General features: G+C 44.5%; 55 protein-coding genes and 1 pseudogene (2 of these 56 only partly in view). 22 read left to right on the top strand and 34 right to left on the bottom strand.

Annotated elements, in window-relative coordinates; genetic code table 11:
* Positions 1-501: the 5' portion of a pyridoxamine 5'-phosphate oxidase family protein gene (locus M0C34_RS00685; RefSeq protein WP_248713751.1), read on the bottom strand. Its footprint begins 60 nt before the window's first position; only the first 501 of its 561 coding nucleotides appear in the window; the start codon lies at positions 499-501; its stop codon lies off the left edge, out of view.
* A gap of 182 nt (positions 502-683) precedes the next feature.
* Here M0C34_RS00685 and M0C34_RS00680 point away from each other — a divergent pair, with 182 nt between their 5' ends.
* Together M0C34_RS00680 and M0C34_RS00675 are read left to right on the top strand one after the other, a co-directional pair.
* Positions 684-1,529: a type 2 periplasmic-binding domain-containing protein gene (locus M0C34_RS00680; RefSeq protein WP_248713750.1), complete on the top strand. Its 846-nt coding sequence runs from the start codon at positions 684-686 to the stop codon at positions 1,527-1,529.
* Between the two features lie 3 nt (positions 1,530-1,532).
* Positions 1,533-3,011, top strand: a complete 1,479-nt coding sequence (locus tag M0C34_RS00675) for a methyl-accepting chemotaxis protein (RefSeq protein WP_248713749.1) — start codon at positions 1,533-1,535, stop codon at positions 3,009-3,011.
* 46 nt (positions 3,012-3,057) lie between these two features.
* Here the strand turns inward: M0C34_RS00675 and M0C34_RS00670 are convergent, their stop codons facing one another.
* Positions 3,058-3,513 carry a YaiI/YqxD family protein gene (locus M0C34_RS00670; protein WP_248713748.1) on the bottom strand — a complete coding sequence of 152 codons (456 nt, stop codon included), beginning with the start codon at positions 3,511-3,513 and terminating at the stop codon, positions 3,058-3,060.
* A gap of 54 nt (positions 3,514-3,567) precedes the next feature.
* Positions 3,568-4,116: a GNAT family N-acetyltransferase gene (locus tag M0C34_RS00665; protein WP_248713747.1), complete on the bottom strand. Its 549-nt coding sequence runs from the start codon at positions 4,114-4,116 to the stop codon at positions 3,568-3,570.
* Between the two features lie 488 nt (positions 4,117-4,604).
* On the opposite strand from M0C34_RS00665, the gene M0C34_RS00660 reads away from it, so the two are divergent.
* A complete protein-coding gene (locus M0C34_RS00660) occupies positions 4,605-5,942 on the top strand; it encodes a DEAD/DEAH box helicase (protein WP_248713746.1) in 1,338 nt (445 codons plus the stop codon).
* Between the two features lie 32 nt (positions 5,943-5,974).
* Here M0C34_RS00660 and folE read toward each other — a convergent pair whose 3' ends face one another.
* From folE to M0C34_RS00635, 5 genes are all read right to left on the bottom strand, one after another.
* Positions 5,975-6,655: a GTP cyclohydrolase I FolE gene (gene folE / locus M0C34_RS00655; protein WP_248713745.1), complete on the bottom strand. Its 681-nt coding sequence runs from the start codon at positions 6,653-6,655 to the stop codon at positions 5,975-5,977.
* Between the two features lie 66 nt (positions 6,656-6,721).
* Positions 6,722-7,447: a dihydromonapterin reductase gene (folM, locus tag M0C34_RS00650; protein ID WP_248713744.1), complete on the bottom strand. Its 726-nt coding sequence runs from the start codon at positions 7,445-7,447 to the stop codon at positions 6,722-6,724.
* On the bottom strand, positions 7,440-7,850 hold the full coding sequence (folX, locus tag M0C34_RS00645) for a dihydroneopterin triphosphate 2'-epimerase (RefSeq protein ID WP_248713743.1): 411 nt from the start codon (positions 7,848-7,850) through the stop codon (positions 7,440-7,442). Before folX ends, folM begins: the two co-directional genes overlap by 8 nt.
* A gap of 107 nt (positions 7,851-7,957) precedes the next feature.
* Positions 7,958-8,515 (bottom strand): DUF3833 domain-containing protein, encoded by a 558-nt coding sequence (locus tag M0C34_RS00640; RefSeq protein ID WP_248713742.1) that lies wholly within the window; start codon positions 8,513-8,515, stop codon positions 7,958-7,960.
* Between the two features lie 212 nt (positions 8,516-8,727).
* Positions 8,728-9,495 (bottom strand): DeoR/GlpR family DNA-binding transcription regulator, encoded by a 768-nt coding sequence (locus M0C34_RS00635; RefSeq protein WP_248713741.1) that lies wholly within the window; start codon positions 9,493-9,495, stop codon positions 8,728-8,730.
* Between the two features lie 246 nt (positions 9,496-9,741).
* Between M0C34_RS00635 and M0C34_RS00630 the strand changes: the two genes are divergently transcribed.
* Positions 9,742-11,847 carry a bifunctional rhamnulose-1-phosphate aldolase/short-chain dehydrogenase gene (locus tag M0C34_RS00630; protein ID WP_248715569.1) on the top strand — a complete coding sequence of 702 codons (2,106 nt, stop codon included), beginning with the start codon at positions 9,742-9,744 and terminating at the stop codon, positions 11,845-11,847.
* 388 nt (positions 11,848-12,235) lie between these two features.
* Here M0C34_RS00630 and M0C34_RS00625 read toward each other — a convergent pair whose 3' ends face one another.
* A complete protein-coding gene (locus M0C34_RS00625; RefSeq protein WP_248713740.1) occupies positions 12,236-13,063 on the bottom strand; it encodes a helix-turn-helix domain-containing protein in 828 nt (275 codons plus the stop codon).
* 222 nt (positions 13,064-13,285) lie between these two features.
* Here M0C34_RS00625 and rhaB point away from each other — a divergent pair, with 222 nt between their 5' ends.
* The 9 genes from rhaB (at position 13,286) to fucO (ending at position 23,071) form a co-directional block, all read left to right on the top strand.
* A complete protein-coding gene (rhaB, locus tag M0C34_RS00620; protein ID WP_248713739.1) occupies positions 13,286-14,782 on the top strand; it encodes a rhamnulokinase in 1,497 nt (498 codons plus the stop codon).
* Positions 14,745-16,007, top strand: coding sequence for an L-rhamnose isomerase (gene rhaA, locus M0C34_RS00615; RefSeq protein ID WP_248713738.1), 1,263 nt, complete (start codon positions 14,745-14,747; stop codon positions 16,005-16,007). The genes rhaB and rhaA overlap by 38 nt, the downstream gene beginning before the upstream one ends.
* A 76-nt stretch (positions 16,008-16,083) precedes the next feature.
* Entirely contained in the window at positions 16,084-17,082 is a 999-nt protein-coding gene (gene rhaS, locus M0C34_RS00610) for a rhamnose ABC transporter substrate-binding protein (protein ID WP_248713737.1), read from the top strand.
* 74 nt (positions 17,083-17,156) lie between these two features.
* Entirely contained in the window at positions 17,157-18,665 is a 1,509-nt protein-coding gene (locus tag M0C34_RS00605; RefSeq protein ID WP_248713736.1) for a sugar ABC transporter ATP-binding protein, read from the top strand.
* Positions 18,662-19,645, top strand: a complete 984-nt coding sequence (locus M0C34_RS00600; protein ID WP_248713735.1) for an ABC transporter permease — start codon at positions 18,662-18,664, stop codon at positions 19,643-19,645. The genes M0C34_RS00605 and M0C34_RS00600 overlap by 4 nt, the downstream gene beginning before the upstream one ends.
* 20 nt (positions 19,646-19,665) lie before the next feature.
* Positions 19,666-20,670 carry an ABC transporter permease gene (locus tag M0C34_RS00595; protein WP_248713734.1) on the top strand — a complete coding sequence of 335 codons (1,005 nt, stop codon included), beginning with the start codon at positions 19,666-19,668 and terminating at the stop codon, positions 20,668-20,670.
* 28 nt (positions 20,671-20,698) lie between these two features.
* Entirely contained in the window at positions 20,699-21,025 is a 327-nt protein-coding gene (rhaM, locus tag M0C34_RS00590) for an L-rhamnose mutarotase (RefSeq protein WP_248713733.1), read from the top strand.
* A gap of 55 nt (positions 21,026-21,080) precedes the next feature.
* The gene (gene rhaD / locus M0C34_RS00585; RefSeq protein WP_248713732.1) at positions 21,081-21,908 is read left to right on the top strand and encodes a rhamnulose-1-phosphate aldolase; all 828 of its coding nucleotides are present in this window, start codon (positions 21,081-21,083) and stop codon (positions 21,906-21,908) included.
* Positions 21,909-21,919: 11 nt separating this feature from the next.
* Complete coding sequence (gene fucO, locus M0C34_RS00580) at positions 21,920-23,071, top strand: lactaldehyde reductase (protein WP_248713731.1); 1,152 nt, start codon at positions 21,920-21,922, stop codon at positions 23,069-23,071.
* 185 nt (positions 23,072-23,256) lie between these two features.
* Here fucO and M0C34_RS00575 read toward each other — a convergent pair whose 3' ends face one another.
* From M0C34_RS00575 to nirB, 6 genes are all read right to left on the bottom strand, one after another.
* Positions 23,257-23,463 carry a DUF3565 domain-containing protein gene (locus M0C34_RS00575; protein WP_248713730.1) on the bottom strand — a complete coding sequence of 69 codons (207 nt, stop codon included), beginning with the start codon at positions 23,461-23,463 and terminating at the stop codon, positions 23,257-23,259.
* Positions 23,464-23,471: 8 nt separating this feature from the next.
* A complete protein-coding gene (locus M0C34_RS00570) occupies positions 23,472-23,897 on the bottom strand; it encodes an Lrp/AsnC family transcriptional regulator (protein WP_248713729.1) in 426 nt (141 codons plus the stop codon).
* A 246-nt stretch (positions 23,898-24,143) separates the two neighbouring features.
* Positions 24,144-24,911, bottom strand: coding sequence for a uroporphyrinogen-III C-methyltransferase (gene cobA / locus M0C34_RS00565; protein WP_248713728.1), 768 nt, complete (start codon positions 24,909-24,911; stop codon positions 24,144-24,146).
* Between the two features lie 199 nt (positions 24,912-25,110).
* The gene (locus M0C34_RS00560; RefSeq protein ID WP_248713727.1) at positions 25,111-25,923 is read right to left on the bottom strand and encodes a formate/nitrite transporter family protein; all 813 of its coding nucleotides are present in this window, start codon (positions 25,921-25,923) and stop codon (positions 25,111-25,113) included.
* A gap of 34 nt (positions 25,924-25,957) precedes the next feature.
* Positions 25,958-26,281 (bottom strand): nitrite reductase small subunit NirD, encoded by a 324-nt coding sequence (gene nirD / locus M0C34_RS00555; RefSeq protein WP_371923105.1) that lies wholly within the window; start codon positions 26,279-26,281, stop codon positions 25,958-25,960.
* A 2-nt stretch (positions 26,282-26,283) separates the two neighbouring features.
* Positions 26,284-28,842, bottom strand: coding sequence for a nitrite reductase large subunit NirB (gene nirB / locus M0C34_RS00550; protein ID WP_248713726.1), 2,559 nt, complete (start codon positions 28,840-28,842; stop codon positions 26,284-26,286).
* Positions 28,843-29,381: 539 nt separating this feature from the next.
* Here nirB and yjeH point away from each other — a divergent pair.
* The 7 genes from yjeH to M0C34_RS00515 all read left to right on the top strand — a co-directional run bounded on the left by yjeH (position 29,382) and on the right by M0C34_RS00515 (position 37,462).
* Positions 29,382-30,653, top strand: a complete 1,272-nt coding sequence (gene yjeH / locus M0C34_RS00545) for an L-methionine/branched-chain amino acid transporter (protein ID WP_248713725.1) — start codon at positions 29,382-29,384, stop codon at positions 30,651-30,653.
* A gap of 223 nt (positions 30,654-30,876) precedes the next feature.
* Positions 30,877-31,818, top strand: coding sequence for a DMT family transporter (locus M0C34_RS00540; RefSeq protein WP_248713724.1), 942 nt, complete (start codon positions 30,877-30,879; stop codon positions 31,816-31,818).
* A gap of 80 nt (positions 31,819-31,898) precedes the next feature.
* Entirely contained in the window at positions 31,899-32,414 is a 516-nt protein-coding gene (locus M0C34_RS00535) for a M48 metallopeptidase family protein (RefSeq protein WP_248713723.1), read from the top strand.
* Between the two features lie 287 nt (positions 32,415-32,701).
* Complete coding sequence (locus M0C34_RS00530; protein ID WP_248713722.1) at positions 32,702-34,105, top strand: TolC family protein; 1,404 nt, start codon at positions 32,702-32,704, stop codon at positions 34,103-34,105.
* Positions 34,106-34,117: 12 nt separating this feature from the next.
* Complete coding sequence (locus M0C34_RS00525) at positions 34,118-35,101, top strand: HlyD family secretion protein (RefSeq protein ID WP_248713721.1); 984 nt, start codon at positions 34,118-34,120, stop codon at positions 35,099-35,101.
* Between the two features lie 4 nt (positions 35,102-35,105).
* On the top strand, positions 35,106-36,287 hold the full coding sequence (locus tag M0C34_RS00520) for an ABC transporter permease (protein ID WP_248713720.1): 1,182 nt from the start codon (positions 35,106-35,108) through the stop codon (positions 36,285-36,287).
* A complete protein-coding gene (locus M0C34_RS00515; protein WP_248713719.1) occupies positions 36,284-37,462 on the top strand; it encodes an ABC transporter permease in 1,179 nt (392 codons plus the stop codon). The genes M0C34_RS00520 and M0C34_RS00515 overlap by 4 nt, the downstream gene beginning before the upstream one ends.
* Positions 37,463-37,951: 489 nt before the next feature.
* Here M0C34_RS00515 and M0C34_RS00510 read toward each other — a convergent pair whose 3' ends face one another.
* From M0C34_RS00510 to M0C34_RS00460, 11 genes are all read right to left on the bottom strand, one after another.
* Positions 37,952-39,325 carry a sensor histidine kinase gene (locus tag M0C34_RS00510; RefSeq protein WP_248713718.1) on the bottom strand — a complete coding sequence of 458 codons (1,374 nt, stop codon included), beginning with the start codon at positions 39,323-39,325 and terminating at the stop codon, positions 37,952-37,954.
* Positions 39,264-39,944: a response regulator transcription factor gene (locus M0C34_RS00505; RefSeq protein WP_248713717.1), complete on the bottom strand. Its 681-nt coding sequence runs from the start codon at positions 39,942-39,944 to the stop codon at positions 39,264-39,266. The genes M0C34_RS00510 and M0C34_RS00505 overlap by 62 nt, the downstream gene beginning before the upstream one ends.
* A 63-nt stretch (positions 39,945-40,007) precedes the next feature.
* Complete coding sequence (locus M0C34_RS00500; protein WP_248713716.1) at positions 40,008-40,571, bottom strand: PepSY domain-containing protein; 564 nt, start codon at positions 40,569-40,571, stop codon at positions 40,008-40,010.
* Between the two features lie 191 nt (positions 40,572-40,762).
* Positions 40,763-41,446 (bottom strand): substrate-binding periplasmic protein, encoded by a 684-nt coding sequence (locus tag M0C34_RS00495; RefSeq protein WP_248713715.1) that lies wholly within the window; start codon positions 41,444-41,446, stop codon positions 40,763-40,765.
* A 121-nt stretch (positions 41,447-41,567) separates the two neighbouring features.
* Positions 41,568-43,238 carry a glycoside hydrolase family 5 protein gene (locus M0C34_RS00490; RefSeq protein WP_248713714.1) on the bottom strand — a complete coding sequence of 557 codons (1,671 nt, stop codon included), beginning with the start codon at positions 43,236-43,238 and terminating at the stop codon, positions 41,568-41,570.
* Between the two features lie 230 nt (positions 43,239-43,468).
* The gene (locus M0C34_RS00485) at positions 43,469-45,097 is read right to left on the bottom strand and encodes a M48 family metalloprotease (RefSeq protein ID WP_248713713.1); all 1,629 of its coding nucleotides are present in this window, start codon (positions 45,095-45,097) and stop codon (positions 43,469-43,471) included.
* Positions 45,094-45,489 (bottom strand): hypothetical protein, encoded by a 396-nt coding sequence (locus tag M0C34_RS00480; protein WP_248713712.1) that lies wholly within the window; start codon positions 45,487-45,489, stop codon positions 45,094-45,096. The genes M0C34_RS00485 and M0C34_RS00480 overlap by 4 nt, the downstream gene beginning before the upstream one ends.
* Before the next feature lie 25 nt (positions 45,490-45,514).
* The gene (locus M0C34_RS00475) at positions 45,515-47,149 is read right to left on the bottom strand and encodes a CHASE2 domain-containing protein (protein WP_248713711.1); all 1,635 of its coding nucleotides are present in this window, start codon (positions 47,147-47,149) and stop codon (positions 45,515-45,517) included.
* Between the two features lie 203 nt (positions 47,150-47,352).
* Positions 47,353-48,624, bottom strand: a complete 1,272-nt coding sequence (locus M0C34_RS00470; RefSeq protein WP_248713710.1) for an O-acetylhomoserine aminocarboxypropyltransferase/cysteine synthase family protein — start codon at positions 48,622-48,624, stop codon at positions 47,353-47,355.
* A gap of 199 nt (positions 48,625-48,823) precedes the next feature.
* Positions 48,824-50,161, bottom strand: coding sequence for an MATE family efflux transporter (locus M0C34_RS00465; RefSeq protein WP_248713709.1), 1,338 nt, complete (start codon positions 50,159-50,161; stop codon positions 48,824-48,826).
* A gap of 145 nt (positions 50,162-50,306) precedes the next feature.
* Entirely contained in the window at positions 50,307-51,188 is an 882-nt protein-coding gene (locus M0C34_RS00460) for a LysR family transcriptional regulator (protein ID WP_248713708.1), read from the bottom strand.
* A gap of 83 nt (positions 51,189-51,271) precedes the next feature.
* Here M0C34_RS00460 and M0C34_RS00455 point away from each other — a divergent pair, with 83 nt between their 5' ends.
* Positions 51,272-52,189: an NAD(P)H-binding protein gene (locus M0C34_RS00455; protein ID WP_248713707.1), complete on the top strand. Its 918-nt coding sequence runs from the start codon at positions 51,272-51,274 to the stop codon at positions 52,187-52,189.
* 25 nt (positions 52,190-52,214) lie between these two features.
* Here the strand turns inward: M0C34_RS00455 and ohrR are convergent, their stop codons facing one another.
* Positions 52,215-52,670, bottom strand: a complete 456-nt coding sequence (ohrR, locus tag M0C34_RS00450; RefSeq protein WP_248713706.1) for a transcriptional regulator OhrR — start codon at positions 52,668-52,670, stop codon at positions 52,215-52,217.
* Positions 52,671-52,782: 112 nt separating this feature from the next.
* On the opposite strand from ohrR, the gene ohr reads away from it, so the two are divergent.
* Positions 52,783-53,205: an organic hydroperoxide reductase Ohr gene (gene ohr / locus M0C34_RS00445; protein WP_248713705.1), complete on the top strand. Its 423-nt coding sequence runs from the start codon at positions 52,783-52,785 to the stop codon at positions 53,203-53,205.
* A gap of 415 nt (positions 53,206-53,620) precedes the next feature.
* On the opposite strand, the gene M0C34_RS00440 is transcribed toward ohr, so the two are convergent.
* From M0C34_RS00440 to M0C34_RS00415, 7 genes and pseudogenes are all read right to left on the bottom strand, one after another.
* A complete protein-coding gene (locus tag M0C34_RS00440) occupies positions 53,621-54,088 on the bottom strand; it encodes a GNAT family N-acetyltransferase (RefSeq protein WP_248713704.1) in 468 nt (155 codons plus the stop codon).
* A gap of 34 nt (positions 54,089-54,122) precedes the next feature.
* Positions 54,123-54,365: pseudogene (locus M0C34_RS21255) on the bottom strand (hypothetical protein); the annotation flags it as partial.
* A gap of 35 nt (positions 54,366-54,400) precedes the next feature.
* The gene (locus M0C34_RS00435) at positions 54,401-54,823 is read right to left on the bottom strand and encodes a hypothetical protein (RefSeq protein ID WP_248713703.1); all 423 of its coding nucleotides are present in this window, start codon (positions 54,821-54,823) and stop codon (positions 54,401-54,403) included.
* Positions 54,824-54,843: 20 nt separating this feature from the next.
* Positions 54,844-55,488 carry a DUF1294 domain-containing protein gene (locus M0C34_RS00430; protein ID WP_248713702.1) on the bottom strand — a complete coding sequence of 215 codons (645 nt, stop codon included), beginning with the start codon at positions 55,486-55,488 and terminating at the stop codon, positions 54,844-54,846.
* The gene (locus M0C34_RS00425) at positions 55,488-56,141 is read right to left on the bottom strand and encodes an FMN-binding negative transcriptional regulator (protein ID WP_248713701.1); all 654 of its coding nucleotides are present in this window, start codon (positions 56,139-56,141) and stop codon (positions 55,488-55,490) included. Before M0C34_RS00425 ends, M0C34_RS00430 begins: the two co-directional genes overlap by 1 nt.
* Before the next feature lie 88 nt (positions 56,142-56,229).
* Positions 56,230-56,700: a DUF3299 domain-containing protein gene (locus tag M0C34_RS00420; RefSeq protein WP_248713700.1), complete on the bottom strand. Its 471-nt coding sequence runs from the start codon at positions 56,698-56,700 to the stop codon at positions 56,230-56,232.
* A gap of 48 nt (positions 56,701-56,748) precedes the next feature.
* Positions 56,749-57,671: the 3' portion of an alkaline phosphatase gene (locus M0C34_RS00415; protein WP_248713699.1), read on the bottom strand. It continues 1,312 nt past the right edge of the window; only the last 923 of its 2,235 coding nucleotides appear in the window; its start codon lies beyond the right edge, outside the window; its stop codon occupies positions 56,749-56,751.

Genomic DNA, 57,671 nt, shown 5'->3' with positions numbered 1-57,671 from the left:
GTTTTTCTTAGCCCAATATTTTTGTATGCCGTCATCACCTTGCTTTAGCGCCCACTTGCTTAGCTCTTCACGCGGAGCCACATAGTCGAAAAACGGCACCGCCATACCACAAGAGCTTTGCACCATATCAATATCCAACAAGTACAATTGACGAGCGCCATCCAGATTTGGAAATAACCCTATGTGTTCTTTCCAGCCTTGATCAGCTCGATGGATAGCTTGAGCTTTACCGTATAAGCGCAAAATAACGGGCTTCCCCTCAAACGCGCAGAACATAATGGTCATGCGAGGGTCTTGACTAACATGCGCGGCGGTTTCATTGCCACTGCCAGTAAAATTCAGCCAAAGCACCTGATGTTGATTAAGCACTCGAAACGAATCCATCCCTTTTGGTGAAGTATTCACCCTGCCTGTTGCGGCTGCAGTGGCTACAAAAAACATCTGTTGTTGCGCTATAAACTCAATGTGCGCCGGGATCATGGCACTAAATTGCTTGCCCATGTTGTCTTTATCCTTAAAAACCATGCTCTGAGTATGACAAGCTACAAACTTATCAATTAATCATCATAAAACAGTGCTATCGCTTTGTTATGAAATAAAAGAAGATCTAGTTCACGTTTTTTATGCCTCTCATAACCCTAACTCTATAGCAGACCTAAGATTAGACAAAGCATGGAGGCTATATGTACAGACTTCTCTATTTATTGATATTTTTTACGGCACTTGGTGCCACCAAGCCACTCAATATTCCCGGGTCATCAGCGGGAAATACTCTACCCATAGTTTTAGCCCAAGAGATTGTAAAGCGCAGTGATGTTTATAGTTCACTAAGTTTCCCCTATGGTGAAATCGGTGACATTTCTTTTGCAAAAACCCTCGCAGACCTCAATGGGGGAGTGGTTGACTTACTTTGGACCGCTACCTCGGCCGATCGAGAAGCAGCACAGACGGCTGTTTATTTCCCCCTATATCGCGGTACCTTAGGTATGCGCTTAGGCATTATTGAGCAAGCCAATCGCGAAATATTTAGCCAAGTCACTAGCTTTTCACAAATGCAGCAATTCATTCCTTGTCAGGGCAAACTTTGGGCTGATACTGCGATACTTGAAGCCAACGGTATTAAGGTAGCCAAAAGCCTCGGCTACGGTAATATATTTGCCATGTTAGAAGCTGACCGCTGTGATTATTTCCCACGCGGAATTTTTGAACCTTGGAGCGAAATTAAACGTGAAGCTAAGTACAATTTAACTGTCGATTCTTATGTCATGCTGCGCTACAAAATGCCTTTCTTCTTTTTTGTGAAAAAAGATAATCAAGCCTTAGCCAAACACCTTAATGACATCCTCTATCAAATGTTTGAAGACGGCAGTTATCAAACATTATTTCTCAATGATCCTGATGTAAAAAACGCACTCAATCTCGGAAAGTTAGAGAAACGCACCGTGTTTGATTTAGACAACCCCTACCTCACCGATAAAGTAAATGCCATTCCACAGAAGGTATGGTTCGACCCATTAGCAGGAAAATAAATTATGAAAACAATTACTTCAAAACTGATCGTCCTGCTTAGCGTAACCATTTTAAGCTTAGGAATTGTTGCTGTTAGTATTCTTTATTGGGCCACTAAATCAACCCTTACAGAAGGTTATGACAGCAGCAAGCAAGCACTGACTAAACAGATGACCATCATTCTTAAAGAGCCGGTATTTGTCTATGACCTTGATGTGATTCAATCCATCATCGATGCCTTTATCGATGAGCCGATGATTGTTGGTATTAAAGTGAGCGACCAGCGCGGCAAGTTAATGGCCGAAAATCATAACTCGGGCTTCAGCTCCGATGAAACCATTAGTATCGATTTAGATTGGGATGGCAAGCCCTTAGGTACCATTGAAATAGGGGTAACAAAGCAAGCCATTAATTCGGCCCTAGCCAATGAACTAACTGAAGATGTGCTCACCATCATTTTGCTAATGGGCCTAATCATTATTCTAATTGTGTTCTCGCTACGTAAGTTGGTAACAACCCCCCTCGCTGAAGTCAACAAAGTGCTGGCGGGTATTGCTCAGGGCGATGGTGATTTAACCGCTCGCATTCCCATTAACACCGAAGACGAAATTGGCCAATTGGGCGATAACTTTAATAGCTTTATCGAAACCGTACAAACCATTGTGCAAGACATGGCCGAGGCAGCTACACAATTAGAGTTAGTATCGGAAAACGTACGGGTGATTAACGACAAAAATACCGCCAATACCTTTGAGCAAACAGAACTCACCTCAACCTCTTTGAGCAACCTACAACAGTTAGGGGTGGCCACCAAAGAGATTGCAGGCAACGCCGAAAATACCGCAGGCCGAACCCAAGAAGCTTATCAACTATCACTCGATGGGCGAAAGGCAATTGATGCCAATATTGTGCAGGTCACCGAGTTGGTTGAAAACCTTGACCGCACCGCCGAAGAGGTGACGAACCTAAAACAAGTGAGCGATAACATTGGCAGTGTACTTGATGTGATAAAAGGGATCGCCGAACAAACCAACTTACTGGCACTGAACGCCGCTATCGAAGCCGCCCGCGCCGGAGAATCTGGCAGAGGTTTTGCGGTGGTCGCCGATGAAGTGCGCGCTTTAGCCAGTAAAACCCATGAATCAACCACTGAAATTGAATCTATTATTGGTGACTTACAAAGCCAAGCGGAAACCTCATATCAAGCAACCCAAGAAAGTAAAAAAATGGTAGGCCAGACGATTTCTTCTGCTGAGGGCACTGGTGAGTCATTAGTACAAATCAACCAAGAAATGAACTCAGTAAACGACATGATTACCATGATAGCCAGCGCCAGTGAGGAACAAGCCAATGTGACGAGCGCGGTCACCAACGATATGGAATCCTTAAGTATGGGCGCGCAGTCGTTAAGTGACGATAGCAAGCAGCTACAACAAGCTACCGAGGACCTACTGGAAGTGGGCCAGCAATTGGTTACCCAAGTCAATCGCTTTAAGTATTAAGCCGCTAGCCACTGTTCAAGCAATAGCTTAAGCGCTCAGGCTTAAGCTATTTTTTTGCTTGGCACTTAGACAATATAGAATCTAAATGACTGGCGAAGGCTTTGCGATCAGCTTGATTAAGCGCAGCTGGGCCACCCGTATGCACCCCGCTAGAGCGCAAAGTATCCATGAAATCACGCATGTTAAGTCGCGACTTAATATTACTTTTAGTATAAAGCTCACCGCGTGGGCTTAGTGCCTGCCCTTGCTTAGTAATAACTTCATCGGCCAGCGGAATATCCGCGGTGATCACTAAGTCACCTTCGGCGACCCGCGCGACTATTTCGTTGTCGGCTTCATCAAAACCCGCACTAACTTGCAGGCTAGATATCACCTTAGATGGCGGCGTTTTAATATATTGGTTGGCCACCAGTATCAAAGGTATTTGAGTGCGCTCGGCGGCGCGAAACAATATTTCTTTGATCACCACCGGACAGGCGTCTGCATCAACCCAAATCTTCATCTACAGTTACTCATTCATATTGTTTGCTGGCTACTATGCCAAGTTAATTATCGATTACAAGATCGCCCGCATATCGATATTTTCGAGCTCGGTGTTAAAACGGCCATATTCAACAAAACCACAGGCTTGATAAAAATGACGAGCACGCTGATTGGTTGCTTGGGTTCCTCCCATTAATACCATACTGCGCGCACCCTGCTGTTTTAGCTGCTGCATCAATGGACGGATAGCAGCAGAAGCTAAGCCTAGATTTTGATATGCATCGGCAATACAGGGCGCAAATATTACATCGAGTGGCGAGACTAAACTGACCCCTTGTGCCGAATAACGCTTAGCTTCATGCTCAGAAATGTTGTGCTCTAGAATGAAGTAACCGGCAATAATGCCTTTATCTTCTATCACCCAACGCTGCGCACTGTCTTGCTTAAGAACTTGGCAGAGAATTGTTGCGTGTTGCGGGGTGAGAGGATGTGGACCAAAGCGGCGAGTTGTCGCGGGGCTTAATGTCTGCAAGAATTCGCCAAACGCCTCGCTGTCGCTCGCCTCTAATAAGCGCAAATTATATTGACGGCCGTCTTTCGCTTGAATAAGTATTGCCGACATCCTCCCTCCTATTTAACATTAACACTAGGCAGTGCACGCTTATGGCCTGCTATTGCTTCACCGCAACAAATACGTTTGATAGCGACATTTTTAGTAACACTATCACGAACATCAAGCCTAGGCTCAAGTGGTATGGACGCACATGCAAACTAACCCTTCAAGGGCTTACCAACATCCTTTTAGCGTTGTTGGATACTAGAAACACCCTCACTGCTCTCAAATAACCAGTAGCCATTCAAAGGCAACCTTACGGTACTTCCGCAGATAACCATAGCAACTACCTATCTGGCTGTTCAGCCTTTAAAACAGGAAAAACACCCGTGTAACTGCCATACTCAGCCAAGCAATCCTAACAATTCTTTATTAATAAATAATTGTTAGGCTTAACTCTGCCAGCAATGATGGCGCAAACAGCTAAGTTACTGTAAGCTGCACGCCCCGCTAATTCTGCGGCCATGCTTAAACCACTTATCATAAGAGACGATTCTATGAGCTTTGACTCCCTGGGTTTATCTAAACCCCTTCTTGAAGCCGTTGCCTCACAAGGCTACGACACACCTTCGCCTATTCAAGCCAAAGCCATCCCTGTGATTTTAGAAGGTAAAGACATCATGGCTGCCGCGCAAACCGGTACCGGTAAAACCGCTGGCTTCACTCTGCCTTTACTAGAATTACTAAGTAAAGGGCCTAAAGCACGCGCAAACCAAGTGCGCGCCTTAGTATTAACACCAACCCGTGAGCTAGCCGCTCAAGTGGGTGAAAGTGTGAGCACCTACGGGAAGAACTTACCATTAAGCTCAACCGTGGTATTTGGTGGTGTTAAAATTAATCCACAAATGCAAAAACTACGTCGCGGTGCAGACGTGTTAGTAGCGACTCCAGGCCGTTTATTAGACCTTTACCAACAAAATGCCTTCCGCTTTCAACAGCTAGAAGTGATTGTGTTTGATGAAGCAGATCGCATGTTGGACATGGGCTTTATCCACGACATCAAAAAGATTTTGGCTCTGCTGCCTAAAAAGCGTCAAACCTTAATGTTTTCAGCCACCTTCTCTAACGACATTCGCACCTTAGCGAAAAGCTTAGTGAACAACCCCGTAGAGATATCGGTAACCCCTGCCAATGCAGCGGCTCCCACCGTTGAACAGTGGGTTGTGCCTGTCGACAAGTCAAAGAAATCAAGTTTGCTGACTCGGCTGATTCACGATAACAAGTGGCAGCAAGTATTGGTATTTAGCCGCACTAAACACGGTGCTAACCGCTTGGCCAAGCACCTAGACCATAGCCAAATTACCGCAGCAGCAATTCATGGTAATAAAAGCCAAGGCGCGCGAACTCGCGCACTAGCAGATTTTAAAAGTGGTGATGTAAGAGTATTAGTGGCGACCGACATTGCAGCGCGTGGTTTAGATATCGACCAATTACCACAAGTGGTTAACTTTGACCTACCTAATGTATCTGAAGATTACGTGCACCGGATTGGTAGAACTGGCCGAGCAGGTTCTACCGGCGAAGCCATTTCATTAGTATCGGCTGATGAGATTGCTGAATTAAGTGGCATAGAGCATCTAACCGGCAAATTATTAGAGCGGCGCATCATGGAAGGTTTTGAACCTTCGGCTATCTTGCCGCCAACCACACTCAGTGGTAAGCCAATCAAACCGAAGAAGCCGAAGAAACCAAAGCAGGGGCGTAATGACCACCGAGATGGTCAACGTTCAAGCGAAAATGCGCGTGGCAATAAGCCTGTAGGTAAAAACCGCCGTCATACCGGTGGTGGTACCGCTAAATCTAGCGCGCGTTTTTCAAAACCGGCCGCTAAATAAGCCTGCCCCCCAGCGCTCGCTGGGGGAACTATCTACCCTAGAAACTCTCTTCTCACGGATTTACTCGACTTAAACTGTCCGCCAAAGGCCGAGGTTTGCGTGCTAGAACTGGCGTCCATGACCCCCCGTGATTTAACACAGTAATGGGTAGCGACCATAGAAACCGCCACATCGTCAGTGCCTAACAAGCTTTGTAATGCCACCAAAATCTGTTGAGTTAAGCGCTCTTGCACCTGCGGACGTTGAGCGAAGAAACGCACAATGCGATTAATTTTAGATAAACCAATAATGTTATCTTTGGGAATATAAGCCACTTTGGCGAGGCCATCAATGGTGACAAAGTGATGCTCACAAGTGCTGGTGAAGGCAATATCAGAGATCTTGACCATCTCTTCTACGGACATTTTGTTCTCAATAATGCTAATTTTTGGGAAACGGGAGTAATCCAATCCCGAAAACACTTCATCAACAAACATTTTAGCAATGCGGTGTGGTGTTTCAGCCAAGCTATCGTCACTTAAGTCTAAGCCTAAGGTTGCTACTACATCGGTCAACGAGGCTTTGATCTTCTGGTACTTCTGCTCATTGCTTAATTGATTGTCAACCAAAGGGGTCTCAATACCCTTTTCAATCAATGCTTGGCGAACTTGGATTGCCTCAGGTGACAAGCAAGCGTCTTTTCTAAATTGTTTTTCGGCTAACGCTACTTTCATAATCACTTCCTTTAGATAGTCTTTCTTGTTTTATCCACCACACTCAAATTAACAACACTATTAACCCTAGACCAGATGTCGGCCGCCGTCTAAACCGATTGTTCGACCGGTTATATACTGACTGTTCATAATGTAGTTAACCGCTTCTACGGCTTCAATTGCACCAGGCTCAATCGCCATTAACGATTTAGCCAGGGCTTTAACTTTGTATTCTGCTTTGTCACCTTGGTTAAACATCAGCAACGAGGGCGCAATACTATTCACTTTTACCGCAGGTGCAAGCTGCGCAGCAAAAGAATGAGTAAGATTAGCTAAGCCAGCTTTACTCGCTGCATAAGCAATATGCTTCGCGCTGCCTTTGTCTGCGACAAAATCTGTCATGTGAATAATGTCGCTAACTTGTTGGTTGTTCTTGAGCAACTCGCTAAACGCTAAATTCATTTGATAAGGGGCACTGACATGCACACTACACATCAAACGCATTAATTGGTGTTGGTTGTCCATAGCCGCATTGTTAAGCCATTGAGAGGCGTTGTGAATCACTGCACGCAAAGATGGGTAGTGCTGCAATATATGGCTTATAAACGCATTAATGCCTCTTTCATCGCTAAAATCGGCCTGCACACAATCGGCTCCCAGCTCTCGCAATGCCTGCACTGCGGGTTTGTCACGTCGATAAGTGATAATCACCGGGTATCCCTGTTGCAGTAAATTTTCTGCAATGGCTAAGCCCAGCCGCTGTGATCCACCAGTAATCAATACCGGCGCTTGACTAATCGGCGCCTTAAACACTGTTACGCGATCCTGATAAGGTCACTGATACCGAGTCAGCAAAACGCAGCGCGTGCGGTTTATCCACGGTAATACTGGCTTTAATCACCCGCGGTTCATCCATCGCTAACGTGAGTAAATCAGCACACAGTTTCTCTAGTAACCGAAAATGCCCCTGCTCTACATGCGCGATCATCGCTTTTGTAATAACCTTGTAATTGAGCGCTAAATCTTCACTGTCGGCTTCACAAGCCTTGGTAGCCTGATAGCGAATTTCGGCATTTATGACAACATCTTGCTGCTTACTGAGCTCTTCTTCGTTAAAACCAATATAAGTACGCAAGCGCAAATTGGTGATAGTAATCAGCGCAGGGTCTAAACTAAAACTGCTCGCCAGTGGTGCAAGATTAGATACATTAGTCATTCATTTCTCTCTTGTAATTTAATTCTGTTACTACATACCTAGCGCAGTTTAACTAGGAATAACAAGCCTGGGTCTTTATTTAATTGGCTTTTGTGCTGTCGACAAGCTTAACTTGATGGCTGCTTATTTATCACCAAACTGACCGAACCCACTTCAAAACCAAACTTACGCATCACCGATTCATTAACAATGGTCGTTGAATTGACTAAGTACATCTTGTCTTCAACCACTATGTCTAAAGGTTTGTCTCGGTACTGAATGGTTAATACATAGTCCATAAACAAGGCATTACCAGCTAAATGCATTTCTGCCGGCTGGTTAACATCGTTAGCACTAGCCAAATAGCCACCATCAGCTTGCTTCTTTAAGGTCCAAATGCGTTGCTGTAGCTCGCCGTCATCAAAAATGAAATGTTCGTCGAGCGTGCCTACCCCTTGTTCATCCCAACTGGCGTCAATGGTGACATTGAAATAACGAATTAATTCACCGGAGCGATTTTTGACAATGCCATGCGCTGTTAAACTGCCGGAAAAAAAATCTTCCAACACTAATTTGGGTTGGTTACTGGCATAACTGTCTACATCGGCGCTTGAACAGCCCCATAAGCCCGCCATTAAACCGAACAGCAATAGAAAGCGTCGATAAACACTGGATGCCAATTGCATAAAATTCTGCGCCACTTTTAGAATATATAATGACTACGGGAGGGCTTATAGAAACGATCTACTTGTTTGAAATAAACAGTAGAAAGATGATTTTTCGAGGTCACACTTTATCGATTCTCGGCTTTCTCATTAACTTTAGAAGAAACCGCGAGCTCGTCTTTTAGCCGTGTGTAACAGTCGTTTCCAAGTGGTATTAGCCATTATTGGAGCGCTCAAGCTTGTATCAAAGTAACATCGCTAGCACTTAACATTTGTTTGTTGCTAGATTTGAGCTGTTGATCGCTAATACAGTAATCGATATCCGCCAGCGGGCAAATTATCATGTTACTGAACTGCTCAAACTTACTACTGTCGGCTAACAGGATTTTGCTAGTTGCCTGCCGCAGTAAACGTGTCGTTCCTTGAATAATTAACGAATCTGTTTCTAGTGCCCCTAGTGGGCTAACCCCTTGAGCACCAAAAAAAACTTTAGCCGCAAAGAAGTTCGATACTCCGTCTTCAGGATAAGAACTTAACACCAAATTTTGCTCTTTATAAAGCTTACCTGAAGGAAGGGTTACATTACATCGGGAATTATGATGCAGATACTCGGCAACCACAAACGAGTTAGTCATCACGTTCAGTACTTTGTTTTCAAAATACTGTGCCATGTAAAACGCCGTTGAGCCACCACCAATAATAATGGACTCCCCATCTTCACACATTTCGGCAGCTCGTTTGGCAATAGCTTGTTTTTCAGCAGTGTGAATGGATTGGTTAAGCAAGAAGGGACTACTTACCAAACTATGCGAATGGCTAGTTTGGATTACCTCAACACCTCCTCTAATCCGCTTAAGCTTGCCCACGCTTGATAGCTCAAGAACATCACGACGAATAGTTGCTTCAGAGCAGCCTATGAGGCTAACTAGCTGGGCGATAGTAGCGACTGAACTAGATTCTAGTTCTAAAAGGATTTTTCGATGGCGCTCTCGTTCGATCATGTGAGTCTTCAATTAGCAATTAGTTGTCAAAAAGCATCATACCACTTAACAATCATCAACAAAAATGAAAGATTTTGATTGAAAATGATTGAATAAACTGTTTTCATAGCTATAACATATGATTAACAATCAAATAAGTTCATTAACGGTCATTTTGTTTCATTGTAGTTAGCTTGAGTTTATTCAAACGTTTTGAGACCAAATAAATCGTCTTTACCAATCGATATAGAACAAGGAAAGCGAGTGATGCAATCAACAGCTGGAAGCGAATATTTAATACCCAATGCATGGGACGAAGACTACACTACAGGGTTTTCTGAAGCTCAGTTACTGGAATACCGCTCTAACCTCCTAGGTTCGGATAAGCGTATTACCAATTTTGGCGGGGGAAATACCTCATGTAAGCTACTCGCCGACGATCCCCTAACAGGCGAACCATGTCAGGTTTTATGGGTCAAAGGTTCTGGAGGTGATATCGGCAGCATGAGCTTATCTGGTTTCGCGACGTTGTACCTAGACAAATTAATACGTCTCAAAAGTTTATATCGGGGTGATGAACACGAAGACGAAATGGTTGACCTACTCTCGCATTGTACCTTCAATTTAAATACTCGAGCCGCAAGTATTGATACACCGCTACACGCCTACCTACCATATACTCATGTTGATCACTTGCACCCTGATTCTGTAATTGCTATTGCGGCTAGCGCGGAAAGCAAACAGCTAACCCAAGAAATTTTTGGCGGTGATATTGGTTGGTTAGGCTGGCGACGCCCAGGGTTTCAGTTGGGTTTGGAACTCGAAAAAGTCGCACGGGAAAATCCAGAGATCAAAGGTGTTATTCTTGAATCTCACGGTCTCTTTACATGGGCTGATTCGTCTAAAGAATGCTATGAGCTTTCTTTAGACACAATCAACAAAGCTCAACAATGGCTAGATACACAACTCACAGAAATCGAAGCATTTGGCGGAGCGGCTACCCCGTCATTAGCGAGCGACGAGCGCCGACGTGTTGCAGCCACACTAATGCCACTTATTCGTGGAAAAACAAGTACACAACAACGACAAATTGGGCATTTTAGCGACACTCCAGACGTGCTCGAATTTGTAAATAGCCAAAACCTCAAGCCACTGGCAAACCTTGGCACCTCCTGTCCCGATCACTTCTTACGAACTAAAATCAAACCAATGGTCTTAGATTGTTCACCTGAATCGGGAGGGCTGGAAGCGCTAGTAACAAGCTTAGACATGCAACTAGAAGACTACCGAGCCGACTACGAAGCTTATTACCATCGCTGTAAAAATGCGAGTAGCCCTGCGATTAGGGATTCAAATCCGGTTGTCTACCTTATTCCAGGCGTCGGCATGATCACTTTTGCCAAAGACAAGGCCACCGCACGCATAGCGAGTGAGTTTTACACCAATGCCATCAATGTGATGAAAGGGGCATCGGGGGTCGGTGAATACGTCGGCCTAGATGAACAAGAAGCATTCGATATAGAGTATTGGTTACTCGAAGAAGCAAAACTACAGCGAATGCCAAAAGCAAAAAGTCTCGCGGGGCGCGTCGCATTTATCACCGGTGGCGCCGGTGGTATTGGTAAAGCAACCGCTGGGCGCTTGCTACAAGAGGGGGTCGCAGTGGTGTTGGCGGATATAGATGAAAAATCCCTTGAAATAGCAAAAGATGAATTCTCTCAAACTTTTGGCGCGGATGTTGTTCGCAGTGTGGTCATGGATGTCACCAGTCCAGAGAAGGTCGATAGTGCTTTTATTTATGCCAGCCTTGAATTTGGAGGTGTCGATATTGTCGTTTCGAATGCGGGGATTGCATCGTCTTCTCCATTAGATGAAACTAGCCTAGAGAACTGGGAATTTAATCAAAAAATACTTTCTACCGGTTATTTCTTGGTATCTAAGGCCGCATTCTCCCATATGAAAGCGCAGTGTTTAGGCGGCGCGATTATATTTGTAGCCAGTAAAAATGGCCTTGTTGCATCAGCAAATGCCGCTGCATACTGCACCGCAAAGGCAGCTGAAATACAACTAGCTCGATGTGTAGCACTGGAGGGCGCTCCTCTCGGAATTAGAGTTAATGTAGTCAACCCTGATGCAGTGCTTAGAGGCTCCAAAATTTGGACAGGCAAGTGGAAAGAAGAACGTGCTAGCGCATATAAAATGTCTACAGATGACCTTGAAGAACATTATCGCCAACGAAGTTTACTTAAACGCAATGTGTATCCTGAAGATATTGCGGAAGGTGTTTATTTCTTTGCCGCAGATATTTCATCAAAATCAACGGGCAATATCCTCAACGTTGATGCAGGGCATGCCCCATCCTTTACTCGATAATTATTTGCTAGACGACAAACATTTTCACTCATATCGCCAGGATGTATTAAACCGTACTCAGTTGCTAATGTAGCGACTAGTACGGTTTTTTAGTAAAAAACCATCAAGCATCGTCGTATCTGCAAGTTTATGTTGGGTGCTTACAGAGGAGTTGCCATACCCCTTTTTATTCTTGGCTAAGCGGTATATTTGGCTTCGCAAAACATGGTATTTTTACCGGTAGTCTAAGACCGACACTCCCAACGACATGAAGCTTTATAACCCTTACGGCTCAGAACTATTTAACAAATACACGTTGATTAGGTAAGCTTTATCGTGGGAAAAAGCATGGTGCAGCACTGAAGGGGAATAGACATTTAGCTAAGGACTTATACGTGTAGCAAAAACCTTAGTTTTTAAGCCTGTATTGTTCTCGTATATCACGAGGAGTTTTATTAATCGCTTCTTTAAACTTAGTCGAAAAATAATTGCTATCCCTGTATCCCACATCGAATGCGATCTCAGTGACAGATTTATCGCTATGAATCAATAAATAGACTGCTCGCTTTGCGCGGATGAAATGCAGGTATTGGGAGAAATTCATTCCGGTGACTTTTTTGATGTTTTTTGAAAGAACTCTTGGGCTTAAGCCAACATATTCAGCAACCCCGTCTGAGTGAAGAGGCAATTGATAGTTCTTATTGAGATACACTAGCGATGAGGTCAATTTGTCTTCATTAGATAATAGACTTAAATCGTCAATTCGCCCCCGCCAAAGCTCTACAATTAGCTGCTGAAAGAGTAATTCTGAAATAGCTTTAGAGGCCAAATTATTAATATGAGACTCGTAGTCAAGACGTTCGATAATGTAGGTAACCCTTAATGCTGCATCATCTTCAATATACCAATCTGAAGCCTGACTTGATGGGCTCGGTAGGTAGTCACTAAGATTCATAGCACTTTTTATTTTATCTCTTTGAAACAATACGTTACTAAGGTAAAGCCCTTGAACGCTTTCGAAAAGATGTCGGTCATTGTGGTTAATAAAGCACACATAATTTTTATTTAGATTCATAGGGACATCGTTGACAACATGAATACCTTGCCCCTTTGTCACAATAACGATTTCTTCAAAAGAATGGCTATGTTCGGGAAATGGCGATTGAGGCTGCCTAAGCTCGGTTGTTATTGCGCAACTAGAATCTAAAAAGAATTCATTAGGCTTAAGGTGAATCATCCATTCCCTCCCATTTTTTAAGCAGATCTATGCATTTTGACATCTTAACATTCACTATAGATGTACAAACAAAACCTTGGTTTTAACATATTCGAAAACGTGAAGTTACGAGTCTGTAACTTTGTTTTTTTACCGCAGATTGTGAAATAAGCGTTTTTTTCCAAAGGTCGGTGCGTGACTATCTGCATATGATTTAACCATCAAATGAGAGGTTTTGATCAAATGAACAAAATGTTGGCAATAGATATAGGTGCGTCAAGCGGTAGGGTTATCCTTGGAATATACGATGACCAAACTCTGCAAATACAAGAAATACATCGTTTTGAGAACGGTCCCGTTTTTCGCGATGGACAAGCTTGTTGGAACCTAGACTATTTACTCCTCGAAATAAAACGAGGTATCGCTATGGCGGGCGAAGCTGGTCATGTTATCGAAAGCCTTGCGATTGATACTTGGGGCGTTGATTTTGTTCTTTTGGATGTACAAGGTAAGCAGTTGGGCGAGGCAGTTTCCTATCGCGATGATCGCACTGCAGGCATCCAAAATAAACTCAATAAGCTAATATCTCGTGACACTATTTACAGTAAAACAGGTATTCAGTTCCTCGATTTTAATACGCTGTATCAACTTACAGCATTAATGGAAAATCCACCTAGTTGGATTAATTCGGTGGCGAGGCTTCTTTTTATACCTGACTATTTAAGTTTTAAGTTAAGTAAAGTTCAACACTGTGAATATACCAATGCTTCAACCTCTCAACTTCTTAATTGTGCCAATGGAGAGTGGGACAAAGAGCTATTAGATCTAATCAAGGTTCCTGAGCATTGGTTTTTGCCTGCCGAAGCACCAAATAGATTAGTTGGTTATTATCACAGTAAAGCAGCGGGTCGCATTCGTGTTACCTCAATCGCCAGCCACGACACAGCATCTGCAATTTTGGCCTTACCAGTTACCGGTCAAGACACCGTTTACATCAGCTCTGGTACTTGGTCACTGATGGGGTTTGAAAGTGAAGTTGCAATTAATAATCCCTTAGCTCAATCATTCAATGTGACCAATGAAGGTGGTGCAGAGAATCGTTTTCGAGTCTTAAAAAACATCATGGGTCTATGGTTGATTCAAAATGTACAAAAAGAGCTGGGAGAGTATAGCTTTACCACTTTAGTGACATTGGCTAAACAGAGTGAACCTTTCAGAAGCTTAATCGCACCCGACCACCCCCGTTTTCTAAACCCTGTTTGCATGAGTACCGCTATTCAAGACTTCTGCGAAGAGACAGCACAAGCCGTACCGGAAACACCTGGAGAATTTGCTCGCTGCATCTTTGAAAGTTTAGCCTGCCAATATCGAAAAGTTTGGTTAGAGCTTAATCAACTCAACCCTGCAAGCCTAAATCGGATTCATATAATTGGGGGCGGGATACAAAACAAACTCTTAAATCAATTATGTGCTGATGCTTGTGGCGTAGAAGTCAGCGTTGGTCCTATTGAAGCCTCAGCGATAGGTAATATCTGCGGCCAGCTTATCGCCCTAAAGCAAATTGATTCAGTGCAGCAAGCTCGCAACATTGTGTCCAATTCGTTTCCAATTGAAACCTATAAACCGAATCAATCAAGTGACTTTCTTAGCCATTGGGCCAAGTTTGAACGCATAAGTCTAGATACCCCAGAAAGGAACAACAATGAACACAAAAGAACAAATTCAATCGAGTTATGTTAACGCCCAAAAGATCTTTTCTGAACTGGGAGTTGATTGCGAAGAAGCCATGGAGTTGCTGAACGGTATTCCAGTATCTATGCATTGCTGGCAAGGGGACGATGTGTCAGGGTTTGAAGACCCCGATGGTGAATTAACAGGGGGGATCCAAGCCACAGGTAGCCACCCTGGTAAAGCCAAGTCTCCAGCCCAACTCAGGGCAGATATTGACTTCGCCATGTCTATGATACCTGGAAATCTACGCTTAAATTTACATGCTATATATCTAGAGTCGGATACTCCAGTAGAACGTGATGAAATTAAACCCGAGCACTTCGCCAATTGGGTTGATTGGGCGCGTGATGCAAGGGTAGGTTTGGACTTCAATCCATCATGTTTTTCTCACCCTTTGAGCGTTGACAATATGACTTTGTCACACCCAGACAGTGAAGTGAGAGATTTTTGGGTTAGGCACTGTATTGCCAGTCGTAAAGTATCTGAGTATTTTGGTAAAGAATTGGGTACACCATCAGTGATGAACATTTGGGTTCCTGATGGCTATAAAGACGTACCGATTGATCGCCTTGCACCGCGCAAACGATTGGCGGAATCTCTTGACCGTATTATCGCGGAACCAATTTCGAAGAAATTCCACAAAGATGCAGTGGAATCGAAGCTATTTGGTATAGGCACGGAAGCATATACAGCAGGTTCGAATGAATTTTACCTTGGATACGCTGCAACACGAGATGTAATGCTGTGCTTAGATGCGGGGCACTTCCATCCGACTGAGGTTATTTCGGACAAAATTTCGTCGGTTTCAATGTATGTTGATGAGTTATTACTGCATGTTAGCCGCCCGGTCCGATGGGACAGTGACCATGTGGTCATGCTGGATGATGAAACACAGGCGATTGCGAGTGAAATTATTCGCAATAATTTAACCGAGCGCGTCAATATTGGATTGGACTTCTTTGATGCGTCAATCAATCGAATTGCCGCCTGGGTTATCGGTACAAGAAATATGAAAAAAGCGCTGCTAAAAGCGCTTTTAGAGCCAACAGATCAACTTAAAGATATTGAAAACGCCGGTGATTTTACTAGCCGCTTAGCACTTCAGGAAGAAGCAAAATCACTTCCATGGGCTGCCGTTTGGGATTACTACTGTTTACAACAAGGCGTACCAGTTAGGGCTGACTGGCTTAAAGACGTCAAACAATACGAGCAGGAGGTTCTGCTTAAAAGATAAATCAAGGACAAATAGCAGTTTAACTAAGGACTGAAATTTACACCTACATTGTGACCTACTACATGGAGTTTGAAAGATGAAACTAACAAAAATAATAAAAGTGACCCTAGTCGCAACAAGCATCATAGCAAGTTCATTTGCGCAAGCAGCGAACTTAAGAATTGGCTTGGTTGTGAAAGCCCAAGGTATCGGTTTTTTTGAAGCTGCCTATAAAGGAGCTAAAGAAGCGACAGCAGAGATAAAAGATGATATTGAAATCATTTATACCGGCCCTGTTACTCCAACAGCGGAAGGGCAAATTGAGATAATTAATTCTCTCATTTCACAAAAGGTTGATGCCATCGTTGTTTCAGCAAACGATCCTGATGCTCTCGTCCCTATTTTAAAACGAGCTCAGCAACGGGGTATCAAAGTAGTGTCATTTGATTCGGGTGTTGCTGCCGCTGGCCGCCAGATTCACCTTAATCCATCAAGTAATGAACTGATTGGCAGAATGAACATTGAACTTGCCGCTGCCGCTCTTAAAGCTGCAAATAGTACTGAGGGTGATATTGCCATCTTAAGTGCTTCTCCCACCGCGACAAACCAAAATATCTGGATTGGCGAAATGGAAAAAGCGCTACCCGATTTCCCGCAACTTAATTTAGTAGCAACAGTTTATGGGGATGACCTAGCGGATAAAAGCTATCGAGAAACCCAAGGTTTAGTGAAAACTTACCCAAATCTAAAAGCCATCGTCGCACCAACTACCGTAGGTATTTTGGCTGCAGCACAAGCAGTTACCGATATGGGAAAAACCGGTGAAGTATTTGTGACCGGACTAGGGCTACCTTCTGAACTAGCGGGCCATGTTGAGTCTGGCGCAGTAAATAGTTTTGCGATTTGGAACCCCATCGACTTAGGCTATGCAGCAACCTATATTGCCTACAACTTGATACAAGATAATGCCAGTGACACACAAGTAGAAATGGGACGAATGGGCGTAGCAGAGCTAGATGCTGAAGGAAATGCTGCAATGTCATCTCCTTTTGTTTATGACATCAGTAATGTCGCTGAATTCGCTAAAATTTTCTAGGTAGTGCCGACCCTTGTTGGTTGTCTGTGTTTAGGCATGACAGTCAATAGGGGTTAGCCAAAGAAGGCAAGATTATGTCTGAAGTAAACCCTATTTTTTCTTTGCTGAATGTAAGTAAACACTTTCCCGGTGTAAAAGCATTAGACAAAGTTAAGCTTGATTTATATCCCGGTCAAGTAACCGCTTTAGTAGGCGAGAATGGAGCGGGGAAATCTACGTTAGTGAAAGTAATGACTGGTATTTATCAGCCTACTGAAGGAGAGCTATATTTAGATGGCAAACCGGTAAACATCACTACACCTCAAGATGCGCACAACAACGGCATTACCGCCATTCATCAAGAAACAGTATTGTTTGATGAACTTAGTGTGATGGAAAATATCTTCGCCGGTCATTATCTGCAATTGCCTTCTGGTCGCCTAGATTGGAAGAAAATGGAACAAGAAACAACACGTATATTGTCCGAAATTGAAGCACCTCTAGCCCCCAAGAAGCTATTAAAAGAGCTCAGCATAGGACAGCGACATATGGTCGCCATTGCACGAGCGTTATCTTTTGATGCGCGGGTTGTTATTTTAGATGAGCCTACCGCGGCGCTTTCCTACCGAGAAATCGAAGAATTTTACGCCATTGTTTACCGCTTACAGAAAAAGGGTTGCGCGATATTGTTTATCAGCCACAAATTCGACGAAATCTATGCCATTGCCGACCGCTTTACCGTATTTCGCGATGGCTGTTATATAGGCGAAGGTAAGATTGCCGAAGTTGAAGAAAAAGAGCTGGTTTCAATGATGGTCGGTCGAAGCATTGATACGGCGTTTCCTAAAACAGAGGTAGCGCTTGGTGAGTGCATCATTGAGGTCAAAGACTTTTGCCATCCAACTGAATTTGATGCGATTAACTTTAAGTTACACCAAGGTGAGATTTTAGGCTTTTATGGCTTAGTCGGTGCAGGTCGCACTGAAGTCATGCAGTCACTGTTCGGTGTCACCAATAATGCTAGCGGGCAAATTATCGTTAATCGTGAAAAGCTTGCTATTAAGTCCCCCAGCGACGCAATTAAAGCGGGCATTGTTTATGTTCCTGAAGAACGCCAAGCGCAAGGTACAGTGCTCGAATTTCCGATTTATCAAAACATCAGTTTGCCGCAACTAAACAAAATTAATTCCAGTGGTTTTTTAAATATTCCTTCCGAATATAGCTTGGCTGGTAAGTACGCTAAACGGCTAAAAGTCAAGGCTCCAAATTGGAATGAAAAAGTAGAGAACCTGTCAGGTGGAAACCAACAAAAAGTGGTGATTGGCAAATGGTTAGCGACCGAGCCAAAGGTCATCATTTTGGACGAACCAACTAAAGGCATAGATATTGGTTCAAAGGCTGCCGTGCATGAATTTATGTCCGAACTTACAGAACAAGGCCTGGCAGTGATCATGGTTTCGTCTGAGTTACCAGAGATTATGGGCATGGCTGACCGAATTATCGTTATGCGAGAAGGCCTCATGGTTGACGAATTCAAGCGCCCCCAATTCTCGGCTGAACAGCTTGTTAGTGCCGCGACGGGTATGACAGGAGAATTAGAATGAAAACGCTACTAAAGAATCGTGAGGCGCAGTTAGCCTTAGTTATATTGTCACTACTGGCAATGATAGGTGTCATCATCCCTGACTTTTTGGCTTTTTCCAACCTGCTTGGTGTTTATACCGATACCTCGATATTGATCATCTTAGCGCTAGGGCAAATGCTGGTGATCATTACCCGCTGCATCGATTTATCGATCGCGGCTAATGTGGCGCTAACAGGGATGGTTGTAGCAACAATCAACAGCATCTACCCCGATTTTCCAGTCCCCGTGATTATTCTGATTGGCGCAAGCTTTGGCACCATGTTGGGCATGCTAAATGGCTGGTTGGTGTGGAAAATGAAAATCCCATCGATTGTGGTGACATTAGGAACCATGGCCATCTTTAGGGGTGCAGTTTTTTTAATCAGCAAAGGGGCATGGATTAATGCCCACCAAATGAGCGCATCATTCTTAGAAATCCCTCGCTTTGTGTTTCTCGGTCTGCCAATACTGGGGTGGTGTTCGGTGCTTGTCATTGCGGCTATGTACTACTTTACGCGCCATCGTCAATTAGGTCGAAAAATATATGCGGCGGGCAATAGCCCAACAGCGGCATATTACATCGGCGTTGACGTTGGCAAGAAACAATTCATTGCTTTTACCATTTCGGGACTGCTCGCTGGGATTGCCAGTTACCTTTGGATTTCTCGCTACGCGGTAGCTTATGTCGATATCGCTAACGGTTTTGAAATGCTAGTGATTGCGTCATGTGTGATTGGAGGAGTCAGTATCGCTGGTGGCACGGGTACAGTTATTGGCTGCGTTTTAGGCGCGTTATTCCTAGGCATCATTAATAATGCCTTACCAGTGATTGGTATCTCACCTTTCTGGCAAATGGCTATTTCAGGCTCAGTCATCATTCTTGCGGTGATAGCTAACTCGCGTTCGGAACGAAAAGCCGGCCGAATAATTTTGCGTAAAGCGGTTCAAAATGCCTCTTGATTGTTGTTAAGGACAATACCATGGAAAAGATCAACAACAGTTCCTTTGAAACAAAGGACATTGAGAAAAAAAGTTTACCAAGCTGGGTGTTCAGCTGGGAGTCCTTTTTATTGGCGACCACAATTTTAGTGTTCTGCATTAATTGCTTAGCATCACCTTATTTCTTAGACGCATGGTCACTGTCTGATGCAACGTTTAACTTTTCAGAAAAAGCAATTATCGCACTACCGTTAGCACTCGTTATCATCGTTAGAGACATCGATATATCGGTAGCATCCATCATAGCCTTAAGCTCAACGGCGATGGGCTTCACCGCTGAAGTAACCGATAGTTTGGTGCTAATTTGCTCAGCTGGAATAATTGTCGGTACGCTTTGTGGTGCCTTGAACGGATTACTTATTACTAGACTTAATATTCCCGCTATCGTGGTAACCATCGGCACCATGAGCTTATTTAGAGGGATTACTTATATATTACTTGGCGACCAAGCCCTAAAGAATTATCCCGAAAGCTTTTCATTTTTTGGACAAGGTTATGTCGCCCCTTTCATAGGATTTGAGTTCGCAAGCTTTCTAGTCATCGCGGTTCTATTCTACATTCTCTTACAAAAAACCAACTTTGGTCGTCGAACTTATGCCATCGGTAACAATCCTACCGCTGCGTATTACTCAGGTATTAATGTGGCCAAACACAAGCTGATCATATTCATCATGGTTGGGTTCTTTTGTTCTATTGCGGCCATTATGTTGACCTCTCGATTAGGTAGCACCAGACCGACTATTGCTTTGGGCTGGGAATTGAACATTATCACTATGGTGGTACTTGGAGGCGTCAGTATTCTTGGAGGTTCAGGCACAATTGTTGGCGTTGTTATTGCGGTGTTCTTAATGGGGTTGGTGAACTCTGGTTTAGGTCTGATTAATGTTCCCGGCATTGTTATGTCTATCATCATTGGGGCAATGTTGATTTGCGTAATCGCCCTGCCCGGCGCGTTCCAAAGCCTTCGAAATAAAGTCGGTAAGTAACGTCGATTACTACGCAAAGGAAGCAACCATGGCTGACTCCAGGATTCGAAAAGCATTTGTCATGCAGTTAAACCCAGGCTGCCAGCTCGCCTATCAACAGCGTCATGATGAGATCTGGCCTGATCTGGTTCAGGTGTTACGTGAGCATGGCGCAAGTAACTATTCAATATTCTTAGATACGCCATCAAACCAACTATTTGGCTACGTAGAAGTCCAAAGTGAAGAGCAGTGGAACAGGATTGCCGAGACAAACGTTTGTCAGCGATGGTGGGCCTATATGCAAGACATCATGGCTAGCAATGCTGATAACTCCCCCGTGAGTCGTGAGTTAAGCAGCGTGTTTTACATGGTCTAGAACTGTAACCAACATTTTTTTGTAACTTATATATGTTTCTTATCAAGGGTAAAAAATGAAAACTCATATCGAGCTAAATGACGCAGTATTGCAGGAAATAACCAAGGTCTCTGAGGTAGGTTCGTATTTATGGTTACGTGAATGGGCAGAACGTAACGGCGGAAATATATCGGTTGATTTGACCGATATATTTGGTGAGCTGGATGGCGATATTAATCTCTTCCCGCATTGCTTTCTTAACAGTATTGGCGAGTTTTCTTTCCCTAAAGAAAGTGCTGGGCATATCTTTTTTGTTAAAGGTACTGGTGAACGGATCCGAGAATTAAGTCGCCCTGAAGATGCCGGTTGTGTACTCCGTATCGATGATGAAGCTAAAGGTTACCACATACTTTGGGGAGGCCGTGGTCAAACCGATTACGCGCCAACCAGTGAGTTTATTTCTCATGTGGAAATAATAATCGCTAAGCAAAAAGCGGGGGCAGCAGACCGCTGTGTTGTTCACACTCACCCATTAGAACTCATTATGTTATCCCACCACCGCGACTATGTGAGCAGCGATGAAATCTATACACACGCTTGCTGGAAGATGTTACCCGAAGTCAGAGCGTTTGTTCCACGAGGCATTGGCATCGTGCCGTACTGCATGCCTGGCAGTCAAACCATGGCTAATACAACCACTGAAAAACTGATGCGCTATGACGTTGCCGTTTGGGAAAAACATGGCGCTGTGTCTACCGGCCAAGATGCCTTAGAAGCGTTTGATTATATAGATGTTGCAAATAAAGGGGCGAAGCTGTTTTTAGGCTGTCTCGCCAGTGGATTTGAGCCAGAAGGGTTAAGCCTCGATGACATGCAGGATCTAAAAGAGACTTTCAATCTATAGGAGCGTTAAACATGTCATTTGCACTAAATTTACCCAAACTAAGTTTTGCTGGTCCCGGCGCAGTAGTGGATGCAATCGAAGAATTAGCCAAGCAAAAAACCAATCGTGTTTTATTGGTCACGGATAGTAACCTCATTAAATTAGGTATCTTGAACGACGTATTTGCCCAATTTGAATTACACAATATATCTTACGCACTATTCGATCAGGTGACCCCAAATCCTACCGCAAGCCTTGTTCGCCAAGGCTATCAAGTATATTTGGACCATGAATGCGATGCCTTTATGGCTGTGGGAGGTGGTAGTCCAATGGATTGCGCTAAGGCGATTAGAGTGATGGCTTCAAACCCAGGTCGCGATATCTGTGATTTCAACGGGGTAGGACAGGTCACCCACCCAGGGCAGTTTTTTGTTGCCGTCAATACCACAGCGGGAACGGCAGCTGAAATGACGTCAAACTCGGTGATCACCGATGAAAAAAAACAAGTCAAAATGGTGATTATTGACGCCAAACAGATCCCTGACATAGCGGTAAACGATGCAAATTTAATGCTTGATTTACCGGCCAATGTAACAGCCGCTACCGGTATGGATGCCTTGACTCATGCGATTGAAGCTTACGTGACGCCCGGCGCACATACTTTGACTGAGCCAACGGCTCGTGAAGCTATTAAACTGATTCGTCAATGGCTACCCATTGCTGTTGCTGATGGTAAAAATGTTGAAGCGCGCGATAAACTCGCTTGTGCGCAATTCTTGGCGGGCATGGCTTTTAACAGCTCGGGGCTTGGACTGGTGCATGCAATGGCGCACCAACCGGGCGCAACACATAATCTTCCACATGGAGTGTGTAATGCAATTTTACTTCCCTATGTTTGCGAATATAATGCCAAATATGTCCCAGAGCGTTACAAACTGGTCGCCGAGGCATTACTTGATCAAAAGCTAGATATGAACGATGTACAAGGTGCTGAGAAGGCAATTGAGCTAATTAAAGAGCTATCGTCTCAGGTCAAGATCCCCAACGGATTTAGCGACTTAGGTATTCAAAGTTCTGATATAAGGGTTTGGGTTGGAAAGGCAATGGTTGACCCATGCCTGCCTGGTAACCCGCATTTGCCAACTGCCGAAGAAGTGGAAAGTATCTATGAGCTAGCCATGTAATCAGCTTTAGAGCTCGCATAGCATTCTAATTAGTCATCATTAGCGGTGACTCCAGCAGTGTTATGCGAGGCTTCATATTTACCAGAGGTAACTATGACTCTTTAGCGCCATAAAGTCATAAATACAATTACTAACCACTCAACACAAAAAAATTAAATGTGACGTGATGATTAACTAAAAGATCATTAACTCCAATCTCGGGGCGCTAAGTCTAAACATTTGGTACACGACAAATGCTGGCCTAACATGCTTGAGCGCCCTTTGTAGGTGGCGACCCAAGGACGGTTTTGCCAAGGAGGGATATGCCGTACATGTTGAACATGACCACAAGCTAGGCGAGCCACCCAGTGTTGCTCACTATCAAGCTGAAAACCCACAATCACTCTTTTCATGGCCACCCTTAGCGCCTGAACATATCCCGCAACACCATGTGAGTGCGCACCATCACCATTTTGTCCATCTGTTCCAACTGCAGGCGAATCTCTTCTAGGCGAGCCATGGAAGGCACTTCAACATACAACAACATATCGACGTCTCCCGAAATCGCCTGACACCGCTTTATTTCAGGAATACCACGCATAAATGCGGCATAAGCTTCGCAATTGTGTTCGTTATAGCGTAGTTCGAAATGAGCAGCAATAGGCGAATCTTGCTTAGCCAGACCAACGCTTGCATGATAGCCACTGATGATGCCTAGCTTTTCAAGATTGCTGATTCGCTCAGCGGTAGCTGAACGAGATAGGTTGATCGCCCTGGCGATTTGACTCACGGGTGTGCGTGCGTTGTCGACTAACAAGGCCACTATCTTTTGATCGAACTTATCCAAATATTTACTTCCGTATAGTTACTGGTATGGCTGCACCAACTCGCTTTGGTTATATCAGGCCTATCGACTTGGCTCAAGACACAGAACAATTTATAAGCCCAACGAAGGTAAGTAGCAATCTAAAAAAACACGCCAAGGGCTTCTAGCTGAATTTTTAAAATGACCGTGAATCACAAATATAACCGTTTATTTTACAGGAAGGGAGTGACATCAAGCCAGCCATCGGCTGGCTTGATAGGTAAAGGTCTATTCAGGCTTATACCACGCTAGCTCTTGATGCAGCTCTGTGACACTGCCCACGACGATTAATGATGGGCTTTGTGCTTGCCCAGCTAATTGCGCTAATTCGGCTAAGGGGCCAGTTAATACTCGCTGTTGTGGCGTAGCGCCCTTTTCAATGATGGCGCAGGGCGTGCTTTCTGCTAAGCCGTTTACCACTAAGTTAGCTTGAATTTGTGGGCACTGTTTTAAGCCCATATAAAACACTAAGGTGTGGTTAGATTGAGCTAAAGATGGCCAATCAATGTCTTCACCATGTTGCTTTAAATGGCCGGTAATAAATTGCACACTTTGCGCATGATCGCGATGAGTTAAAGGGATACCCGCATAGGCTGTACAACCCACTGCTGCGGTTATGCCCGGCACCACTTCAAAAGCGATACTTTCTGCCACTAAAGACTGTAACTCTTCACCACCACGACCAAAAATAAATGGGTCTCCGCCTTTTAAACGCACCACGTGCTTGCCCAACTGTGCTTGGTCAACCAAAATCTGGTTAATTTTTGGCTGCGGTACAAAGTGATGGTCTAGCTTCTTGCCTACATACACCATCTCGGCGGTAGGCGAGGCTAAGTCAAGGATGTCTTGTGACACTAAACGATCGTACACGATAACGTCGGCGGTGCGGATCCGCTTTACCGCTTTTACCGTGAGTAAATCTGGATCGCCAGGGCCAGCGCCAACTAATGAAACAAAACCCTGAGCATGACTTAGGCTAGATGGAGAATCGGGCATCAACGGCGTCCTATGAAAATTGCTTACTAAATATGGTACGAATGAACCAGTATTCTGGCCAAAAACGTAGAATATCAGTTCAGTGAGTTGCTGCCCACTTTAGCCTTAGTAGAAGATAGTCTTTAATATACAAAAAGCCCCTAAGCACAAATTGGCTAGGGGCTTTTTATCTTGCTATTGGGGCGATAGCTTTGGCTAATTAAGCCGCATTACGCTGTGGCAAGGTTTTACCGTGAGTGAAGTAAATGCTCATACCCGTCACTAATAAACCACCTACGATGTTGCCTAGGATGACAGGAATAAGGTTCCAAGTTAACCAATCAGCAATCGTGAACTCTGCACCTAACATCATCCCTAATGGGAACAGGTACATGTTTACTACCGCGTGTTCAAATACCAAACCAAAGAAGATAAAGATAGGGAACCACATCGCCAGTACTTTACCGCCAACGGTTTTAGAGGTCATAGCGCCCACGACACCTAGGCATACCATCCAGTTACATAAGATGCCTTTTACAAATACGGTGATCCAGCCATTTAAGCCATGCTCTGCAAAGCCTAAAGTTCGCGCGGTAGACGCTTTAATGAAGGCTTGGCCAACAGCGCCAGGCTCTACACTGAAATTCATGGTAAAGGTTAAGGCAACCAAAAATGCTACCGATACTGAGCCAATCAAGTTACCTAGACCCACTAAACCCCAGTTACGCAATACGCCAGCTTTGGTTACGCCTGGGCGTTTTTCTAACAAGGGTAATGGCGCTAGCGCAAATACACCGGTCATTAAATCAAAGCCCATTAGGTTCAAAATACAAAAGCCCACCGGGAATACCAAAGCACCCACAATTGGCATGCCGGTTTGCACTGCCGCTGTAATCGCGACCGCTACAGCGATAGCTAAAATAGCACCCGCCATGATGCCGCGAATAATGGTATCGCGGGTAGACATAAATACTTTGCTTTCACCGGCATCGATCATCATCTGAGCGAATTCAGCAGGTTTTACATAAGACATATTGGTCCTTAATTTAACGTTAAATCGAAATTCTTTACGCGCTTACAGCAACCTTGCCGGCGCTCACTTTTACTGGATAACTAGCCACTGACACCATTGGGTTTTCTAAGCATTTACCGCTCTCTAAGTGGAAGCGTTGCTTTTTTAGTGGGCTAGCGACCCAAAGTTGGCCTTGATGCTCACAAATCAAACCGCGTGATAACACGTTAGATTGAGCAAAAGGGTCCATATTATTAATGGCGAATACTTGTTCATCATCTCGTGGACGGAACAAGGCAACTTGAGCTCCATTCACCAAGGCGCAAATACCCGTACCGGGGGTGATGTCGTTTAGTTTACAAACTGTTTCAAAGCTCATGATTATGCCTCCAACTCAACATGTAGGATGTCGCCTTTTGCGCTCGGATTTTTTTCTGTAAAGCTAGCGGGGCGATGCTGTTCGCGTTCAGCCACAAACACCACGTTGTCATCACGCTGGTCACTGTTAATGAAGTGAGCAAAGCGCTTAAGCTGAGCTTCATCATTAATGGTATCGGTCCATTCACAACTGAAGTTTTCGATAAGCTTGGCGACATCGGCTTCTAGCTGCTGATTAATGCCTAACTTGTCGTTCTCGATCACTTCACGCAGGTAATCTACGCCGCCTTCCAAATTTTCTAACCACACAGAAGTACGTTGTAATTTGTCAGCGGTACGGATGTAGAACATCATGAAACGGTCTACATACTTAATTAAGGTTGCTTGGTCTAAGTCAGCGGCTAGCAAATCACCGTGGCGAGGTTTCATGCCACCATTACCGCCAACATACATGTTCCACCCAGCATCGGTGGCAATAATGCCTAAATCTTTACCTTGAGCTTCAGCACATTCGCGAGTACAACCTGATACGCCAAACTTCATTTTGTGCGGAGTACGAATACCTTTGTAGCGGTTTTCTAGCATTACCCCTAGACCAACACTGTCTTGCACACCAAAACGACACCAGGTGCTACCTACGCAGGTTTTCGCCATACGCAATGCTTTACCGTAGGCTTGGCCAGTTTCGTAACCCGCCTCAACAAGCTTGCGCCAAATGGTGGGTAAATCGTCTTTTTGTGCGCCAAATAAACCAATCCGCTGGGCACCGGTTACTTTGGTGTAAAGTGTGTACTCTTCCGCGACTTCCGCTAATACGGCCAGTGCTTTAGGCGTGACTTCGCCGCCAGGCATACGTGGAATAACCGAGTAAGTGCCATCTTTTTGCATGTTGCCAAGGAAATTATCATTGGTATCTTGCAGGCTAACCAGTTGTGGCGTTAATACGTGGTCCCCCCAGCATGACGCCATGATAGACCCAACCGCAGGTTTACATACTTCACAGCCATAACCTTTACCATGTTTAGTCAGTACTTGGTCAAAGCTTTTTAGGCCTTCAATACGGATCAGGTGGAATAACTCTTGGCGTGAATATTCAAAGTGTTCACAGAGGTGGTTTTTGACTTCAACACCCGCTTTGGCAAGCTCGGCGTTAAGCACTTGGCCAATTAGCGGTAAACAACCACCACACCCCGTGCCGGCATTGGTAGAGGCCTTAATCTCAGCCGCCGTGGTTTGTCCATCGGCAACCGCTGCCGCTATCTTACCCTTGGTAACATCGAAGCAAGAACAAATCACAGCACTATCAGGCAATGAGTCAGCCCCCATTGTGGGTTTTTCACCCCCCGCATGAGCAGGCAAAATCAATGAATCGGGGTGTTCTGGCAGATCCATATCGTTCAGTTTAAGCTGAAGCAAGTTGCCGTAATCAGCAGTGTCACCCACCAATACCGCACCTAATAATTTTTTGCCATCTTCGGAAACGATTAAGCGTTTGTAAACGCCCTCTTCATCATTTTGGTATACGAAACTCTTACAGCCCGGCGTGCGACCATTAGCATCACCGATGCTACCTACCTTTACCCCGAGTAACTTAAGCTTGGCGCTCATGTCGGCGCCTTCAAAGGCATTATCTCGGTCTAATAAATGATCAACCGCCACTTGCGCCATTTTGTAACCAGGCGCCACTAAACCAAAGAAGCTTTCATTCCAAGAAGCACACTCGCCGATGGCATAGATGTTCTGGTCTGAACTTAAACATTGATCATTAATGGCGATGCCGCCGCGCGGGGCTATCGCCAACTCTGACTGACGCGCTAATTTGTCTTGTGGGCGAATACCGGTAGAGAAAACGATGAAGTCAACTTCAAGCTTCGTGTCGTCAGCAAACTGCATCGTATTGCGCGCTTGCTCGCCTTGCGCCTGAATTTCTAAGGTATTTTTGCTGGTGTGCACTTGCACGCCCATACGTTCAATTTTATTGCGTAGTAATAAACCACCTTGCTGGTCTAATTGCTCAGCCATTAATACCGGTGCAAACTCAATCACGTGAGTTTCTACACCTAGCGCTTTTAGTGCGCCAGCGGCTTCTAGACCCAATAAGCCTCCGCCAACAACGGCACCACTTTTACTCTTTTTAGAGCAGGCCTCAATCGCTTTTAGATCTTCAATGGTGCGGTAGACAAAACAATCTTTGTTCTCACTGCCTTTAATCGGCGGCACCCACGGATAAGAGCCAGTGGCCATAACCAGTTTGTCATAGTTAATTTCACGACCCGTGCTTGAGTAAACCACTTGTTGGTCGCGATTGATGTTAATTGCGCGTTCACCCAACAATACTTCAATGCCGTGCTTCTCGTAGAAACCATGTTTAACTAACGACAACTCTTCAGCGGTGTGATGAGAAAAGTATGAAGACAAATGAACACGGTCATAAGCGACGCGAGGTTCTTCACAGAAAACCGTCACGTCGAACTGGCTCAAATCGGCCTTTTCAACTAAATCTTCTAGGTAGCGATGACCAACCATACCGTTACCAATGACAACTAGCTTCAACTTGCTCATAGACTTCCTAGGGACAAAATCAAAATAATGCGCGGATAATAGGATGTAACAAAAATAAATAAATGATGTAGATCAATAACAACTTCAAACTACCCTAAAGAGGTATATCGCTCAAAAACCACACAGATGATGTAATTTCATTACACTTTGGTAATAAAGTGCCGCTAAAATAGACGTTTTTCTGAGAACGTGTTTTTGTAAACAAGACAAATTATTTTTTACAAAATCGCTATAAGTAACCAATATCAGCAAGTTTTGAAGCTCAATCATGCAAGCGAAGGGGCAGATAAAATCATAGTAAGGTTAACTAAATGTTATTTGACGCATCTGATGATTAATGACGGTTTACGCTCGACTTCCTGTGAGTCTTAAATGATGGATGGGGCGGCAATAGCTGCCACTAAAAGGCCCTAAACCACTGACCGTTAATTTCACGGTCACTACCGACAATATTTCTTTTATTTCCGATAACTTAACAGCTAACCCAGCGCCACTTCAGGCGTATCATCATAAATTCAAAGCCGCCAGAGCAAAATCAAATGAGCCGTCTAAAGCAACAATTAGGAATTAGCCAAGGAGTCGCCTTATTGGCTACCTCATTATTAGGAACAGGGATATTTGTGGTTCCAGCCATTGCTGCCAGTGTGGCCGAACGCCACTCGCTGGTTGCTTGGCTGCTGCTGATTGCCTTGGTATTACCTATCGCTTTTACTTTTGCCGCCTTAGGTAAGCGCTACCCACATGCCGGTGGAGCCGCGCACTTCGTAGGCAAAGCCTTGGGTGGGCATAGCGAAAAACTCACGGCGTTTTTGTTTATTTCCGTGCTACCTGTGGGTTTGCCTGCCGCCTTAGTCATGGCAACGGGCTTTTGGCAATCTTTATTCTCAATCAGCCCATTAATGGCTTTAGTCATTCAACTTGGTACGCTGCTCGCCATCCTATTACTGGGTTTAGGTGGTGCCAAGCTATCAGGGAATGTGCAAGGGCTTATTGCTTTAGCCATCATCGCTTTAGTGGCCGCACTGTGGTGGCAAGCGGATATAGTCATCACTGATTACGCCCTACCGGAGCAGCTCTCCAGCCCAAGTATCGCACCAGCACTAGCGGTAATGTTTTGGTGCTTTGTCGGCATTGAAGCTTTTGCCCATATGGGGGAAGAGTTTCGCCAGCCCAAGCGTGATTTCCCCATCGCTTTAATACTCGGGGTATTCGTGGCTGGTGCTGTCTATTGGGCAGCTTCGGTTGTGGTACTAAAATATGGTGCTTATGGTGACCAATTAGCCAATACTCAATCCCTGCCGCACATCGTTGCACTGCTGTTTGGTCAACAAGCCAGCTGGTTAGCCGCGATAATTGGTTATTTTGCTTGTTTCGCCAGCATCAATATTTACATTCAAGGATTCGCCCGATTATTGTGGAGCATGGCTGACGAGGGGCAACTTCCCAAAAAGCTGGCTTACTTATCGCCAAATAAAGTGCCAACTTATGCCTTATTTGCCATTGTGTTGGCCTGTGTGCTCAGTTGTTTTGTGGCTTGGTCATTTCAGTTAGCGCTAGATGATTTGATCCGCTATGCCAACGGTAACTTCATTATGGTGTATTTGCTCAGCATGCTGGCAGGCGTGGTTTTGCTTAAAGGCTTTGTGCGAATACTCGCTCTGATAGGCTGTGCATTATGCTGCTTGTTACTGCTCGCTCTGGGACTACAAAGTGTATATGCCTTGCTGTTATCGGTGATCTTTTTAGTGCTTGGTAGCGGCTGGGATAAATTGTCACAACGAAAGCTTGCTCAAAACAAAACTATTTCGTAGGCTAAAACTTCACCATCAAGGAAAAGCTATGACATGGTTAACCACACTGCCGCTAATCAGTCAGCTCGCGCTAATCACGCCCGCGACGTTAGCTAAACTGTGGCTGCTGCTTACCTTTTGCAGCGGTGAAGATTTGTTATAGATTGCTCACTGGCTGCGAAGCGCAGCCAGACTTTTGCCCTTCGTAGCCATTATTAAACACCAGAAATAAGGCACGAAGGACATGAATATAAGTAACTCACACCAGCGGGTAAGCGCTGTTATCGCCCGAATACCTCCCACAACCATCGGCTTAGCCTTAGCCTTACTCGCCACCGCCTTGTTTTCTTTAAAAGGTATTTGGATCAAGCTGGCTTACCTCGATGGCATTGATCCGGCAAGCCTTATGACTCTGCGCATGGCCTTTAGCTTACCAATATATTTAGCATTAGGCTTATTTTGGTGGCTGCGCGGACGGTTTACCAATAAACCCATCGCTAGCCATTTGCTCACCGCATCGTTGGTCGGCATTGCTGGTTATTACCTTGCCAGCTATTTAGATTTAAGTGGCTTACAGTATATCTCTGCCCCACTCGAGCGAGTGGTGCTTTATGTCTATCCCAGCTTTACCATTTTATTAGCCTGGTTAGTGTATCAGCACAAACCACAAGCGGTGTTTATAGTAGCGCTGCCGATAAGTTGGTTAGGTGTAGCCTTAATGATGTGGAGTGAAACCAGCAACCAAGGCTTAAGCCAAGGAGTACTGCTTGGCACTGGCTTGGTGGTAGCGAGTGCATTTAGTTTTGCTTTCTATTTGGTCTTTAGTAAAGCCATTGTTAACCAAATAGGCAGCCAAGCTTTTACCTGTATAGCAATGATTGCTGCTAGCTTGGCAATATTCATTCACTTTTTCCTGCAGGATAGCTTAAACCCTCTAGACTCCTACCCTGAGCAGGTATATGTCTATGCTTTATACATGGCGATATTTTCAACGGTGATCCCTTCGTTTCTATTTAGCGAAGCGATTAACCGCATTGGCGCACAGCGCACTGCAATTTCAGGTAGTGCCGGCCCGGTGTTTACACTGTTAATGGCTAACTGGGTATTAGGCGACAGTATTAGCCTTTATCAGTTGGTCGGCATTGCGTTAGTGATTATGGCGGTGGCAATGCTCAACCGAAAATAGTCAAAGGCCTTAAGGCATCGCTAAACGGCTTGGCTATGCCTTAGCCTTTTACCCAGTTACACTGGGGGAACAGTGAAACAATGAACACCACGATGAGCACCCTTAAATACCTCAACGCTTACCCCGCAGAGTTAACTGAAAAAATCCAAATGCTGCTCGACCAGCAAAGGCTGGCCGAATTTTTGTTAACTAAATATCCAACAGTGCACACCATTCATAACGACAAAGAATTACGCGACTATGCGACCGAGCTTAAAAGTCGCTATATGCGAAAATCGGCCCCACTCAGCAAGGTCATTTACGACAAAAAAATCCATGTGGTGAAACATGCTTTAGGCTTACATAGCTATGTCTCGCGAGTACAGGGTAACAAGCTAAAAAGTAAAAATGAGATCCGCATAAGCAGCCTATTTCAAAAGGTGCCAGAACCATTTTTAAACATGATAGTGGTGCATGAACTGGCTCACTTAAAAGAAAAACAGCACGACAAAGCCTTTTATCAACTCTGCCAACATATGCTGCCTAATTATCACCAACTGGAGTTTGATACACGAGTATATTTAACCCAGTTAGAAATAATTGGGCCCATTTACTAACTCTTTTTAAAGGAGACTCTAACTGGCGATTTTAGCCTCCTGTTTACACAAAATAACCAAGCTATGTTTGGGCAAGCTACTTGCTTAGCCTATAGAGCAGGAACACCGGCCATGCCTATACTTCATCTAAATGCACTATCGCTTATGTTCCTTCGTGCCAATTGAGCTTAAATTAGCTATTGAGCTTATATAACTCTAAGCTAGAGGAACAAAGCGCTAAATAGCTTGAATGAAATACGCAACTTAAGATAGAGTAAATACTCTAATCCCATAAGGACAATGGCTCTGTGATTCAATACGTTTTTAGCCCATTACTCAAAACAATGTGGCCAATGTTATTATTGGCATTCTTTGCCACTCCCCCCGCGTTGGCGATTAGCTTTGAACAAGCTTGGCTTGAGGTGTTAGAGAAAAACGAAAGCCTGGCAGCCAATAAAGCTAGCGTAGCAAGATCAGAAGCGATGCGTGATGCCGCCAAAGACTTGTATTACCCCAAGGTAGATTTAACCGGTAACTATACGCGTTTAGAAAAACCGGTGTCTTTAGATTTAAAAGACTTGGAGCCGCTAGCGTCACTCGATTTAAGTGGCTTAGACCCTGCATTAGGGCAAATACTCGCACCATTATTAAACTTACCAACAGTCACTAATTTTACTGAACAAGATATTACTACCAGCTCGATTCGAGCCATTTGGCCTTTGTATACTGGTGGGCGGCGTGGTGCAGCGATAGATATCGCTCGCGAGCAAAATATTGAAGCAGGCAAAGTATTAGCCATGCAACAGCAGGCTAAATTTGAAGATTTAGCCAAAGTTTACTTTGGCGTAGTATTAGCCGCTCAAGTGGCTGAAACTTACAAAGATGTAGAAGATGGCCTAAGAAAACACCAGCGCAACGCTCTTAAACTTGAACAACAAGGCCAAATAGCCTTTGTTGAAAGACTACAGGCCGATGCGTCATTTGATAAAGCTAAAGTAGATACTAAAAAAGCCCTACGTAATTATGAGATTGCCCAACTGGCCCTGCGAGAGTTATTGCACAGCCAACAGGTGGTTGAACCCAGTACTCGCTTATTTACCGAAGAACAAATTCCCGAACTAGAAAGCTTTATGTCGCACACTTTAAATGGTTATCCGGGTTTAGCTATTCTTGACAGTAAAGCCGAGCAGGCCAAAAAAATGGTGACCATTGCTAAAGGAAGCTACCTACCCGAGGTGTATATGTTTGGTAACTACGACATCTACAAGGGCGATAGCTTAGCCGCCAAATATGCCCCCGATTGGATGGTAGGTGTAGGAGTGTCTGTCCCCCTAATTGATAACTCTGGTCGCTCAGGCAAAGTCTTGGCAGCCAATAGTACGCTGGTTCAAATTGGCTATATTCGCGCGCAAGCCGAGCGCGATTTGGGTTTGTTGGTGGAGAAGACTTATCGAGAAGCAGAGCAAGCACTAGAAGAATACCAAGGCTTAGAATCTACCTTGGCGCTATCGAAAGAAAATTTACGGATCCGCCTTAAAGCTTTTAGCCAAGGTTTAGCCACCTCATTAGATGTAGTGGATGCAGAAATGTATCAAGCCAGTGTAAAAACACAGCGTCAATCGGCGGCTTACCACCATGTCATTGCCTTAGCAAAACTCACCGCATTGAGCGGTGAAATGGCACAATTTTCACAATATTACCGTTTTGATTAGGGTTTAATTATTATGCGCAAGTTTTCTGCCGTTTTACCCATTGTTCCACTGATCGCGATTATCGCTTGGGTGGCGTACTCCTTTTGGCAAGCCTACCAGCCTAAACCGCATATTTTGCAGGGTCAAATTGAGGCTCAGCAATACAACATCTCGTCTAAAGTGGCAGGGCGCATTGACCAAGTGTTAGTGAGAAAAGGCGATAAAGTCGAGCCGGGGCAGTTGATTTTCTCTATCACTAGCCCAGAGTTAGACGCCAAATTAGAGCAAGCAAAAGCCGGGCAAGAAGCCGCCACTGCGATGGCCGATCAAGCTGAAAACGGTGCCCGCAGCCAAGAAATATCAGCCGCTAAAGATCAATGGCAAAAAGCACTCGCCGCTTCTAAGCTCGCTGAAAAAACCTACCAGCGCGTAGACAATTTATTTAATGATGGCGTAGTGTCTGAACAAAAACGTGATGAGGCATATACCCAATGGCAAGCGTCTCGTTATACCGAAAATGCCGCCTCACAAATGTATCAACTAGCCAAAGAAGGTGCTCGCGACGAAACTAAACGCGCCGCCTTAGAGCAAGTTCGCGCTGCTGCCGGCGTGGTTGCCGAAGTTGAAGCATTCTCTAGCGATACCTTAGTGAAAAGTTGGCACTCGGGTGAAGTAAGCCAGTTATTACTGCAAACGGGCGAATTAGCACCTACTGGCTTTCCTGTGGTATCCATTATCGACATGCAAGACGCTTGGTTAATTTTACATGTGCGTGAAGACCAACTGAGCCAGTTCCAAAAAGGTCAGCAATTTAGTGCGAGCCTGCCCGCATTAGATAATCAAAGCTTCAAATTTGAAGTAGCGCATGTAGCAGTCATGGGCGACTTTGCCACTTGGCGTGCTACCGATAGCCGTACCGGCTTTGATTTACGCACGTTTGAAGTTGAAGCCAGACCCCTACAGCAGATTGAACAACTGCGTGTAGGCATGAGCGCAATCGTACAATTAGAGCAATAAGCTGATGCAGCCCTCAGCCACTAACAGATTGAGCGTCGGCCAATTATTTGCCCAGCAATGGTGCCTGCTGCGAGATAACCGCTGGCTAATGGCAATGCTCACTTGGTTGCCTTTAGTGGCCTTTCTTGGTGTGTGGTGGGTATTTTCTTCGGGCCTAACCCGTGATTTACACATAGCAGTGGTTGACCGCGACCATAGCCAGTTATCGCGCAGTTTAATTGCCCATTATGATGCGAACCCAAGCCTACAAGTGATTAGCGTAGCAGACGAAATCGAAGCGCGGCGGTTACTTCGCACAGCCGAAGTATCGGCTTTGGTGGTCATTCCTACAGATTTAGAGAAGCACACTAAACTGGCTCAAACGCCAACAGTTGCCGCTTATTACAATAGTCAATTTATGGTGTTAGGTAAGCAGGTTAACTCAGCCCTACAGCAAAGCCATGGTACTTTTTCGGCTAAGGTAGGCGTGGCCCGAGCGCTAAGCCAAGGCAATACCCAAGTATTGCAAGCACTCAGTTCATCGGTGCCTATTCGCAATCAAATCAGCGCACTTTATAACGGTAACAGCAACTATGCGCAGTTCATTGTTTCTGCCGCTCTGCCCGCTTTTTGGCAAATACTGATCATGGTAGTGATGATTTTGGCCTTAAACGCTGAATTGCGAGACAACAGCTATAAACACTGGCTAGCCAATCAAGCTTGGCAAAAAATATCCGTGAAATTACTCTTCTTTGGCGGGCTACTTTGGCTCCAAGGTATTTTGTTATGTACCTTGATGTTTCATGGCTTTGACTGGCCGATGCGCGGCTCTTGGAGCGTATTATTACTGGCTTTGTTATTGTGTGTTATTGCTTCTCAGGCAATTGCTTTAATCTTCATGCTACTGTTTGAAGATATGGCGCGAGCATTAAGTTTTGCTGGCGCGCTTACCGCCCCCAGCTTCGCCTTTATGGGTATCACCTTTCCGGTGAGTGACATGCCATGGTTTGCGCAGTTTTGGCGACAACTCATCCCGGTAACTCACTACATTGAAGTTCAGGTTTCACAGGCTAACTATGGGGCAGGCTTATTACAATCACTCCCCTCATTACACACCCTACTGCTATTTTGTCTGGCTTTTATCAGCGCAGCCTGGCTAGTTAAAATTCGCTTCAGTTGTTCAGCAACAGGTGAGGTAAAAGCATGACTTGGTTAGTATTATTACAAATAGAAGCCCGCCGTATTTTAGCCAACCGAGCTTTATTGCTAACGGTATTTGGCGGGTTACTGTTATATGCTTTTTTATACCCACAACCTTACATTAAACAAACCCCTCTGCAGCAACCCATTGCGGTGATTAATGCCGATGGCAGCCAACTAAGCCGGCAACTCATTAGAATGGTGAATGCTAATCCGCTGCTCCAAGTGAGCCAGCAAGTATCCAGTATTGAAGAGGCCCAGCAACTATTGGTAGAGCGTCAGGTGGGTGGTTTACTGGTAATCCCTAAGCATTTTTATCGCGATGTATTAATGGGCCGCTCACCAACCCTCTCTTACGCCGGTGATGCCTCTTATTTCTTGGTGTATGGCACCATTGTACAAGGCTTAGCGACGACCTCAGCCACCCTAGCGGCACAAGTCAAGGTGGCTAAAATGGTGGTTGACGGCGTGCCTAGCTCTCTAGCTAGCACCTTATATTCACCGGTGAAACTGAGCGCTAACGCTGCCTTTAATACCCATCAAGGGTATTTGGATTATGTCATTCCCGCTGTATTTATTGTTATTTTGCACCAAACCTTACTGATTGCCATTGGCTTGCATGCTGGCCCCAGCATCCCAGCCACCAAACCCAACATGGGCCGCTTCTTTCCTGCATGGAAAATAGTGACTGTACGTAGCTTGTTGTTTGTTGCGATATATTGGTTAATGAGCAGCTTTTATATTGGTGTGGTTTTAGATTTTTACGGTGTACACCATTGGGCCAGTATTGGTGACATCAACAAACTATTGCTGCCTTTTTTACTCGCCACCAGTGGCTTGGCCATGTGCATCGCGGCCATATTACCTAATCGTGATTATGCCACCATTGTGGGTGTGATGACCTCGCTACCTATAGTATTTTTATGTGGGTTTATTTGGCCTATTAGTTCAATTCCTATGCCGCTCAACATTATTGCCGACTTAGTGCCCGCCAAACCAATGGTGCAAGGCATGTTAAAGATGAACCAGATGGGCGCGAGCTTTCAAGAAATACAGACACACTTTACCCATTTATGGATATTGGCCGCTTGCTACTTCAGTTTGGCCACTGCCATATTGTACCGGCAAACCCAATCATCACCGAAAATGGCTTTAATAAGCGCTGAAAAAGAGCCTCTGTAGATGAATCATTAATGGCCTACGTTTGTAGGCCGAGCTTGACCTAATGATTAAAATCATAATATTCAATAGCTTAAACCAAACAACTCGCCATCACAAAAAACATACACAGAAGTAACAAATCATCAACACCGCTCACAGATCTATTTGTTTAAACTGTAAACAATTGTAGCCATGGTGGTATCTTAGCTAGGTAGAGCAATACGCTCGCACCTTACAGTCTGGTATTAGCCGGCTGTACGTGTGATTAGGCTGTTAGCCTAACGCATCAGTGATTAACATTGGATGGTGGGAAAAAATATGGAACAGTTTTATTTTACTTATTACGTGAATTACTTCGCTCGAAAAGCCAACAAGCTCAAGAAGGTCAAAGTACATTCATAATTGCTCTCGACACAACAGCCTGAAATTTAGTCACTTTTATTTTAGGTTTAAAGCCAGTGCCCTGTATGAGCACTGGCTTTTTTTATACGCCCCATAAACCCGAGTTGGCTAGAAAGTCACCGCAACCCGTAAGCCGGGCCGATTATTTTCCAATTTAATCTCCCCGCCATGCAAGCGAATAATGGCTCGTACTAAGGGTAAACCCAAGCCATAACCGGGGCTATTTCTGCTACTTTCCAAACGATACAAACGCTGGAACACCTTATCGGTTTCCTCCTCTGGGATCCCCGGGCCAGTGTCATTTAAGGCAAAACCATCACCGTTAATCATCAACTCAATATCACTCTGCTCTCCTGCATATTTACTGGCATTTTCCAGCAAATTATAAATAGCTCGAAACAACAAAGTGGCATCACCACTTATAGTACAAGGCTGCAAAATAGTGAGCTGTAAGTTTTGCTGCCTGTCTTGGCAGAGAGGCTGAATAAGCTCGATGGCATCTTCAGCAACGGTAGCTAAATCGACCGCTTTAAACGAAGATTTTTGTTGATGTTGCTCTAAACGCGTTAACTCTAACATCGCTGTAAAGGTGCTGAGTATTTGGTCTAACTCAGCTAACATTTGCGCCAATTGCTTGGCACCTATATCTTGATGTTCAACATCCAATAAGGCCTGCTCTATACGCAAGCGTAAGCGACTTAATGGGGTACGTAAATCATGAGCGACCGCGTCAGTAACACCCGCGATAGCTTGAAAAGAGTGCTCCACTTGGGCGAGCATTTTGTTGATGTGTTTAGCCATATGATCAAATTCATCATTACGCGGCCCGATCGGTACCCGCGCACTCAACTCCCCGGCTTCAACTTGCTGAGCAATATGATTAAAACTGTTTACTCTGCGCAATACTTGCGCCGAAAAAAACCAACCGGTCATTAAACCTAAGCCTAGTGCTAAGGCCAAAGCAACCATGCTGGCTTGAAGAAACAGCTCGCGTAAATCAAACAGGGCTTCATCATCGGTAGCCACCAGCAATTGGCCATTACTGAGGCTTTGAACACAGCCAGAAAACAACCGAATTTCATTATAGTTATATACCGGAAAGCGAGCGAGGCGCGGGCAAGTTTTAGCTCGTTTGGGGATAGAAGCCAAACGCCCATAGGTAGTATTGCCATCACTGTAAGCTAAAACAAACTGCTTAGATTGCTTTGCCTGCAAAGTAAATTGGCTAATGAAATCTTGCTGATTAAGCTCTTCGGCTAACAGCTGCTGCTGTTGCACTAATTGGCTTAATTGCTGGCTTTGGCTACGACCAAGTTGGCCAACGCTTAATTGATACAGCACCCACAGCAAAATACCCACCACCAGCATCAATAAGCCAGTATAAAGGCGGGTCAATCGCCAAACAGAGCTTGCTCGGTGGTTATTGCGCCACCATCCGGTAACCCACGCCACGTACGGTTTCAAGTAGTGGGCTAAGACCATCAAGTTCTACCTTTTTTCTTAAGCGTGCCACATGCACATCAATCACATTGGTTTGCGGGTCAAAATCATAATTCCATACGGCCTCAAACAACAAGGTACGAGTCACTACCTGACCAGCATGTTCCATTAAATAGCGAAGTAATTTAAATTCTTTTGGCTGTAACTGTATTTCTTGTTGGCCTCGCCATACTCTCCGTGCCAGTAAGTCCATACTCAAATCAGCTACCTGCAGTGTATTGGTTTGCGAATCAAGCTGACCACGTTGGCGTTGGGTTAAAATCTCAATTCGCACTAACAATTCAGCTAAGGCAAAAGGCTTCACTAAGTAATCATCACCGCCTTCTCGTAAGCCCTTGACCCGCTCATCTACGCTATCTAAGGCACTAAGGATGATCACTGGCAGAGTTTTATTGGCACTACGTAAAGTAGACAACACCGTCAGCCCATCAAGCTTTGGCAGCATTCGGTCCAATACAATGAGTTGGTAATCGTGCTCCAAGGCGAAAAATAAGCCTTGCTGACCATCACTGGCTACATCCACCTGATAACCTTGCTCAGTTAAAGCCCGTTGCAAGAATTGCTGGGTGGTTAAATCATCTTCTACAACGAGTATTCGCACGCAAACCTGCCCTTTGTTAGAAAGTCTTTGGCCAGTGCGAACACTGACCCTGCAGTGAATAACTTAGTGTTTAAGTACCGGTATCGTTTCACCGGTGGCCACATCAACAATAATTCGTTGTTTACCCTGTTCGCCTAGCAACTTGAATTTATAGAAAGTGATACCTTTCTCATTCTCCAATTCAAACTCCAGGACCTGCGCTTGATACTTAGTATTAAGCATAGCGACTGTTTGCTGCAAAGATAATTCTGATTGCGCTAATTGTTCTAAGGCTAAACGCTCATCATCATCTATTTTACTCACACCTAAAATACTGAGCTTACTGCTTTCATTTTTGAGCATTTCACCATCAGCTAAACTGAACTTAAGTTTGTGTTTTTGCTGTTGCGCTAAATTAATCACATCAAACTCGTAAACCGCTTGCCCCTTGTAGTCATCAAGCTCTAATTCTGTAATCTGGCCGGGGTAGCTATTGTGCACTTTTTCAATGGCTTGCTCTAAGCTAAAGCCGGCTTTTTTAATTGCTAAAGCCGATAAGGCATCATCATCAGCGACTGCAGCGGCGGAAGTAACAGCAATAACAGCGGCAACACATATTTTTTTCGACAGTTTAATAGGTAATTTCATTGGCTTATCCCAGTGAGTTAATTGACGCTGATTAGTTTACTAAAGGCAGCCTTACCGCAAGGTGGCTGCCAGATTACATTTTGTTCATGTTGGCCAAAGCGTAAATTACCCAGCACAGCAACAGCACAAAAGGGTAGTTAAGCACAAGCGCTCACAAACTTAAAATGATAAGTAGTAGCGTGAGACAAAGACTAATAAGCCTGATTCTTCACCAAGTGAGCATCTACCTGCTTGCTCAGTGCTTGGGTAAGATTACCGGCTATCGCATGGTGCTTTTGGTGAAGGTAATGATACAGCGGAACATAATCTAAAGCAGGACTAACCATTTTTACCTGAGAGTGCCAATTTTGTTTTACTACATATTCCCCCATGGTCTGCGGCAAAATAACCACATCTAGCCGCCCTCTGCTTAACATAGTTAAGGCTTGGTTAGCACTGCTAAGAAACAACAGCTTGTTGTGGTTTTTTAGTTTCGACTCTAAGAACAAATGACCACGGACACCACCCACGCCATAGGCCTGTAGGCTTTGCCAGTTAACAATTTCCAGATCATCTCGCATCACAAAAGCTGCGATCGTGATGTATGCAATGGGTATAGGGATACGCAAATGATTTGGCAGAAATGGAGCGGCATATTCAGTTCTGGCCAGCTCAGCATCGATATCAATATTTTCTTTAGCTTGACGCAGTGAACGCTTGGCTGGCATTGGCACCAGCTCAATGTGATAACCCAATTCAGCATAAGCACGAGACAGCATGTTGACCACCTCAGGGTAGGCTGCAACATTTTCTACGGTAGAAATACGTAGATGTGGCTCATCGGCATACACCTTAGTGATAGCCAAAACCAGCATAAGTAGCAGAACAATTCTCATGCGTATGCCTATTCCTTAACCCATAAGGAGAGCAATAAAGACAACTTACCTTCTATTGTAGTTGACTAAATACTAACTAAGGTGAATAACGTGGCAAAAATTATCGTTAACTCAACTTAGCTTACTCACCCTTACTCAACCTATCGCTAAACCAATGAATTAACGCTTTATTTGAGTCTGTTTCTCGAGGTAACTTACCGCTACCATAATACAAAGCAAAGGCGTCTTCATGGTAGCTATGAAAGTTAAAATGAGTTTGATATTCATCTACAACATCTAATACATCACTTATCCATTGCAAGCCTCCACGTTGCTGTTCAAAGCAAGCGCGAATACACCCAAATTCACCGAGGTATAGAGGGACTTGTTGCTGCTCGCCCCAACGCTCGATGGGTTCAATAAGGGTTTTGATTAGCGGCTTATCCCAAGCCACAATATCCTTAACCCCATGTTGAAAATCTAAGCGCAACTGCACACGGCTAGCCAGGCCTGTGCCCTGAGTTTTTATCCAACCAGATATTTGATAATAATGGTCGGCTTTAGGCACCACAAATTGTTGTGAACTGCCATTATTGGCATCACTAGAGGTAGCGCTAATTTGCAGCACATCCTCACCCGCTTGGCGAAAATGCTGAGAGCGTCCTCTTTGATTGGCCGACCACAAATACCAACCGGCTTGTTGGCTTAGGTCTATGTTAATTTCACGCAGTAACTGTTTGCCGTCTGGCGCGTATTCATTAATAACAACTTGCTTAAACCAGCTATCACCGGCGTTGTTTGCCGATACTAAGGCAGGGTAAATTAAGTCAACGTTTGGGTCTTTATATTGCAGCTTCTTCCCTTCAATGTATTGCCAATCATTGTTGCTGCTTACGATGGGGTTATCAAATTGTGCGCCGTACCAACGAGGAGAACCCACTACTTTTAAGCGCTGCAAATCAGGATAATAAGTGGGCGTTTGGTATTGACGCAACCAAGATGCTTGCTGATGGCTAAACGCCATGGGTTCATAGAAGTGGTATTGATAAACAATATTGGGGTCATTTAACTTAAAGAAGTTTTGCTGCTCATCAAGCTGCCATTGATTTTTCACCGCCAGCAACCGTTCTACAAAAATCATTTGCTGAGAATTTACCTGCCTAATTGCCGTCACTAACTCATTAGCTAAACGTTCCCATTGTTGCTTACTATGAGTAGTCACAGGTTCGTTAAGTAAATCTAAGGCCGCCACATTAGGGTGACCTTGATAACGCTTAGCAATGGCTTGCCATAAGCTAATCAAACGCAGCTGATTGTCTCGCTTATCCCACAAAGCGTCGCCTGCGCCGTTCGACTGAAAACCGCCTTGAGGAACATGTATATTAAGCACTAAATAAATGCCATGTTTCTCCGCCCACTGCACATTTTTATCTAACCAATCCCAGCCCGACTGGTGGTATTGATATGGCGCGCTGTCACTCTCAAAGGTGTGATAATTTAGGTAAAAACGAATGCTATTAAAGCCCATGTCTTTCAGGCGCTTAAAGTCTTTTTCGTTATGATGTTGTGTTGGAATGCGGGTGTTAGCCCATACTTGGTTGCCAAAAGCGACCCCCTTCAAACGGACTTTTTCACCTTTTCCATTTACAATAAAACGGCCTTCAACCTTTAAGCGCAATTGCTGATCATAATCAGCTAAGGGACGGTAAACACCAATACTTTGCAAGCTTCGCAGTTGAGAAACGGAGCCTGAACTGCAGGCCCAAAGGTTCATCAATAGAGAGACAAACACCGCTCCGTGAAAACAACGCATAGTTAGTCCTTGAACTAGGTATCTTGATATTAGAATCAGGACTATACCTAGCTTGAAAGACCAATAACCATACCGAGTTCACCGAAAAGGACCTCAGCGATATTTCATAATCGATGGTCTACCTTCGCAACAAGTCATTCTAATATAAAGTCGAATAAACCTATAAAGTCAGCAACTAAGCCGACCTTATAGCATTACACCCCAATTTAGCGAGCTACAGCCCTATAGTCCTAAAGCTCATCCACTAAAGAACTCATAGTGTTAAATATTGAAGAGACCCCTTCTTGTGCGGTTTCATCGGGCACCACTGCTGGTATTTTAGCCGCTGTGTTGCAACGAAACTCTAAGTCGGTATCACCTACCGCTCTACATTTACCTAACCACTGATTGAGTTTGTCTAATTCATTTTGCTGGTAGTACAAGCTAACCCATTGCGGATATAACACCGACTTTTCAGGTAAGCGTTGCTCTGTTTTTAATAATACCGCTTCCGCATCGCTGTAACGATTTAACGCTTGATATGTGTTCACCGCGTAAAGGCTGGACTCTAATGACAAGCCTTCCCAATTTTCGATTAAGTCTAGATTTTGAGCTGCTTTATCAAGCTTCCCTTGCTGTTTTCTTACTTGAGAAAACACCACTCTAGGGTAAGCGTGCTTCGATGTTGGCCCTTTTACTGAAGTCTTTGCTAACTGCTCAGCTTGAGCAATATCACCAGATTCCAGTGCTTTTTGGGCATTGTATGCGCTCCAATAATTATTGGTAATGCTTAAACCTTCACCAGATTTTACTTTCTCCTGATAACGCTGTTGATGCATTGACCTCATCTTTGACGAGCGATATTCACGCTGAATATAAGATGCTAAATCAGTATGCCGCTCTTCAGCTTCACGATGGCGACCGCTGGACATTTGCAGTAATTCGGTAATGCCATTGTTGGCTGCCGCATAAGCTAAGCTTCGCCCGAAAGATTGATCACTAGGGATAGCTGATTCAGAAAGTACCGTCACCACTTGTTGATAATCGGCTTTCTTTTCATCCAATTGTTGCTGGGTAAATACTTCGCTGCTTTCCATACGTTGCATAGCAGTGCTGTAGCCCCGCGGGTTGTAGCCGGCCTTTACCAAAAGATCTACCGCCAGCAGGTCAGCCTCATCCTCATCGTTACGCGCCATACTCGAACTAATCACATCTCTGCTTAAACGATTAATAGCTAAGCCCGTTTTAAAAATATCCTTATAGTTTCTAGCTGCATTATCACTATTCTTACTGACTACTTTGAGGTTTTTACTTTGCTTCGTGACTTCCATATCACCGACAGCATTGGCAAAATTCGCCAATTTTGAAATCTCTTCGACTGTTTCGTGTTGCTTCATGAAAAAAGCATTGGTTTCATTATGACGAAGTAAAACATGGGATAATTCATGGGCAATAACAAATGCTACTTCTGCTTCGGTTTCGCTATCTGAAACCACTCCCATAGAAATAACCACTTGATTCTGAGTAGAAAAAGCACTATAGGTTAAGGACATATCTATCGAAAGATCAACCTCTGGCTTTTCACCGGGCCAGCCAAGCATCAATTTATTTACGATGCTGTCAAAGTAGTTAACAAGGTATTCGTTATAAACAATATCTTTGCCTATTATTGGGCTACCCGCTAAATAACTTTTCTTTTCCCCGGTAGCGTCAGACGTAGTCAAGGGACTAGTGGCGACTTTTTGCACTGCTGCCGTGCTTAAGAATGGACCATCAAATTGCTCGTATTTACTTTTCCCAAATGACAAGTTAGGAACATCGGTTGCCGCACAACCTGCTAGCAATACAACAATCGGTGAAAACTTAAAAATATTCATCATTTGCAGCCCTCACCAAAACCAATGGAGGCATAAACTGCAGTATCATCCCCTTGAGATATTTGCTGCTCCGAGCACTGTACAGAAGCTCGGGCTTTTTTATCTATTTGAACATTATCTTGAAACACCCAAATATCTTGTCCCGCAATACTAATCGCAAACAAACCGGGATCTAATTGGTGGTGTTTTACAAATAGTGCCTGCTTTCCTAGGTCAGGGAGTTCGCTGACAGGCTTATCCTCGCAGGTGAAGGCCCCGCTTGTATCCTTAGTGCATATTTCCATTGGGTCAAACTTATAAGCGATGACCTTAGCACCTTCAAAATCCGAGGCGAGAACTTTAGTAATAAGCAATAAATCTACCGCCAATAAAAATGTTAGAGTCCACTTCTTCATGTTTATTTCTCCGTAATTACTATCTTTAATTAATTTTTTTTCTAAAAGAAGATACTAATAGATGCATAGCGATTAATAGTGTCGAACCAAGAATAAATACCAATAAATAAAACCCAAGGTAATTAATCAACACCACTGATAACAATAGCAATAGAGTCCATTGAGCAACAATCTTCCAGTAAGTTTTAAACAGTATGTAAAGGCGCTTAACTCGGTTTGAGGCAGCCACTCCATATGAGAAGCTTCGAACAAGGCCATTCATCAATGCCTTGGTATCATGTAAATATTTGCTGACCTTTTGACCCAGTTTTTGAAAAATGATAGCTAACAGGTGATGGGCGAATGTTGGAAAAATAGCCAGTAGAATAATGATGAATGCATACCAGTTCACAGGGCCATACTTCAAATACTTATAAGCAACCACCACGCAAGCAAACGTAATCAATACAGCTAAAAACACAATAAGTAACTCGGTAAACCACGCTTTATCACGTTGCCGTTGATTGTCAGTCTGTTCAATAAGTGTGTACCGATAGTAGAAAGTGGCATATAACAAAACGGCTTGCAGTAAACCTTCAATAAGATCACTGATGTTGATTCCAAGAAACTCTATGGTATTAGGTACATGCCAATAGTTATTACCAAAATTTATTAAATTATCTAAAGCTACCGCATGGAAAAACACACCAGGTAGAGCACCATTAACCGGTGATACGACCAAATCGGCAGAGCTTTCTAAGCCATAGCCCACTAAAATAACTCGGTCTTTTAATACCTCTAAAGCTTGCTTAGTGTCTTCTTGAAACAACTTAGTTGCGGATACTGTGAGTACTTGCGGGCAAGGGTAAGAGCTAGATTTTTCAACTTCACCACCAGATAAGCCCGAATGGAAGCGTGAGCTTATTCCCTCAAGCAATAAGCGCCACCGAGAGGTCGCACTATCTTGGCAATGCTGACCGGCCTCTAAATAGACATAATCTTGCTGATTTGCGGCAGGGTTACTGCCCCACTGGACAATCATTACATCATCAAATAAATCACCATTGCTAAACTCTGCCTCTTGGTAAGGGCAACGCTGGGCTTCACTCAAACACCACGCTTGATAAAGATCCATTGCAGCTGATTGATACTGCTCACCTCCAATCGTAAGTTTTAAAGGATAATAATGTTGATAACCCTCCCAGCCTACAGCAGTAAACTGACTAGAAGCCCGTATATTTTTACGAAGTGTCGATTGGTTTGAAAAATAATCCGACGAATCCAGTTGAGGAATACTGGCCATAAATACCGGAAACTTCTGCTGACTTTTAGCTAAGCGGCGAGTCCAAAAATTTAAATATTCAGAGGTTTTATAATATTGAAGAATATCGAAAAAAACGGCTTTAGGCTGAAATTGAGAAATCCGGAGTAACAACTGATTTAGTGAACTGTAATCGACTGGATATCGTTCTGCATAATGGCGAATAAACGCATCATCAAGCAGTATTACAGCAATTTGTTGCTGCGCGGTGGTGGGATACATAGGCGCATTAAAACCAATGATTAAGTCTTCATTGTATTTTTCTGCAGCGGTTCTTAAACCAAAAGGGTTTAAGAAAAAAATCAGCATTAATAACAGTGATATCAGGGCAGCCTTGAGCTGAATATGCCATTTTTTCATTATTGCGTCCTAGCTATAACTTTCTTATCGGGTCTATCCACTCCCTGTAAGCCTACCAAAGTTAAAATAATTACTGAGCACAAACTATAACGGAATTTGCTACAAAATAAATACCCATAATGACTTCAAACGATAATGCTAAAACCCTAGAAAAACTAAATAAAAATCCAGCTAAACAGCTGGATTTTTAACTATCTAGATTATTATGCTTTATCAAGCGCTTGGCTCACATCGTTAATAATGTCACCGATGTTTTCAATACCTACCGAGATTCGAATCAAGTCGGCACTGACCCCTGCTTTGGCTAGCTCTTCGTCGTTTAACTGACGGTGAGTCGTAGAGGCCGGGTGACAAGCCAATGACTTAGCATCGCCTATGTTTACCAAGCGAAGAATCATTTCTAAGGCATCAATGAATCGACCACCAGCTTCTTTACCGCCTTTAATACCAAAGCTCAAAATACCCGAAGCTTTACCACCCGAGATTTTCTGGCAAATCTCATGGTATGGGCTGCTCGGCAAGGCCGCATAGTTTACCCACTCCACCTTAGGGTGCTGTTTTAAGTAGGCAGCCAAATGCTCGGCATTCTCACAATGACGCTCCATACGCAGGCCTAAAGTTTCTAAACCCTGTAAGATTTGGAAAGCGTTATAAGGTGAAATAGCCGCGCCAGTATTACGTAAAGGCACCACTCGACAACGGCCAATATATGCCGCTGGGCCTAGCGCCTCGGTATATACCACGCCGTGGTAAGAAGGATCGGGCTCATTTAAGATTTTAAAACGGTCTTTGTTAGCCACCCAATCAAATTTGCCTGAATCAACGATAATGCCACCAATTGAGGTGCCATGGCCGCCGATATATTTGGTGAGAGAATGAATAACAATATCGGCACCTAACTCTATTGGCCGACACAAAAACGGCGTGGCTACGGTATTGTCTACCATTAAAGGCAGGCCATGCTTGTGCGCAATGTCGGCCAGTTTGACTAAGTCAACCACGTTACCGGCAGGGTTACCAATCGATTCACAGAAGATCGCACGGGTGTTTTCATCAATCGCGGCTTCAAAACCGGCAAAGTCATCCGCCGATACCATACGTACGTCAATCCCCTGCTTAGGGAAGCTGTGTGCAAACAGGTTATAGCTGCCGCCATAAAGCTGGCTGGTACTCACGATGTTGGTGCCTACTTCACAGATACATTGAATGGCATAGGTAATGGCTGCCATGCCAGAGGCAAGAGCGAGACCAGCGATGCCGCCTTCCATGGCCGCTACACGCTTCTCTAAAACGTCAGTAGTGGGGTTCATAATGCGGGTATAAATGTTACCCGGCACTTTTAAATCAAACAGATCGGCACCGTGCTGAGTATCGTCAAAAGTGTATGAAGTTGTTTGGTAAATAGGCACTGCGGCGGCTTTGGTGGTAGCTTCTGATTCATAACCATGGTGAAGCGCTAAAGACTCTAATTTCATTACTGTTCTCGCTGCTTAGAGGAATAAAACAACCCTGTTTGCCATTACTGTAGATACTGGCAATTCCATTTACTGCTGGCAAACAGCAATAAACCAAGGATCACGTAGGTGACATTTAGTTTTAGCGCAATTTACGCCAAAGGAAAGAACAAAATAGCGAAACACGGTGATGTATCACTTAGCCAATCAGCATTTGTTGTTAAACAATGCCCTTGTGATGCCAACGATAGGTTTTCCAGCGCCAATGATTAATCACACCACGAAGCACTTCATCTACGGCAAAGCAGGCCCAAGCGCCAATAATGCCCAGCTGCCAAGAGATAGAACATAAATAGATAATCGGCACTACCCCCCAGATAAAGGCAATGCCCACGGTGGCAGCAAAACGCCCATCACCTACCGCTTTTAGTGCCATTCCGGCAACAATATTAATCGCTCTAAAGGGCTCCATTACAATACAAATAATCAGTAACCACTTTGCATAAAAAGCCACTTGAGGGTCATCACTAAAAAAGCCGATTAAGGGCTGATACAAGTAAGCAAACACCGCCATATTCACAAAGGCGAATACCATCGACAAACTAATACAGCGATTATAGGTCGCGTCGACTTGTTGTAGTTTTCGAGCCCCCATGTGATGCGCCATGATAATTTGGCCCGCCGCGGCTAAAGACCAACTCACCGCCATTGAAATAAACAAGAAACGCAGCACAAAGGTATATGAAGAGACAGCCAAAACACCCAGGCTGGCTAGAATGCCAGCCACCACTATCTGCTGTAGAGTGTAATTGGCTGGTTCGGCGGCAGAGGGAATAGCGATTTTCATTAAAGGTTTAAACACCGCACGCATTTGCGGCACCATTGAGCGCGTAAATTCAAATTTCACTTGCGCTTTAATGTGCACAATCGCCATCACTACCAAACAGGCAATTGCATAAGACAATACGGTGCCTAAGGCAATGCCCTTTAACCCCATAGGGGCGAGACCAAACCAACCAAAGAAGAAGGTCGCATTTAAGAAAATATTCAGCACATTAGTGATTAACGACGCCAGCATATTCCAATTGGTCATCGCTTTAGCCGCCAAAATCGAGCCATAGGCGCAGCGTAAACCAAAGAAACCAAAGGTGAATGCCATAATAGCCAGATAGTCTGCAGCGTATACTTGCATACTATTAGGGAAGTTTAGCCAACCGCCAATATTGTCTGCATTTAGCCAAGTGAACACACTAAACGCCGTGCCAGCCACACCCAATAGCAATACGTTGGTCATGAATACAGGCACAACCTTGTGAAATTGCTTTGCGCCATAATATTGCGAGGCAGCAGCAGTGCCGCCGGTAGACAACATCGGCAAGACAAAAAAGCCAATCCACAAATAAGGCATCAATAAACCAGCGGTTGCCGCGACATCTTCACCAAGTAGGCTTAAAAAATAGATATCGGCCATCACAACCACTCCACTGGTCAGCTGCTCAATCAAAATGGGCCAAGCTAAGCTAAACAGTTTTAGTTTATTAACAGCGCCTTGTGGCATGGTCATCTTCCATTGATAAGCAACAAATCATTGTAACTAGCTGAGTAGACAGTCATCTTACTTTTTATCGTTTATCACTTATGTTTTTGGTTAAATTGTTATTGATGGCCTCTTGGCCCGCCACCAATTGCCCAGAAAACGGTGCTTATTGCTCAACACTGGCTAAACGCTCAGCCAAAAAGTCCATCAGTACTCGAATTTTTTTATTATGTTGTACATCGCGATGACACACTAAATAAATAGGTAGAGCGGGTAGTTTAAGCTCACCACAAACTTCGATTAAACCGGCCTGTTCACAGACAGGTTTATGGCTAACAACAATGCCCCCGTGATGCTTGGCTAGCTCTAGGTGTAACGGCATAAAATCGGTACGTAGCATGAACTGCTCGTTTTTGATGGGGATACCTAGTTGCCGACCGCCGTCTTCAAATTGAGGATCGCGGTCATAACCCAATACCCTATGAGCAAACAAATCTGATGGGCCGCTTGGCGTGCCATGTTGCGCTAAATACTGTTTACTCGCATAAAAGCCCAGCGGAATATCGAATAAATGGCGGCAAATAAGATCAAGTTGAGTAGGCGCAAACATACGAACCGCCACATCGGCATCACGTTTATCCAAATTGCTGGCGCGATTACTCACCTCTACCTCAACGGACACCTGCGGATAAGCCTGCATAAAATCGGGTAATATTTTAGGTAGATAATACAAGGCCACAGGCTCGTTAACCGCCAAGCGCACCCGCCCACTTAAGGTGTGCGCCTGCCCTGCAGCTAGTCGCTGTAAGCGTTCGGCACTGGCTTGCATGGTTTGGCACTCTTCTAACATCCCTCGGCCAAATTCAGTAAGCCGCAGGCCTTGGGTGCTTCGGTCAAATAAGGGCTGGCCTAACTGTTTTTCCATCGCTTGTAATTGGCGGCTCAAGGTGGGTTGTGACACCCTTAATTGCTCTGCGGCACGGCTTAAACTGCCCCACTGGGCGATGCTTAAAAAATATTGCCACCACTGCCAATTCTCGCCATTCATTTATGCATACCTATTGGTAATATTTTGCCATTCATTATTTGTTTATGAATATTAAAATAGACCTACAACGAATAGGAGGCAACATGAAAACAGCATTAATTTTAGGCATCACCGGTAATTTTGGTTTGCAAATGGCCTTAGCGCTAAAGGCCGAAGGCTGGCAGATCAAAGCCTTGATACGCGATCCATCTAAGGCCCCACAGTGGTTAGGCAAACAACACATACTGGTTGCAGATGCCTTAGATGAACCACAAGTGGCCGCCGCAGCCAGCGGCGTAGACTTGATTGTTTACGGGCTAAACCCTGCTTACCACCGCTGGCACAGCGACGCCATGAAGCTACTTGAACCGAGCATCACTGTGGCAGAGCGTTTAGGTTTACGGTTATTGTTTCCGGGCAATGTTTATAACTTTAGTCCCTGTGAGCAGCGCATCACAGAATCGCAAGGTATGCAGCCAGTGAGCGATAAAGGGGCCATTAGAGTCGCCATGGAGCAACGCTTAAAGCTGGCCACTCAACGCGGCGCCCTCGTCACGATTGTTAGGGCGGGTGATTTTATCGGGCCCAATACCCACTTAAGCTGGCTAGATATGCTAATTAAACGAAAACATGGCAAAACCACCATGGCTTTTCCACATAACAATCAGCATGTTCATTATTGGTCCTATCTGCCCGACCTATGCCACAACACCGCGAAACTGATGGCTATTCCTCAGGCTAATTTCGAAGTATGGCACGATCCTGGTTTAGCGCTCACGGCTGAACACTGGCAACAAGCCTTTGCCGCAAATGGACAAACACTTAACACCCGCAAATTTGCTTGGTGGGGGCTAGTGTTGATGGCGCCCTTTGTACCAACCATCAAAGAAGTGCTGAAAATGCGCTATTTGTGGCAACAGCCGGTAGTACTCGACGGTGAAAAAATGAAACGAGCCTTGCCACAAGGCTTTCAAGCCACCCCATTAGCCAGCATACTGACTCAACTACAGCCTGAAACATGAACATGAGTGACTTAACCAGCAGGCCTTATTTAATCAGCTTCTGTAGTAGCCGATCACAAGCTAGCTTTAAGGCTTGTAACTCTTCAAGCGGTAAATCGGCTTGGCATAACATTGCCTTTGGCACACTCTCTGCTGCTTGGCGTAACGCGGTGCCTTGCGGTGTGAGAGTGATAACGCGCACCCGCTCATCATGTTCACTACGAGCACGCAGCACTAAACTTTTGGCTTCAAGCCTTTTAAGTAGCGGCGTTAAAGTGCCCGAATCTAAGTGCACTCTTTCGCCCAAGCTTTTCACACTCACGCTATCGTGCTCCCACAACACCATCATCACTATGTACTGTAGATAAGTTAAGTCGAGTTTATCGAGTAATGGCCTATAAGCCCGCCCCATCGCATTTGACGCGCTATATAGAGAGAAGCAAAGTTGATTATCTAAGCGCAGGGCTAGCCCTTGGTCAGATTGCTCAGCAAATTTGCTCATTGTAACACTCCCTTAAAAATAAATTGTGCACAATATACTTGCAATTGCTTTCACTCTCAACTAAAGTTGCAAACAATTCAATTGCGCACAATCTAAATAATAGGATATCAATATGACAACGTTATACACTACTTCAGCTACCGCATTGGCAGGTCGTAACGGCCAAGTAACTACCGACGACAACAAACTCGACTTAGCCCTAAGCTACCCTAAAGAAATGGGTGGAAGTGGCGAAGCCACTAACCCAGAACAGCTATTTGCTGCTGGCTATGCTGCGTGTTTCTCAAACGCTATTCTACATGTAGCCAAAGAAGGCAAGGTAGCGATTAAAGCCGCACCTACCACTGCAACAGTAGGCATTGGCCCAAATGAAACGGGTGGTTTTGCCCTAACAGTTGCCCTAGCGGTAGAGCTAGATTTAGCGCAAGCAGCAGCAGTAGAGCTTGTCAAAGTAGCACACCAAGTATGCCCATACTCAAACGCTACCCGTGGCAACATTGATGTGAAGTTATCGGTAAACGGCCAAGCGCTATAAGCCTTACCGTTAAATCAAAAAAACCAAGCTTTGGCTTGGTTTTTTTAGTTTTATTGTAAGCTTATGTGTCACTAGCGCTGGTTAACGTGTTTTTGTGCTAAGCCAGTAGGCCGTATGCTAGCGCCGCTAGCCTTAACCACACTTGTCTTGTGAAAAGTAACAAGGCGTTGGCCCTGCCAACAGCAACACCCTTATTGACTATAGAAAGACGCCTCGGGCTTATTCGACACCTGAAAAAGTGTCGGCTACACGACAGCTATGTTTATCTGTTATATACCTGTTTCCTAAGTATATTTATGCACATCATTAATGCGCATAGGGTATCGGCATGAGAAACAACGACAAAACTCAGGCTCCGCAAAAGCCTACCAATTCGAGTCTTAACAGCGAGTTACTTGCTGAAGCTAGATTGCTGTTAGCTAGTTAACGGCTTATCTAAGGTAAAATTTGTGAGCGTTTGCCCTGCTCTTGCCACTTGGTTTTCACGAATTTGCGTAAAGCCATGTTTCTCAAAAAAGGGCTTGGCCACTCTTGAGGCGTCCACCCTTAAGTGCTCATAACCGCGTTGCTTGGCGATAGCTTCTATATGTTGGTACAAGCGAGTAGCCACACCTTGCGCTTGAAACCTTGGATGCACATAACAGCAATCAATATCGTTACCGTCTAACTCGATAAACCCCAGCAGTTGATCGCCCATTAAGGCCAGATAACATCGCTCACTGCTTAGACGCGCTTGCCACTGGTAATGGTCTATCGGTATAGGTGCCCAAGCTTGCTGTTGCTCAACTGAGTAGATGCTGCTGTCGATGGCATGCACCGCAGCGGTAAATAGCTCAGCAACCGCTGCTGCATATTCATTAGAATAGACTTCAATGGTAATCATTGCGCTGCGTCATTTTGTAGGAAACCTGAAGGTATTAATCATTAGTTTGGCTATGCAAAAACTCCAGATAGCCTCCAACTTGAGGGTGACCCGCTTTCTTCGCCAAGCTAAGCCATTTTACTGCTGCTTCATATTTAGCGCTCTCAGCGTAAATCATACCTAACTGGTATTGAGCACGAACATGTTCTTGCTCAGCAGCTAGCGTTAGATACTGTATTGCGCTTTCAGTGCTTTGAGCTAGCTCCAAACCATTGAGATAAATTAACCCTAAAGCGTACTGCGCCGAGGAGTCATCGCAATTTGCTTGCTCTTTTAACCAGCGAAGCTCTTCTTTTTTTTTTTAACATGGGCCACAGGGCTAACTGAGTCACCATGAAAAACATTGCTATATTGCCAATGGCTGATAAAAGCAGCGTCACCATTAGGGTTCTGATTAAAGAGTAAATAGTCATGATACAGTGAAGACAGATTAATAAACTCTACATTTTCCGTACTTGTTTTATATTCATTCATTAGCGCTTGAACAGATATGGATCCAACACCTTGATTAAATTGTAACTGTTGCTTCCATGCTCTAGCAAAATGACTATTGCGCATAGATGACGAATAAGTCCCTAAATCTGCACAGGCATGATAAGTATCGGTTTCTAATTTAACGCTTTCTACCGGTTTAATTGCAGAGCTGCAACCAAATAGCCCGGAGAGAGCGGTAAGCACTACTACAGCCTTTAACATTTTTAAATCCTTAAAATTAACTATAGATAAACCAATTTAGCCATGATTTGCAGCAGGCTTTGTAGAAATGGCGCACCGTGAGGCGTTAATAAATAGGCCAACACAGCACAATTTAGTAACACTGTTGCATAGTAAACCCAGCGAAAATCTTGTTTTTGAGTTTTATGCCGTAAAAATTGTTGGGCAAGCATAGCGCCCGGCCAACCACCGAGAAAGGCAAACACATGCAGTTTAAACTCTTGCACTCGCCAACGACCTGCTTGAGCAGCAGATTTATCAAGGGCATACAGGATAAAAGTGATGGTGCTCATGACCAAATATATAACCAGCAAGGCAGCGGGTACCTTCGCCGTTAACACCAAGCTGAGCAATAGCGCTAGAAACAATGCGGCTTTCAAACTGGCGGCTCGCGCTGCTTGATTGGGTTTATTGGCAAAGGCGGGTTTAGCACCCACTAATTTCAGCTGCTTAGCACAAGGTCTACCTTGCTTGTCGGTAGCTAAAGTATAGGTAAACCAATGACCGACTAGCTTATCGGGAGAACAACGCTGATCAACAAAGCCACTCTGGTGCACAAACACATCCTGGTTCCCCTCTGAGCCTTGGGGGAGCAAGAAACCAAAACCTTTTTTACTGTTCCAGTTTAGTAATTTTCCTTTGGCCATCAGCTAGCATTTTTTCCTTTGGTCATTTGCGCGTTCGCATGTTGTTGAATTAACTCGGCCATCACTGGCTGGTGACTCGCTAAGCCATTAGCCACGCCTTGCTGGTTCTCTACACTTTGGTTTTGGCTAAGTTTGTACTTGGCTTGTAGGTTATCGATGCTGATTTCGATACCCACTATCGCCTTGTTTAAGCCTTCGATAAATGTGGAGGGCGCATCGTTGATTTGCCAAGGCTTAGCTTGTGTTTGCTCATGGGCCTTGGTTAAACGTTGCATTAAATCAAGCTTCCATGTGCCATCGTCAATCGCGGTCATCAGGCCATTTACATGCACTGCTTGGTAATTCCAAGTGGGCACTACTTTAGGGTTAACCGCTTTAGTGGGGTAATAGTTAGGCGAAACATAAGCGCTCTCACCTTGAAACACCACCAATGTGGGCAGCGGGGTATCCAAGCGTTTAGCTAAAGGGTTGGCTCTAGCAATATGGCCTTGCAAACACCATTGACCCGCAAGGTTTTTGGCCAGCAATAAGGGAATATGTTCGGCCACCAAGCCCGTATCACTGAGCGTAGTGAGGCAAGCTAATGGGTAGCGGCCAATTAACTGCGATATATTTTTCCAGTCGTCTTGCTTGAACTGCTTGGGTAAGTGCATGGTTTATCTAACTCCCTGATTGTGAGTTAGATACTCTCATAAAAAACTACCAGCGAGCTAGCGCTGTTTTAACACTATCAATTAGCGCTTAAGGCGCATAAAACTCAATGTCTTTTTTTAAATTCATGGCATAACCAGCACTCGCTACCCCTTCAATTTGGGCATGTTGTACCAATAACTCACCTTCTATCCAAACAACTTGCCAAGGCTCAACCATATCAATGCCAGCGGCATGTTTCACATGAATAATTTGGTTAGGCGGTGGTGGCGGAAAATGTAAACAAGCGCCAAAGAATGGCACTAAGAAAAACTCGGTAATTTTGTCGCCATTGGTTTCTAAAGGCACCACAAACCCCGGCATACGCATGTTTTGGCCGTGTAGCGCTTGCACCATCGTACCTTGAGTATTTTGCTCTGCTTGCTGATCAAGAGACTGCTGATGGTTAACTTGAAATACTTGGCTAGTGCGCTCTAACTCTGGAACTAAACTCAGCCACGGGTTGCTCGATGCCTGACCAACAAAGCTGCACAACAAACCCAATAAAACAAAAATTCTCATTACTTTACCTATATGCCCCCGGACTAGCCGGGGGACATTGCTGAGTACTTATTGAGCGTCTAAGGCGCCACGTATAACATTATAAATCGCGGTATTTTCTACAGTGCGACCGACAAAGGCATGTGAGTTGAGACCCCAAGAAGCAATTGGCACGTCTGCATTAGTGTGGCTTCCCCACTTCCAACTGACTTCTGGCACTTGACCAATACCGTTGGTTTTTTCTAATGCTAAGCCACCCGTTTCATGGTCGGCGGTAACAATAACCATAGCGTCACTGCGCAATTCAGCCCAGTTCGCCACTTCTGCTACCGTTTTATCAAAGGCGATGGTTTCGTGAATGACACGCTCTTCGTCGTTGATATGGCCTGCAAAGTCGATTTGCGAGCCTTCAACCATCAGTACAAAGCCATTCGGATTTTTCGATAAGATCTCGATAGCTATCTCAGTCATTTCATTCAGCTGTGGAATGTCTTGCTCTGCATAGCTTTTCTGGCCTTCCATAGGCAATACATAGGGAATTTCGTCTTCACCAAAAATACCAGCGAATAAAATCTCTGCGTTTGGATCTGTCGCTGGCAATGCAGCCACCGCTGGAATTAGGTCCGTTTTGTTTTTAACCACAGTGTAACCAGCAGTTGTCGCTTCAGCGCTAATCACGTCTACGCCGTCAACTAGCTTGCTGCCACATAGGGTAACGTTAGGTTGAACATCACCGTACATGCTTTGTGACAAAGTCACGAAGTCATTACGGTTTGGACCATGCGAAGCAAAAGCGGCAGGCGTAGCGTGTACACAGTGTGACGTAGCAACAATACCTACTGATTTACCCAAGCTTTGTGCGTATTCCAAAATGGTTTCTAAATCAGAGCCATCACCAGGACGGGCTTGAGCAATAGTGCCTGAAATTACTTTACGACCAGTGGCCATCGCAGTAGCGGCGGCGGCAGAGTCGGTGTAGTAATTCATGCCAA

Source organism: Agarivorans sp. TSD2052, assembly GCF_023238625.1.
GTDB lineage: Bacteria > Pseudomonadota > Gammaproteobacteria > Enterobacterales > Celerinatantimonadaceae > Agarivorans.
The sequence above is the reverse complement of the archived record's forward strand: the minus strand, read 5'-3'. Positions and strand labels throughout refer to the sequence as shown.

Coding starts and splice junctions, on each gene's coding strand:
- M0C34_RS00430 (WP_248713702.1), bottom strand. CDS start 55,488: ATGGCCAAAGGAAAATTACTAAACTGGAACAGTAAAAAAGGTTTTGGT.
- M0C34_RS00420 (WP_248713700.1), bottom strand. CDS start 56,700: ATGAGAATTTTTGTTTTATTGGGTTTGTTGTGCAGCTTTGTTGGTCAG.
- M0C34_RS00605 (WP_248713736.1), top strand. CDS start 17,157: ATGTCTGAAGTAAACCCTATTTTTTCTTTGCTGAATGTAAGTAAACAC.
- M0C34_RS00465 (WP_248713709.1), bottom strand. CDS start 50,161: ATGCCACAAGGCGCTGTTAATAAACTAAAACTGTTTAGCTTAGCTTGG.
- cobA (WP_248713728.1), bottom strand. CDS start 24,911: ATGCCCGATTCTCCATCTAGCCTAAGTCATGCTCAGGGTTTTGTTTCA.
- M0C34_RS00460 (WP_248713708.1), bottom strand. CDS start 51,188: ATGAATGGCGAGAATTGGCAGTGGTGGCAATATTTTTTAAGCATCGCC.
- M0C34_RS00520 (WP_248713720.1), top strand. CDS start 35,106: ATGCAGCCCTCAGCCACTAACAGATTGAGCGTCGGCCAATTATTTGCC.
- yjeH (WP_248713725.1), top strand. CDS start 29,382: ATGAGCCGTCTAAAGCAACAATTAGGAATTAGCCAAGGAGTCGCCTTA.
- M0C34_RS00455 (WP_248713707.1), top strand. CDS start 51,272: ATGAAAACAGCATTAATTTTAGGCATCACCGGTAATTTTGGTTTGCAA.
- M0C34_RS00630 (WP_248715569.1), top strand. CDS start 9,742: ATGCAATCAACAGCTGGAAGCGAATATTTAATACCCAATGCATGGGAC.
- folE (WP_248713745.1), bottom strand. CDS start 6,655: ATGAAAGTAGCGTTAGCCGAAAAACAATTTAGAAAAGACGCTTGCTTG.
- M0C34_RS00625 (WP_248713740.1), bottom strand. CDS start 13,063: ATGATTCACCTTAAGCCTAATGAATTCTTTTTAGATTCTAGTTGCGCA.
- M0C34_RS00475 (WP_248713711.1), bottom strand. CDS start 47,149: ATGAAAAAATGGCATATTCAGCTCAAGGCTGCCCTGATATCACTGTTA.
- rhaA (WP_248713738.1), top strand. CDS start 14,745: ATGAACACAAAAGAACAAATTCAATCGAGTTATGTTAACGCCCAAAAG.
- rhaM (WP_248713733.1), top strand. CDS start 20,699: ATGGCTGACTCCAGGATTCGAAAAGCATTTGTCATGCAGTTAAACCCA.
- M0C34_RS00515 (WP_248713719.1), top strand. CDS start 36,284: ATGACTTGGTTAGTATTATTACAAATAGAAGCCCGCCGTATTTTAGCC.
- M0C34_RS00675 (WP_248713749.1), top strand. CDS start 1,533: ATGAAAACAATTACTTCAAAACTGATCGTCCTGCTTAGCGTAACCATT.
- M0C34_RS00670 (WP_248713748.1), bottom strand. CDS start 3,513: ATGAAGATTTGGGTTGATGCAGACGCCTGTCCGGTGGTGATCAAAGAA.
- M0C34_RS00480 (WP_248713712.1), bottom strand. CDS start 45,489: ATGAAGAAGTGGACTCTAACATTTTTATTGGCGGTAGATTTATTGCTT.
- M0C34_RS00510 (WP_248713718.1), bottom strand. CDS start 39,325: ATGGTCTTAGCCCACTACTTGAAACCGTACGTGGCGTGGGTTACCGGA.
- M0C34_RS00490 (WP_248713714.1), bottom strand. CDS start 43,238: ATGCGTTGTTTTCACGGAGCGGTGTTTGTCTCTCTATTGATGAACCTT.
- rhaS (WP_248713737.1), top strand. CDS start 16,084: ATGAAACTAACAAAAATAATAAAAGTGACCCTAGTCGCAACAAGCATC.
- fucO (WP_248713731.1), top strand. CDS start 21,920: ATGTCATTTGCACTAAATTTACCCAAACTAAGTTTTGCTGGTCCCGGC.
- M0C34_RS00575 (WP_248713730.1), bottom strand. CDS start 23,463: ATGAAAAGAGTGATTGTGGGTTTTCAGCTTGATAGTGAGCAACACTGG.
- M0C34_RS00540 (WP_248713724.1), top strand. CDS start 30,877: ATGAATATAAGTAACTCACACCAGCGGGTAAGCGCTGTTATCGCCCGA.
- rhaD (WP_248713732.1), top strand. CDS start 21,081: ATGAAAACTCATATCGAGCTAAATGACGCAGTATTGCAGGAAATAACC.
- M0C34_RS00640 (WP_248713742.1), bottom strand. CDS start 8,515: ATGCAATTGGCATCCAGTGTTTATCGACGCTTTCTATTGCTGTTCGGT.
- M0C34_RS00435 (WP_248713703.1), bottom strand. CDS start 54,823: ATGTTAAAGGCTGTAGTAGTGCTTACCGCTCTCTCCGGGCTATTTGGT.
- M0C34_RS00440 (WP_248713704.1), bottom strand. CDS start 54,088: ATGATTACCATTGAAGTCTATTCTAATGAATATGCAGCAGCGGTTGCT.
- M0C34_RS00525 (WP_248713721.1), top strand. CDS start 34,118: ATGCGCAAGTTTTCTGCCGTTTTACCCATTGTTCCACTGATCGCGATT.
- ohrR (WP_248713706.1), bottom strand. CDS start 52,670: ATGAGCAAATTTGCTGAGCAATCTGACCAAGGGCTAGCCCTGCGCTTA.
- M0C34_RS00495 (WP_248713715.1), bottom strand. CDS start 41,446: ATGAGAATTGTTCTGCTACTTATGCTGGTTTTGGCTATCACTAAGGTG.
- M0C34_RS00425 (WP_248713701.1), bottom strand. CDS start 56,141: ATGCACTTACCCAAGCAGTTCAAGCAAGACGACTGGAAAAATATATCG.
- M0C34_RS00560 (WP_248713727.1), bottom strand. CDS start 25,923: ATGTCTTATGTAAAACCTGCTGAATTCGCTCAGATGATGATCGATGCC.
- M0C34_RS00485 (WP_248713713.1), bottom strand. CDS start 45,097: ATGATGAATATTTTTAAGTTTTCACCGATTGTTGTATTGCTAGCAGGT.
- folX (WP_248713743.1), bottom strand. CDS start 7,850: ATGACTAATGTATCTAATCTTGCACCACTGGCGAGCAGTTTTAGTTTA.
- nirB (WP_248713726.1), bottom strand. CDS start 28,842: ATGAGCAAGTTGAAGCTAGTTGTCATTGGTAACGGTATGGTTGGTCAT.
- M0C34_RS00595 (WP_248713734.1), top strand. CDS start 19,666: ATGGAAAAGATCAACAACAGTTCCTTTGAAACAAAGGACATTGAGAAA.
- M0C34_RS00680 (WP_248713750.1), top strand. CDS start 684: ATGTACAGACTTCTCTATTTATTGATATTTTTTACGGCACTTGGTGCC.
- M0C34_RS00665 (WP_248713747.1), bottom strand. CDS start 4,116: ATGTCGGCAATACTTATTCAAGCGAAAGACGGCCGTCAATATAATTTG.
- M0C34_RS00660 (WP_248713746.1), top strand. CDS start 4,605: ATGAGCTTTGACTCCCTGGGTTTATCTAAACCCCTTCTTGAAGCCGTT.
- nirD (WP_371923105.1), bottom strand. CDS start 26,281: ATGAGCTTTGAAACAGTTTGTAAACTAAACGACATCACCCCCGGTACG.
- M0C34_RS00635 (WP_248713741.1), bottom strand. CDS start 9,495: ATGATCGAACGAGAGCGCCATCGAAAAATCCTTTTAGAACTAGAATCT.
- M0C34_RS00470 (WP_248713710.1), bottom strand. CDS start 48,624: ATGAAATTAGAGTCTTTAGCGCTTCACCATGGTTATGAATCAGAAGCT.
- M0C34_RS00600 (WP_248713735.1), top strand. CDS start 18,662: ATGAAAACGCTACTAAAGAATCGTGAGGCGCAGTTAGCCTTAGTTATA.
- rhaB (WP_248713739.1), top strand. CDS start 13,286: ATGAACAAAATGTTGGCAATAGATATAGGTGCGTCAAGCGGTAGGGTT.
- ohr (WP_248713705.1), top strand. CDS start 52,783: ATGACAACGTTATACACTACTTCAGCTACCGCATTGGCAGGTCGTAAC.
- M0C34_RS00500 (WP_248713716.1), bottom strand. CDS start 40,571: ATGAAATTACCTATTAAACTGTCGAAAAAAATATGTGTTGCCGCTGTT.
- M0C34_RS00535 (WP_248713723.1), top strand. CDS start 31,899: ATGAACACCACGATGAGCACCCTTAAATACCTCAACGCTTACCCCGCA.